The organism is Streptomyces sp. F63, assembly GCF_018070345.1.
Classification (GTDB): domain Bacteria; phylum Actinomycetota; class Actinomycetes; order Streptomycetales; family Streptomycetaceae; genus Streptomyces.
Window position 1 is genome coordinate 227,911 of record NZ_JAGPXX010000008.1, and the last position, 57,671, is coordinate 285,581.

Below are 57,671 nucleotides of genomic sequence, written 5' to 3' on the forward strand. Positions count from 1 at the left end.
CGCCCTCCGGCCACCCGGCCGCGTCCCACTCCAAGGCCGGGGCCAAGAACGAGCGGCTGCGCTCGGCCGCTCCCGACGGCTTCTTCGTGGGCACCGCCGTGGCCGGCGGCGGCCACCACCTCGAACAGGACTACCCGGACCCCTTCACCTACGACGAGGAGTACCGGAAGATCCTGGGGCAGCAGTTCAGCTCGGTCTCCGCCGAGAACCAGATGAAGTGGGAGTTCATCCACCCCGAGCGCGACCGCTACGACTTCGGGGCGGCCGACGCGATCGCCGACTTCGCGGAACGCCACCGGCAGGTGGTCCGCGGCCACACGCTGCTGTGGCACAGCCAGAACCCGGAGTGGCTGGAGCAGGGCGACTTCACGAAGGAGGAGCTGCGCTCCATCCTGCGCGAGCACATCACCACCGTCGTCGGCCGCTACGCCGGCCGGATCCAGCAGTGGGACGTGGCGAACGAGATCTTCGACGAGCAGGGCAATCTGCGCGCCGAGCAGAACATCTGGATCCGCGAGCTGGGCCCGGGCATCGTCGCCGACGCCTTCCGCTGGGCCCATGAGGCCGACCCCGGGGCCAAGCTGTTCTTCAACGACTACGGCGTCGAGGACGACAACGCCAAGAGCGACGCCTACTACCAGCTCATCCAGGAGCTGCTCGCCCAGGACGTGCCCGTGCACGGCTTCTCCGCGCAGGCACACCTGAGCACCCGTTACGGCTTCCCGGGCGGCCTGGAGGAGAACCTGCGCCGCTTCGACGAGCTGGGCCTGGAGACCGCCATCACCGAGCTCGACGTCCGCATGGACCTGCCGGAGAGCGGCGTGCCCACCGACGCGCAGCTGGAGCAGCAGGCCGGCTACTACCAGCAGGCCCTGTCGGCCTGCCTGGCCGTCGAGGACTGCAACTCGTTCACCATCTGGGGCTTCACGGACAAGTACTCCTGGGTCCCGGTGTTCTTCGAGGGCGAGGGCTCCGCGACGGTCATGACGGAGGACTTCGTCCGCAAGCCGGCGTTCCACGCCCTCTACAACACCCTGCTGGACGCCAAGAAGAAGGACTGCCCGAAGCACGGGAAGCACGGGAAGGGCTGGAAGAAGGACTGGCGGCGCTGAGGGAACGCCCCTCCGCCCACCACCCGCCCGCCGGGTGACCCGCCGCGATCACGGTCCACGGCGGGCCACCGGCACCGGCGACCGCCCGGGCCCGTCCCCGCCGCCTCGTCCCCGGCGGCGACGGGCCCGCCGCGCGAGCACAACCCGGCCCACGTGGCGCGGCGGGGTCAGCAATGCCGCACCGGCGGTACCGGATCGCTCCGTACCCGGCTCCAAGAGATGCCTGTTCCGGGGCACCGCACAGAACCCGTCTCTCCCTGGAACGGCTGCACCGCGGGAGGGTTGGGTCACGGGCCCGGATGCGGCGACTACGCCCTTGTGGTCTGAACGAATCCCAGAGAGATCAGCCCTTCGGACTGGCACAGCCGGTCGGAGGGGCCCCCGACCTCCGTCTGGAGGAGTTGGTAGGCCGCGCCGTGGGACTGTCCCCAGTGCATCGCGGCCCGCCACAAGAGGCGGCCCATTCCCTGCCCTCTGACCTCGGGTAGAACAGCGAAGTACTGGGGCATGAGCTGCGGGCAGCCAGTCGCATCACCGCGCACTTCCATGGGGCCGATCGCGCCGACGACGCGGTTTTCGACAGCGGCGGCGAGGACAGGGCCACACCGGCCGGCCTGCAGCCGGGTATAGAGGAAGGCAATGCCTTCGCCCGCCATGGCATGGGCGAACGACACGAAGGTTTCCTGCACTGCGGTCGGCCAGTCGGTGACGGGGCGGACGGGTCCGGCAGGATCGGGACAGGCGCGGGCAGTGAAGTCCTGGAGCTGGACGCGAGTGCCGCGCGGACAGCCCGTCTCGGGACCGAGCGGTCGCACGACTCTCGCGTTGGCCGCGTCGTGCGCGGCGGCGAGCTTCGTGGCCAGCTCAGATGCTTCGTCAATGACGCTGTCACGGTGTCCATAGGCAAAGACCTTGACGGTGCCGCCTCCCCGCCGGGTCAGGGTGGGGATGAGGGTGTGGCCGGGCTGGTGCACCACGTTGCTGCGGAGAACCGCTTCTTCCTTCTCACTGCTCCAGCGCCGGTCCTTGTCGTAGCGGAGGAAGGACCGGCGGGCGGCGGCCGCGCGCAAGGTGTCTTCGAAGAGGTCGACGGTCATAGCCTGCGGGTGGACAGGACCGAGAGTCGGCACGATCGGTGCGGTCAGTACCGGCCGGAGCCAGTCCCAGCGAAAGAACATGAGCCGCACACTAATACTCTGCCCGTCAGAGGCCGGGCCCCGGCACCAACTCGCCGAAGCCCGGCCGGAACCAACCGGATCGCCGGTTAGTGGGGGTTGTCGTCACCGGCGTCGCAGGAGCACTCGGCACTCTCCACGATCACGTCCAGGTCGAGAACAGCGGTGACCGCCGAAGCGGCGACAGGCGGCGCCGGGCGGCGCGCCGAGGCCGGCGGGCCGGGCAGGAGGTTCACCAGTACGGGCGGGGTCATGATCGGTTCTCCTTGTCTCCGTGTTGGCAGTAGGTGTGCAGCGGCGCCTTCGCCTCCTGGTAGTGCTTGGCCAGGGGGCGGCAGACCCGGCATGTGCCGGATAGGGCGCAGCCCTCGCACCCTCCGGTGCGAAGCATGAGGCGGTCGGCGATGGCGCCGAGCCGGGTGAGGCCGTCGATGCCTTCGGCCATGAGGTCGATCTGGTCATCGCGCCCGACCTTGCAGATCGACACCTTGGCGTGCGGGTCGGCGTGGAAGAAGGTGTGCCCCGCGTTGCAGCCGGCGAACGGCTTGCGCTGTCGCAGGTGGGCGGCGGACTGGGCGAGCAACGGCTCTCCGCCGCCGTAGATTGTGGGCGTCATGTTCGTGTACGCGTGGTGCTCCACGTTCCATTCCTCGGCAAGGGCAGCCATCTCGTCGGCCTCGGAGGCGTTGTCCTCGGTCACCACGACGTTGATGCGCAGCGGCAGTCCCGCCTCGCGCGCGGCGTCGACACCACGCCGGAACGCCTTCCAGGCCCCGCGACGCTGGGTGAGCATGTCGAAGGACTCCTCACTCGCTCCGTACATGCTGACCACCAGGCGGTACGGCGGAGCGTCCCGGAAGAGCTTGAGAAGGTCCGGCCTCCAGAGCAGCGAGCCGTTCGTCGAAATGGTGAGCATCATCCCGGCCTGCCAGGCGTACCGGTAGGCGCCCTGGAAGTCCGGGTCCATGGTGGGCTCGCCGCCGGTGATCTGGAGCCAGAGGACACCGGCCTCGCGCATGATGTCCAGCAATCGCACCTTGTCCTCCCAGGCGAGCCCGGAGAAGGGCCGCTCGCCGAGGTAGCAGTGCTTGCAGCCGAAGTTGCAGCCGAGGTTGATCTCCCAGGAGGCCCGGCAGTAGCCGTACGGCGAGGGCTCGCGTACCAGCACCGTGCCCTGCGCGGGCCGGCCGCTCAGGTCGACGCCCCAGACGTCGGACGTGGTCTGCACCGCCCATGCGGGCAAAGCCTCACCGTGGGCAGCGGCATGCCGCAGTCCCTCGTAGTGGCCGGCGGGGACGCGGGCCCCGGCCCTCGCTCCGGGCTTGAGGAGCACATGCCCGTCGAGAAACGGCGAGGCGATCAGAACATGGGCCATCAGCGGCCTTCCTTCCGGATCAGGGGACGGGATGTCGTGTGCAAGCCCTGATGGCCGGCGCGGCAGTGGATGCCACCGAGCCCGTCGCAGGTTCCGCAGGTCTTGCCGGACGAGTTGGTGCCGCTGCCACCGCAGTCCCCACAGCTCTCATTACGAGGAAGGTGGGAACGCCGGGAGGGAGTGGGCGGTGCCGTGGCCACGCAGGAGCCTCCGTCCGGAAGGGGATCCCGCGTCGGCGTCTCCTCCAGAGAGTTCTCCCAGGTGTGCTGCCCGGCGTGGCCACTGAAGAGACAGCAGCCCTCACCGTCGGCCCCCTGAGCGACCACCGGGCAGTCGGGCAGCACATTCCACTCCACCTCGGCCCTCCCGTGCCAGCGAAGCCACCACGCGGTCCCGTACGCGCCGAGGTCATGGATGAGGCCGTAGTGCGCCCCGCCGTGGTGCGTGGACAACTGACATCGCACAGCCCTGTCGATCCAGTCCACGGCCGGCCTCGCCCGCACTTCTCGCAGGAGGTCCAAGGGCACCCGGCGCCAGTGCGTACACCGCATTACGCCACCATTCGCGGAGGGATGAGAGGGCTCCGCTCCGCGGCGACACGCACGCTGCGAAAGGCCCTCGGGGTTGTCCGGGAGCACGGAGGCGCCGCCCGCGCTGACGCGTGCAAAGGGCTCCCATGTCCGGCCGGAGTCGCGCGATACCCGGAGCGTCATCCCTACGTAGTCCTGTCCGTTCACCATGCGCAGGAGCGTCGCGCTCCGGAGGCCCGCCCGGAAAGGCCAAGTGGGTTACCCAACGTGGGTAATATCACCCTTGGTTGACCAGGGAGAGCAATGTGTAGTCATCACGCCGGAGGGTGCCCGAGATGCCCGAGCCAGCCAGCTCGAAGGAACTCCCGGCCAACCTGCTCACCGACCCGGTGATGATCGAGGCCTGCCGAGCCAGGGACTTCCGACGCGTCTTTCAGCTCGTCAAGGCCCGCGCAGGGATCCATCCGTCGATGGTCGCGCGACGCTGCGACCTCACGCCCAGCCGCGTCGGCGAGGTGATCGCCGGGCGGCGGCAACTACAGCACATGGACGTGATCGAGCGGATCTCGGACGGGTTGCGCATCCCTGGGCACATGCTCGGTCTGGCCCGACGCCCGTGGGAGACTCCGCAGAACCCGGTTGTCACGCCCCGAGAACAGGTCGAGGCACGGGATACCGTCAACGAGCAGATGGCCGCAGCGCTCTCCGGGGCCAACGTGGACAGTATCCTCACCCTGGCGGCCGACCAGGAGCTCAGTCCGTCGGCGCTCGACGCGCTTCACTCGTCGATCACGGATTACTGGCGCAGAGACGACCAGCACGGCGGCGAGACCTTACGACCGGCGCTCATCGGCCAGCTCCGCTACGTCGTGGATCTCCTCAAGGAGCAGCGTCCCGCACCCATCCGGAACGGCCTGCACAGCATCGCGGCAGAACTGGCCCGACTCACTGGGTGGACACACTTCGACGCCCGCCAGTACAACCAGGCGCGCGCCTACTTCAGCGAAGCTCTCGGCCTCGCCAAAGCAGTCGGCGACCGCCAGTTCATGGCCAATGTGCTTGCCTGCATGAGTCTCCAGGCCACCTACCAGGACAGGCCCGGGGACGCCCTCGCACTCGTCACAGCGGCGCTGGACCAGACTCGTGCGGCTCCTGGGACAACTCCGCGTGTGCTGGCCATGCTTTCGATGCGCGAGGCCTTCGCCCACGCCGCCCTCGGAAACCACAGTGCCACCCACACCGCGATCTCGGAAGCCCATACCCACTTCGACCGAATCGGTTCCGGCGATCCGGACCCACCGTGGGTGACGTACTTCGACGAGCCGAAGTTGGTCGTGGACACCGGCATCGCACACGGCCGCCTGGGCGAAGCCTCCCTCGCCGAACCCCTGATCGCAGACGCTTTGCGCCGCGAACACCAGTCGAACCACAGAGGCCGTGCCTTCCACGCCTTCTGGCTCGCCCGCACCCAACTCCAGCGCGGCAAGCTCGACGAGGCGTGTCTGACGGCCATGGACGCCCTGGCCTCGGCGACGACCGTCTCCTCACGACGAGTCGTCGGTCATCTCCATGAGTTCCACCAACAGTTGGAGCCCTACCGTCGGGAGCCGGCCGCAGTTGCGTTCGCGGCCCGGCTTCGGGAAGCCCTGCCGCGTCAAGTCAGCGGATCGCCTCGTCCATGAGTACGTACAGCAGCCCGACCAGAGAGCCGCTGCTGACAATCTCACGCCGGTCAATCATGCCCCGCACGTTCGCCAGTGGGATCCACTCGATCCGGTCCGACTCGTTCTTCTCGGTCGGCGGGCATTCGTACGTCGCCCCATCGGCCCGGAAAACGTAGTGCTGGGAGTCGGTGATCCCGTTGGCGGGCTCGGCGTAGATGAGCGGGGTGACCGGGCCGGGCCTCCAGCCGGTCTCCTCAAGAACCTCCCGGGCTGCTGCGTCGGCAGGCGTCTCGCCTTCTTCGACCAGGCCCATCGGCAACTCCCATGCCCAAGCGTTCGTGATGAAGCGGTGCCGCCACATCATGAGAATCTCGCACCTCTCATTGACAACGGCAGCTACGGCAAGGTGGCGGAGCTTGACGACGTGGTGCTCCCAGCGGTTTCCGTCCGGTGTCTCGATGTCGGTGAGCCAGAGGTTCACCCACTTGTTCTCGTAGATCAGACGTTCCCCGTGGATTTTCCACTGCATCGCTGCGGCCCCTCTCGATTGGCCTCCAGCATCGCAGAGCAGGCTGAGTGGGGTATCCGGTTCCCGATTTTCGTCACACTGACGATTGGCGGTCCCGAGCCTCTGCGGAAGCTCAGAGGGCTCCCACTGAAGAAGGACTGGAGGCGCTGACGGAACACCCTCCCTCCGCCCGCCCGCCTGCCGGGTGACCCGCCGCGATCACGGTGGGCGCGGGCCGCTCACGCACCCCCTTCCCCGCCCCGCAGGTACGCTCCCGCACGCGCCGCGGCCGCGGCGGCCTCGGCGGCCCGGTCCGCGGCCGCTTCGTCGAGGAGGTCACCGCTGATCAGCAGGCGGTGGTAGAGGGGGGCGGAGACAGCACGGATCACCTCCTGGACATCGGTGCCGTCGGGCACCTCACCCCGGTCGATGGCCTGCTGGACGCAGGGGGCCCATTCCTTGACGCGGATGTCGTAGAAGCGGTGCAGTGCCTCCGCCGTCTTCGCCTCACAAGTCGCGGCCGCGATCACCGCCTTGAACAGCGCCCCCTGCCGGGGGTCGGCCAAGGTGCGCCGCACGAGCCGGGCATTGGCCTTGAGGTCGCCGAGCAGCGAGCCGGTCTCCGTACGCGGCAGTGACTGCTCGGCCATGTCCATCAGCAGGTCGGCCACCAGGATGGTCACCGTTCCCCAGCGGCGGTAGACGGTGGTCCTGCCCACCTCAGCACGGCGCGCGATGTCGGCGAGGTCCAGGTGGGCGAAGCCCCGCTCCGCCAGGGCGTCCCCCGTCGCCCGCAGCACGGCCGCCCGCACCCGCGCCGTGCGCCCTCCGGGACGGACGGTCCCCGGATCTGCACCCTCAAACCCCATAACGGGACTCCAGTTTCGTTAATCGCCTGCACCTGCTACGTTGAGGCTCCACATTAACGGAACTGGCGTCCCATTAGCCAGTCCGGGCAGCGAGAGAGGATCCAACGACCATGGAATACAGGCGGCTGGGCACGTCCGGCCTCAAGGTCCCCGCTCTGAGCTTCGGCGCCGGCACCTTCGGCGGCCGGGGACCGCTGTTCGGCGCCTGGGGCACCACCGACGGGCGAGAAGCACGCCGTCTCGTGGACATCTGCCTCGACGCGGGGATCACGATGTTCGACACCGCCGACGTCTATTCCGCCGGCGCCTCCGAGGAGGTGCTGGGGGAAGCGATCAAGGGCCGCAGGGACCGGGTGATCGTGTCCACCAAGGCCGGCCTGCCGATGGGCGACGGCCCGGGCGATGCGGGCTCCTCCCGTTCCCGCCTGATCACCGCGTGCGAGGACGCCCTGCGCCGGCTCGGCACCGATTACATCGACCTGTTCCAGTTGCACGCCTTCGACGCCGGCACCCCGATCGAGGAAGTCCTGTCCGCACTCGACGATCTCGTACGCGCGGGCAAGGTCCGCTACCTCGGCATCTCCAACTTCTCGGGCTGGCAGGCGGCGAAGTCCCTCGCGATCGCGGAGAAGTACGGCCACACACGCTATGTCGCCCATCAGGTCTACTACAGCCTCATCGGCCGCGACTACGAATGGGATCTGATGCCCCTCGGGCTCGATCAGGGCCTGGGAGCCCTCGTCTGGAGCCCGCTCGGCTGGGGACGGCTCACCGGCAAGGTCCGCCGCGGCCGGCCGCTCCCGGACACCAGCCGGCTGCACCACACCGCGGACTACGGCCCGCCCGTCGAGGACGACCACCTCTACCGCGTGGTCGACGCCCTCGACGAGGTCGCCCAGGAGACCGGCAGGAACATTCCGCAGATCGCCATCAACTGGCTGCTGCGGCGGCCGACCGTCTCCTCCGTCATCATCGGCGCCCGCAACGAGGAACAGCTTCGCCAGAACCTCGGCGCCGTCGGCTGGACGCTCACGCCCGGCCAGATCGCGAAACTCGACGCGGCGAGCGGCAGGACCGCGCCCTACCCGTACTTCCCCTACCAGCGCCAGGAAGGCTTCGCCCGCCTCAACCCGCCGGTCGTCGCGCCGCCGCCTGCTGGATGACGCCGGCATCGGCAGCGGGCAGCCCACCGCGTGTCACGGACCCGGGCCGGCGGGGTGCACTCCGCCGGCCCGCACGGTCGCCGAGTCCGGGCCCGGCGGAACGGGAAGAACCACCCGGACCCGCCCTGACGCCCCCTCAGCCTCCCGGCCACGACGCCCCGCGCCGCGCCCGCAGGTCGATGACCGCGACCGCCAGGGCCAGGGCCACCAGCGCCACGGAGACGCCGAGGCTGTGGCGGAAGGCCGCCGCCCAGTCCCCGTCGCCGTTCCCTCCCGCGCCCAGGCTCGCGAAGAAGACGCTGCCCGCGGCCGCGATGCCCGTGGCCGAGCCGATCCGCTGGCCGGTCTGCAGCACTCCCCCGGCGCTGCCGCCCTGCGCCGGGGGCACCTCGGCGAGGGTCAGCGTCTGGTTGGGCGAGATGACGGAGCCGCCGCCCAGCCCCGCGAGCAGCAGCGGCAGCGCCATGGCCCAGCCCGCCCGGTCGCCCGGCACCTGGTACACCGCCAGCATCACCCCGCCCAGCCCGGCCGCCACCGCCGCCAGCCCTGCCACGACGAGCGCCCGGCCGTACCGGTGCACGAAGCGCCCGCTGAACGCGGCCGCGAGAGCCGAGCCGAGGGCGAACGGCGTGATGGCCAGCCCGGCGTGGAGAGCGCTGTAGCCCAGCCCCGCCTGGAGGTAGAGGGTGAAGACGAAGAAGATCGATGTGAATCCGGCGAAGTAGAACAGCATAATGAGCGAGCCGAGGGCGTAGGAGCGCAGCCCGAACAGCCCCATGTCGACCAGCGGTTGGGCGTGCCGGGCCTGCCGCAGCTCCCAGCGGACGAAGACGGCGAGCAGCGCGAGCGCGGCCGGGACGAGCAGCCATTTGCCCGCGCCCCGCCACTGCTGGGCCTCGACCAGCGGAAGGAGCAGCAGCGCCACGCCCGCGCCGAGGAGCACGATGCCCACCGGGTCCAGGTCGCGCGCGCGGGGCTTGGTCCTGGTCCCGGGTCCGGGCAGCAGGAACCGCGCCAGAACGAGGGCGAGCAGGCAGACGGGCAGGTTGACGTAGAAGATCCACCGCCAGCCCTCCTCCGGTCCGAAGAGCTGGATGATGACCCCGCCGAGCACGGGGCCGACGGCCGTGGAGATCCCGATGACGGTGCCGAAGTAGCCGAAGGCGCGGCCGCGTTCGGCGCCGCGGAACATCTGCTGGATGAGCGCCGAGACCTGCGGGGTGAGGATGCCGCCCGCGAGCCCCTGCAGAAACCGGGCGAGCACCAGCCAGGTCGAGGACTGCGCCGCCCCGCACAGGGCGCTGGCCACGGTGAACAGGCTCATCCCGATCATGAACATCCGGCGCCGGCCCCGGGCGTCCCCGATCCGCCCGGCGGGTACGAGCAGCAGGCCCAGGGCGAGGGCGTAGCCGGAGAGCACCCACTGGATGTCGCTTTCGGGCGCGTTGAGGCCCTCGCGGATGGAGGGCAGCCCGACGTTGACGATGGAGACGTCGAGCAGCGTGATGAACCCCGAGAGCAGGCAGACGGCGAGCGCCTTCCAGCGGTTGGGGTCGGGGACGTACGCGGGCTCGGACGTGCCGGCAGCCTTGTGGTTCACTTCCCGCCTCTCCTGTGATCACCCCGTCCGAGGATGACGCACCGGCGGGCGGCGCGCGGCGTCCGGGGCGGCTCCACGCGGCCCGCGGGGGTGCACGGAGGCCGGGAGAGCACCCGGCCGGCGCACGGTCCCGGGCCCGGAGAGCGGTCACTCCTCCGGCGTGTCGGCGGATCGTCCCGCCGGTCCGCCGCTCCTGCCCGTGCGGCTGCCTCTCCGTCCTCTCCCGGGCCGGTCCGCCGTCCGGCGTGCCGGGAGGCAGGGAAGCACGAGCGGCACGCGCAGCCCCGGACGCGCCGCCGGTCGGGCGACGGGACGGACGGGACGGACGGCCGGCCGGGATGGCGCGTTCTGTACCGGCGGCCGGCGCACGGCCGTTGACTTGCTGTCATGTCCGGGTAAAGCTCGGATGCAACGGCTTGCAGCAAATTCCATCGCTGGGGGCCGTACGAGCAGTGCTCGCCAGAACCCGGAGGCGCGTCAGGGATCCCCGGCGAGGTGGCACGGACACCGCATCCCCTCGGCGTCCGTGCCCCGTCAGTCGCCCGACCCCGCGGCCGCCCCGGCCGCGGCCCCCTCCGCCCCCCCCCTGGAGCACGCATGAAACCCACCCCACACCGGCCGCTCGCGCGCGCCCTCGCGGCGGTCGCGGCGGCCTCCGTGCTGCCCGCGCTCCTCGCCGCCGGCCCGGCGAGCGGGAACACCGCGGCCCCCGCGGCGACCACGGCCGCCGCGGGGGACAACACCGCGACGGTCTTCTACTCCACCAGGACGAGGAACTGGCAGGCGTACCACCTCCACTACGCCCCCGACGGCGGCTCCTGGACGACCGCCCCGGGCGAGGTGATGGAGGAGGCCTGCACGGACTGGGTGAAGAAGACCGTCGACCTGGGCAGCGCCTCCGGCCTGCGGGCCACCTTCACCGACGGCGCCGGCACCTGGGACAACAACGCGGGCGAGAACTACGACCTCGGCACCGGCCCCATCACGGTCCAGGACGGGACGGTGGCCCACAGCGACCCGTGCGCCGGCACGGACCCGGACCCCGAACCGACGCCCGGCGACGGCGGCGACGGCACCGGCGGCACGGCCGGCACCGCCACCGTCTACTACGCCACCTCCACCACCGGCTGGACCACCGCCAACCTCCACTACCGTCCCGAGGGCGGCGCCTGGACCACCGTCCCCGGCGTCGGCATGGAACCGGCCTGCACCGGCTGGATGCGGAAGTCCGTCGACCTCGGCGGTGCCACACGGTTGCAGGCCGCCTTCAACAACGGCAACGGCGTCTGGGACAACAACAACGGCACCGACTACACGATCCCGTCCGGCCGGAGCACCGTCGAGAACGGAACCGTCACCGGCGGCGCCGAGGACCCGTGCGCCGCCGAGGAACCCGACACCGAGGCCCCGACGGCCCCGGCCGGGGTGTCGGCGGACGCCGACGGCACATCGGTCGTCCTCACCTGGGAGCCCTCCACCGACGACCGCGCGGTCACCGGCTACCAGGTGACCCGCACCGGCGGCAGCGGGGGCACCCTCGTCGCCGACACCGGCTCCACCGTCTTCTCCGACACGGGCCTCGAAGAGAAGACCGCCTACCGCTACACCGTCCGGGCCGTGGACGCCGCCGGCAACGTCTCCCCCGCCTCGGAGGCCGCCACCGCCACCACCGGCTCGCGGCCGCCCACCCCCGCCGCCGGGAAGCCGCTGGGCACCGACCCGCGCAAGGACCCCGTCTACTTCGTCCTCACCGCCCGCTTCAACGACGGCGACCCGGCGAACAACCGGGGCGGCAGCCGGCACGAGAAGTCGGGCAACGCGGCGAACGACGACCCCATGTTCCGGGGCGACTTCAAGGGCCTGGTCGACAAGCTCGACTACATCAAGGGGCTCGGCTTCTCCGCCGTCTGGATCACCCCGGTCGTCCTGAACCGCTCCGATTACGACTACCACGGCTACCACGGCTGGGACTTCTACCGCGTCGACCCGCGCCTGGAGTCCGCCGGCGCCTCGTACCAGGACCTGATCGACGCCGCCCACGCCAAGGGCATGAAGATCTACCAGGACGTCGTCTACAACCACAGCTCCCGCTGGGGCGCCAAGGGCCTGTTCACGCCGACCGTCTACGGGGTCCGCGACGCCGACTGGAGCTGGTACTACGACGAGCGCAACGACGGCTTCGCGTACGACGGGCTGACCGTCGAGCCGAAGTCCGGGAAGTCCTACTACAACGGCGACCTGTGGTCCACCGAGGAGCCCTCCGGCAACACCTGCCTCAACTGGGGCAAGCCGACCGGCGGCACGTCGCCCGAGGGCTACAAGCTCTACAACTGCCAGTGGCCGAGCCCCACGTCGGGCATGTTCCCGAAGGCGTATTACCACACCTGCTGGATCGGGAACTGGGAGGGCGAGGACTCCCGCTCCTGCTGGCTCCACGACGACCTCGCCGACTTCAACACCGAGAACCCCCAGGTGCAGAACTATCTGATCGGCGCCTACAACAAGTACATCGACATGGGCGTGGACGGCTTCCGCGTCGACACCGCCGTGCACATCCCCCGCACCACCTGGAACCGCCGCTTCCTCCCCGCCATCCAGGAGCGTGTGACGGCGCAGCACGGCGCCGGGGCGGCCCGGAACTTCTTCGTCTTCGGCGAGGTCGCCGCCTTCGTCAACGACAAGTGGAACCGCGGCTCCGTCAACCACTCCGCGCAGTTCTACACCTGGAAGGAACGGAAGGAGTACAGCGCGGACGACGCCACGGCCGCCCTGGAGATGTACGACTGGGAGCAGGCCCAGGGTCCGTCGAACCAGCCGGTATCGCAGAACGCCTTCCTCGACGGCAACGCCTACCGCACCCCCGACCGCAGCCGGTTCTCCGGCATGAACGTCATCGACATGCGCATGCACATGAACTTCGGTGACGCCCGCAACGCCTTCCACAACGGCAAGGACAGCGACGACAGCTACAACGACGCCACGTACAACGTCGTCTACGTCGACAGCCACGACTACGGCCCCAACAAGAGCAGCGAACGCTACGCGGGCGGCACGGACGCCTGGGCCGAGAACATGGCGCTGATGTGGACCTTCCGCGGCATCCCGACCCTCTACTACGGCTCGGAGATCGAGTTCAAGAAGGGTCGGAAGATCGACTGCGGGCCCAGCTGCCCGCTGGCGGACACCGGCCGCGCGTACTTCGGCGGCCATCTGGCCGGTGAGGTGAAGGCGTCCGGCTTCGGCACGGTGGAGTCGGCGAGCGGAGAGGTCGCGGACACCCTCGCCCAGCCGCTCGCGCGCCATGTGCAGCGCCTCAACCGGATCCGGCGGGCCGTCCCCGCCCTTCAGACGGGCCAGTACTCCACCGAGGGCATCAGCGGGGACATGGCGTTCAAGCGCCGCTACACGGAAGGCGAAACGGACAGCTTCGCCCTGGTCACCGTCACGGACGGGGCCACGTTCAGCGGCATCCCGAACGGCACGTACACCGACGCCGTCACGGGCGACACGCAGCGGGTCAGCGACGGAACGCTGACGGTCGGCGCACCCGGCAAGGGCAATGTGCGCGTCTACGTCCTGGACCTGGGGGGCGCGAACGCGGCCCCGGGCAAGGTCGGCACCGACGGGCCCTACCTGAAGTAGCGCTCGGGCCCTGTGGGCCGGGCGGTATCCGCTGCCCGGCCCCAAGGCCCGGTTCCGCCACCCGAGTTACCCGCCCCGTGTCACCGGCCGCGCCCACGGCCCACCGGACGGACACAGTGCACCATCTTGCGCGAAAGCGACCAGAAGGAGCACTGATGTACCGCAAGTACCGCTTGCACCGCAGCGCCGGCCTCCGCCGGACGGCCCTGGCCGGCACCGCCGCCCTGACCGCCCTCGCCCTGGCGGCGGGCACCGCGTCGGCCACGGGCTCCGGAGCGGAGGGATCCCGGACCGTTCAGGACGCACGGGACGTCCGGACCGCACAGGAGTCGCGGCACGCCCGGCACCCGCAGGCGGCGCGGGGCCGGACGGTGTCGTTCCGCACCCCGCGTGCGGGCGCGTACTTCTACCACTTCAGGGAGAAGCTGGTGGTCTCCGACTACAAGGCCGACGGTTACGGCGCCCGCGCGTATCTGACCTGGGGTTCCCGCCGGGCCTCCGTCTACGCCGGCGGGGGCAGGAACTCCACCGACGAGAAGGACCTCAGCATCAGGGAGGGCACCCCGGTGTGGCTCCAGCTCTGCACCACCAAGCGCGGCAAGAACCTCCGCTGCACCAAGACCCGCAAGGGCTACGCCTGATCCGGACCCGCCGGCTCCGCGTGCCGGGTGTTCCCGGGGCGCGGGCGGGAGGCCGCCGGGCCCGCCGGCCGCGCCCCGCCCGCCGCCCGTCCGGGGCGACCGGGCGACGAGGCAAGGGGGGCCACGGGGGCGACCGGGGCGGAAGCCGGACGGGCCGGGAGCCGGACGGGCCCCCCGGCGGACGGGCCACTACCGGCCGTACAGCTTCAGCCCGACATGGTCGACGATCCACCGGTACGACTCGCTGTCGATCGCGAAGTAGACGCGCCCGACGCGGTCGGGGGTGGTGTGGTCGTCGAGTTTGATGTGCGGCTGGCGGTCGTAGGGCTTCTTCCGCCCCTCGAAGGTGAACTCGTGGAGCCTGGCCCTCCGGAGCCCTTCGTCCAGGGGCGCGTACGCCAGCGGGGTCTGGTCACCGATCCAGGACACCAGGGAACGGCCCAGGCTGCCCCGCCGCCGACGCCACTCCCTGGCCAGTTCGGCCAGGGTCTCCAGCGCCTCCCACATCCGGTCCGGATACGGGTACGAGCACTTGCTCCACTCGTCCTTCGCGTTGGCGGTGAACACCAGCGCCCCGCCCGACACCTCGGTCCACCGCGCCCAGTCCGCGCCGAAGTCCCTCGGATCGCCCGGCGGCCCTTCCCCGACCTCCTCGGGCTCGGCGGCGGGCATGGACAGCGCTCCCAGCCGCCCGGTGAGGTCGGCGATCTCGATCTGCTGCCGGGCGACCTGGTTCTCCAGTTCCTCGTTCCGCACCAGGAGTTCGACCGACTGGGCCCGCTCGTCGTCCAGGGCCTTCAGCAGGCCGCCGACCTGTTCGCTCTCGGTGTCCGCGAGATCGTCGAGCAGGGCCTCGGTCTCCGCCGCGCGGACGGCGTCCCACAGCCTGTCCCGGCCCCGGGCCACCACGCTGAGCGGGGACAGGAGACGGGTGAGCCTGCCCAGGAGGGCGTCGTGGTCGCCGTACAGCTCGTCCGCCTCCCACCACGGGGGGCGTGCCTCCATACCCGGCCAGTACAGGCGGGCGCCGTCCCGGGGCAGCAGATGCGGGCCGATGTCCGCGTTGAAGGCGTGGAAGGCCAGCCAGCCGGAGACGACCACCACATGGGCCAGCCCGGCGAGGCGGCCGGCGGCCTTGCGGGCGAAGTCCGCGGGCGGGCCCACCGTGCGGACCGAGGAGACGACGAGCACCGGGAGACGGCGCCCGGGGTCGCGGAGCCGGGTGCGCACGTCCGGGATCTGCGCGGTGAGCGCCGGCAGCGCCGCGGCGGTGATCCTGTCGCCGCCGTCCGTGCAGCGGAGCGAGCCGTCCTTCAGGACCGCCTTGAGGGCGCGGGGCGGTTTCAGGTCCTCCACGTGCGCCGGGGCGAGCAGCCCGTCGTTCTCCCGCCCCAGCACCACCCGGAACCCGGTGGCGGCCCCGTGCCGGGCGGCGGTCAGCCGGCACAGGAACCGGCCGCCCCCGTGCGGCAGGTCCTGCTCGATCTCCATCCGCAGCGCGCGCACGTCCTCCGCCGCGGTGACGGGGGTCCAGCTCACCCGCCGGTCGGGACGGCCCTGCCACAGCGCGGCGATGTCGACCGCGCCCTTCCCGGCCATCAGCGCGGCACCGGTCAGACCCGTCACCCGAGGTTCCACATGCTGCTCCATGTGCGCCAGCAGCCGCTCGAAGACGCCCGCAACTCCCCCGGGTTCCGCCGGCGGCACCTCGGACACCTCGAATCCGACGACGTACAACTGCTGCATGCGCCTCCCCCTCTTCCACACCCGGTTTCTCCGTGACCATCCGCAGCCCGCGTCCCGGTGACATCGACGGCGCCGACGACAGCGACTGCCGGCCACCAACGCTCATCTCCCGTACGCGCGCGGCGAGTTCCCACCTTCACGGTCAGCGCGCCCGGCATTGTTCAACAGCGGAAGCGTTCACCCGAGTGAGTGAATGCGAGGTGCCGTGCCGGATGACCGCACGCCAGCGGTGCACCAACCGGACCGCTTTCCCCGGCACCGGAACCGGCCCCGCCGCGCGGCTCGTCCTGCACTGCGGTCCCGACTGCGAAGGAGCATTGGCGTGATCAGGAAGCACCACGGTGCACGGCCCGCGGCGGTGTGGGCGGCCGCTTCGGCACTGCTGCTGACGGCCTGTGGAGGCGCGGGCGGGGGTGACGGGAACGGAGCCCCCGCCTTGAGTGCCGAGGAGATACGGGCGGTGCTGCCGGACCGTGAGGCCCTGCCCGGCTGGCAGGAGTCCGGCGAGCCGCTCGTCGTGGAGAAGCGGGCGGCCTACCAGCAAAAGGCGTGTCCGACGACGGAGTTCCGGGGATGCGAGGGCTCCCGCGGCTACGGTCTCGCGCGGTTCCGTGGCGGTGACGGCGGGAGGGTGGTCGTCAACTACCAGATCACCGGCTACCGGGACGAGCGCGCCGCCGACGCCGCGTACGACGTCCTCTGGAAGGAGCACTACGGCAGGGCGGGCGGCCCGGATGCCCGGAAGCTCGACGTCGGCGAGCCCGGGGACGAGAGCCACGCCCGGTTCGGCACCGCCGGCTCCGGAGGCCCCCTGGCGCTGGTTCAGGTGCGCGTCGGGACCACGCTGCTGGTCATCGACGCGTCCGGCGTCCGCGAGGGCGACGTCGACGCGGCCCTCGCCGAGGACCTCACCGGCGTGGTCACCGAACGCGCCCGGCAGGCCCTGAACGGGGACACCCCGGCCGGCCGGCTCGGCGGCTGAGGCGGCGTCCTGCTGTCGCGGACGACCGCGCGGAGCCGGCCCGCCGAGGGGTGCGGCCTCGCCCGGCGCCGCCGCACGGCGGCCGGTTCCGGCGGTACGAAGCAGCCGCGTCCGGCGCGGAGCGGCCCTTCCGCACGGCGCCGCCGCACGGAAGGGCCGCCGCCCGGCGGGCGAGCGGTGGGCGAGCGGTGGGTTCAGCAGCCGCCGCAGCTGTAGAAGGTGACGTCCCAGTGGTTGCTCTCCCGGGCGTAGATGTTGCCCGAGGCGGCCTTGTACTGGGCGGCGCCGTCGCCGCGCTCCCCGATGTAGGTGAAGGTGCCGGTGATGTAGCCCGACAGGCAGCTGGTGGGGCTGAAGTCGAGCTTGTAGCCGTTCCAGTGGCTGTACGTGCCGGAGGCGTGGCCGGTCTCCGTGCCGCCCGTGATCGTCAGGGCGCAGCCGCTCGCCGACTTCAGGGTCTCGGCGCCCTGGATGGTGGGCAGGTTGACCTGCTCGAAGGAGGTGCAGGTCGGGTTGTTCCGGTCGCTGCAGTTGCCGCTGGAGCGCCAGGAGATCCCGGCGGCGGACAGCCGTGCGGTGGCCTGGCCGTGGGTGAGCTTGGTGACGGCAGCGGTGTACTCCGACGCCGGGGCGGACGCGGGTGCGGGCGCGGATGCCGGAACGGGGGCCGCGGTGGCGGCGCTCTGCGTCCCGATGAGCGTCATCAGGGCGAGTACGGACGCGGCCGTGCCGAGCAGTGCGGGTCTCTTCACGGGTGTTGCCTCCCTGTGGGGTCGGGATGTGCCGGCACCGGGATCCGGATCCGGCACACCGCATAGTGCCGCACTTGACCGTCCACGGACAGGCGAGCAAACCGGGGTGTTCGACACCAACCGCCCCGTACCGGCGGACCGCGCACCGAGGCGGGCCGGCCGGGACCGGTCAGAAAGCCCGCCGCATACGCTTGCGGCGGTGGAAGTGCCGCCGGAAGTCCGGAAGATGCCAGTGGCGACGCCGCCGCCCCGCCCGCGCCGGGACCCCGACCGCCTCCGGCGCCCTCCTCCGCCGCCACGGCGAGTCCGCCGCCGAGGCGACCAGCCCCGCCCGCATGATGCGCACCGTGTGGCTGCCGCAGTTGAGACAGCCGGGCCGGGTCAGCGGAGACGGCACACGCACGCCGTCCGCGACGTAGCTGACGGCCGCCCGCCCCTCGCCCCCCGGGTGATGCTCGATGTCGAAATCCCGCTCCCAGCCGTGCCCGCAGCTCAGGCAGGCGAAGGCGTAGGACTCGTGGGCAGTGCCTATTCCGTGACTGCTGTCGTCCATTGCCGGCTCCCTCTCTCGACCGGCCGAGCCGGCTGCCGCGCCCATGACTCGGCCTCCCCACCCAGGGAACTCCTCGGACCGCGGGAACGCACCGTTCCTGCCGTCCTTTGAGAGGGATTTGGCGCGGGCTTGTGAGAAGGCCCCGCTGACGGCCGCAGCGCCGCGCGCCTTTGCCCTCCGGTGACGCTCTTTTACCGTTCACCGAGCTGCGGCACGTCCCGTTCTTTACGTTCCGGCGGCCGCACCGCTCGAAGCGGAGGGCACCGCCGCCGAAGCCGCCCGAGCCGCCGGCGCGGCCGGCGTTCCTCACCACGCCCCCGGCTCCGCGCGGAAGGACATACCGCGCCGGGCAGGGCCCGGATCACCACGGGGCCTCCCCGCAGCCGTACGAGCCGGAGCCGGTTCTGTACGAGCCGCGACCCGTGACCGGGGCACGGCGGGGCGGGTTGGTCCCGGCGGATCGACTCACCAGGGGGCTCCATGCGCACGGGGAACGGACACCACGACCGGAGGAAACGGCGCGACGCGAAGGGGGACCGGCCGGCCATCTGGATCGGCTACGGCAAACTCGTCAAACTGCACCGCGAACGGTCCGGGCTCACACAGCAGCAACTGGCCGAGGCCATGGGCTACTCGGTCGAACAGGTTGCCTCCGTCGAACAGGGCAGGCGGCCCGCCAAGGACACCTTCACGGAGGCGGCAGAACGCGCGCTGGACGCGCGGGGCACCCTCAGCGTGCTGCAGGACGACGTGGACCTCGCCAAACTCCCGTCGTTCTTCGTGGACTTCGCCCTCATCGAGGCCGAGGCGGTGAGCCGCTTCTCCTACGACCCACTGCTGATCCCGGGCCTGCTGCAGACGGAGGAGTATGCGCGGGCAGTCTTCACCGGCAACTGCCCGCCGCTCTCCGACGAACTCATCGAGCAGCACGTCGAAGCCCGGTTGAGCAGACAGAAACTGCTGACGCGGGCACCGGCGGTCAACGTCTCCTTCATCATCGAGGAGCGCGTACTGCTCAACGCGGTGGGCGGCAGGGATGTCTTGCTTCCTCAGTTGAGGCGGCTCCTCGATGCCGGGGCACAACGGAACGTCGAAATCCAGGTCATGCCTTCCGGCCGCGGTTTCCACCCGGGGCTGAACGGACCGATGGTTCTTCTGGAGACGTTGGAGCACCAGCATGTCGCCTACCTGGAATCTCACGGAGTGGGGACCGTCGTCACAGACCCGGCGAAGGTGAGCTCCTTCAGTCTCCGGTGTGGCAAGCTGCGCTCGCAGGCCCTGAACGCCGAGGAGTCTGCCCGTCTCATCGACCGTCTGGCAGGAGAGGCATGAGCAGGGAGCATCCCCCGAACCGCGCGCTTCAGCTGCAGTGGTACAAGAGCAGCTTCAGCGGCTCCGACGGCGGCGACTGCGTCGAGGTCGCGGCCACCCCGGCCACCATCCGTATACGGGATTCGAAGAACAGACAGGGCCCCGTACTCGGCGTCTCGGCCGGGGCGTGGTCGGCGTTCGTGGCGTTCGCCGGCGCCGGTCCGCTGCCGGAGCTCTGAGTTCCGCACCGGCACCCGGGCATGGGCCCGGGCGTGCCCCCGGCACCGGCCTTCCCGGCGCCGGGGGCACGCGTGTACGGGACAGGCCGTCCCCGGGCCCGGCCGGGCCATGCCAGCCCGTTCGGCCGGCTGCCGGGAGTTCTTCCGCTCCTCCTTCGGCTACAGCCCGAGCACGTGGGCGCGGGCCCTCGCCCCCGGCTCGACCCGGCCGAGACATCCGGCGATCCGGGCCATGGCCTGGCCGAGCATGCCCGACGGTTTCCGGGGTACCGGCGTCACCGGGCCGGGCCGAACCCGGAGACGCATTTCCTCCGGAACAGATCACCCCGCCCGCAAGGAGCTCACCGAATTCCGGGACGAAAAGGCCAGGGAGCCCCCAGAATTCTCTCACCGGCCTTTTCACCTGCCTGACGGCCGGCTACTTCGACATCACCGCGCGAAGTGTTCCCGCGGTGGTGGCCTCGAACTCACCGAAGGCCGTCGTTCCGTCCGAGAAGAGGACGTAGGCCCGGGCCCCGGCGATGTCGAGGATGCGCACTCCGGCCGACGCGGAGCCGGTGAAGTCGGGGTCTATTCCGCTGAACGCCACCTGCTCCCCGGGGGCGAAACCGGAGAAGTTGGCGATCACCACCTCGGTGTTCACGCCGACCGTGCTGGTGAGCGTCGCGGGGCCGGAGAAGCTGCCCATACTGTCCCAGGTGACAGGGAACTTGGCGGTACGGCCGCTGATACCGAACGACTGAACCTGCGCGCCGCTTCCGTTGTTGACGGTGAGGTTGACGGAGAACGAGTTGAGCGGACCAGCAAACGTGGCCACGACTTCCTGAGCCATGCGGCATCTCCTGTCCCATTAATGCCGGGCCGAAGTCCGGCCCGTGCAGACGCTTTCATGGTGCGCCCATGTCGGCATCGTCAACCGGTTCCGGGACATTCCGGAAGAAGCACAGTGGCGCTGACGGAAAATCCTCCGCGAGATCGCGCTTCCCTCCAATGCGCCATTGCGCTGTTTCCCCCTCACACCGGACGGGAAGACCACGGAAGAAAAACGAGGATGCTACATTCGGATAGTGCGGGAAATCAGCACGCGTTCACCGTGCCGTCCGGGGCCGGATGCCGCCGAACCGCCCGGCCGCGGATTCGGGACCTGCCTGTCCGGACGCTCCGAGCCTGCCGCCTCTCGCCCCGTTCGCCCCGCGCGGCCCTGAAGTGGACGGCAGCGGCGACGGACGGGCGGCGGTGAGCGCGGGGACGGCGGCGCGGGGGGCGGTTCCGCGGCGGGCGCCCCGGACGGCGGTGCCGTCGCGGACGCCCCTGAGGACCGTGCCGCCACGGGCGCCCTCGAAGACGGCACCGGCTGCGAGGCCGTGGTGCTGGGCAACTGCCCGTTCCACGCACTGGCCCGCGAGCACACCGACACCGTCTGCGGGATGAATCTCCACCTGATGCGCGGCGTCCTCGACGGTCTCCCCGGCGCCGGCTACCGCGCCCGGCTCGCCCCCACCCCGGGACACTGCTGCGTCCGCCTGGAGCCTCACGCGTGACGGTCCCGGGTGTCCGTGAACAACTGCCGCCGTGGACCAGCGGGTTCACGGCTGGTCCACGGAACCTCTTCGACGTGCACAGCCTCGACGATCTCGATCTGCTGCCCAACCTCAGTTTTTCGACGGGGCGGAGCTGCTGGAGCTCTCGATCCCCGACGGGCCGGGGATCCTGGCGGCCCGGGGTGTCGCCGTGCGCCGGCACCCCAGCCGTGGATCGTGATCTTGGGCGGGGCGGGACGGGGCGGGGATCGGCCGGATCGATATCGGATCGCGTGAGGTGGCCGCCCGCTGGCACGCTGCCCCCATGGATCACGCGGAGGTACTGCTCATCGGAGGACGGGCCGGTGTCGGCAAGACGACGGTGGGGTGGGAGGTTTCGGCGCTGCTGCGCTCCGAGGCGGTCGCTCACGCGATCATCGACGGCGACTTCATGGGGCAGGTGCATCCGGCGCCAGAGGGAGACCCCCGTCGTGCGGAGATCACCGAGAGCAATCTGACTGCCGTGTGGGCGAACTTCGCCCAGCGCGGCTACCGGCGCCTGATCTACACGAACACCAAGAGTGTGCTGCCGGAGGCGACGGGCATGTTCGAGCGTGCCATGGGGGGCGGCGTGGGGATCACGCGAGTCCTGCTCACCGCCTCCGATGCCACCGCCCGCGAGCGGCTGGTGACTCGGCTCGGAGCTGAAGCGGGAGCTGGAAGGAAGTATCCGCAAGGCACGGCTCCTGGACCAACGGGCCCCCGCGGAGACCGTGCGAGTGGCGACGGACGGACGGCTCGTCGTCGACATCGCGCGGGAGGTAGTGGCCGCAACCGGTTGGGCCGGGCATCACTTCGCCCGCACCTCGTGATCGTGTTGATGGTCTGGCCTGGTCCGGCCAACCTGCGGCGGCGGAGCAGCAGCCGCCGCAGGTTGGGTGACAACGTCTCTCAGTTCGTGTTCATGTTGCGGCGCCTGTTGTAGATCAGAAGAACCACTCCACCGAGAAAGAGGACCCCTCCGGCGGCGGCCGGCCACAGGGTCGCGCCGGTGTTGGCCAGGCCCCCTGAAGCCGCTCGTGGCTGGGGCTGTGCCTGCTCGGACGGAGCTTCCTCGCCGGCGGCCTCCACTTCTGCCTCTGCGGACTTGGTCGCCCCCGACTTCGCCTCGACACCGCCGGCACCGCCGGATGCCTCGGCCGCCTGCGTGGGAGTGGCCACGACACGGGGTTCGGCCGAGGAGGGCGGGGTCTGCGGGGTTTCGGCGGCGCCGGGCTTGTCCGCCGGATCCTTGTCGGTGGACGACTCCTCGGGAGCCGTCTCCGGCTCGTCGCGCGGCTCTTCCGGCTGCTCCGGCTGCTGCGGCTGCTCCGGCTGCTCCGGCTCCTCGGGCTTCTGGGGCTCCTGCGGCTCCTGCGGCTCCTCGGGCTGCTCCGGCTGCTGCGGCTCCTCCGGCTTCTGCGGCTCCTGCGGCTCCTCGGGCTTCTGCGGCTCCTCCGGCTGCTTCGGCTGCTCCGGCTCCTCCGGCTTCTGCGGCTCCTGCGGCTGTTCGCCCGCGCCGGCGCCGGCGCCGCACGGCCGACCGCCGTTGACGCAGTCAACGACCTCGTCCATCAGGTCTTCGTCCATGACGTTGATGAAGTCGTCGTGATCGGTGATCGGCTTGTGCAGCTGCTCCGGGAAGCCGTCCACCGCGTACGGGTTCTTCACTTGGCCGTTCTTGATGACCGGCGCCGGAACGTCGTACACCAGGCGCATGGTCAGCTGGGGGATCGCCTTGAAGCCGTTCCGGCAGTTGCCGTCGGCGTCGGCGAAGTCCACGTGCGCGCGGTGATTGGCGCTGTCGATGTTCTGACCGTCCCAGCAGCTCTGGAAGGCGAACGACCGCACCACGCTGCTGCCCTGCGGGCAGATCGGGTACTTGTCCGTCAGCTGCACCTTGTCCTCGAAGCCGGTGCAGCTCCAGTGGGCGTTGGCGTTGGCCGTGCCGTTGGTGAAGGCCTTGGCGTCGCCGGTGATGATGCGCAGGAACTTCGGCATCGCCACGACCTTGCCGGTCGGGCTGCCGACGTACTGGATCTCGGCCTTGTCGGCCGCCAGGATCCTGCCGACGTTGCCCTCCAGGCCGCCACCCTGCTGCTTGGCGTCGAACTCCTGCGTGCCGTCCTGCACGCGCAGGACCGGCCAGTAGTACGAGGACTTGTCGCCCTGCTCCGAGCAGCTGGTCTCGGCGTTCGCCAGATCGTCGTTGGAGGCGAAGGCGTCGACGCCCTGGTTGCCCACGTAGTCGTGGGTGTGGTGGGCACCGTTGTCCACGCCCGGCGCGACGATCAGGTTGTCGGTGTTGAAGATCTTGTTCTCGTTGACGCCGCACTCGACGGTGAACGTACCGGTCGATGCCTTGCCGGTCTTGCGGGGCTTCGCCTGGACGTTCGGCTGGACCTTCGTGATGTCGACGAAGTCCTGGGCGAACGGCCCGGCCGCGCCGTTGCCGTTGTCGTCCGGCTGCCCGCCCCCCTGGCCCTCGCCGTCCTGCCCGTTGCCGGCCTCGCCGCCGGCCTCACCGTCCTGACCGCCGTCGCCGTCGCCGTCGCCGTCGCCCTCGTTCCGGGCCTGGGCGGGGGCGACCGCGGTGCAGGGGGCGAGCCCGTCCAGCGAGGCCGGGGCCGTGGCGCCCGCCTGCTTCACGTAGTTCGCGATCTCACCGATGACCGCGGTGCGCTGCTCACTCAGGGGACCGAGGATCGCATCCTGGACGTGGTTCGCGTCCTGCGTCTGCTCCTCGCGGGTCGAGGTCAGCCGGTCGTACGCCTCGGTGATCTGCTGGTCGAGTTTCGCCAGCGCCTTGTCGACGTCGGCGCGCGCCGCCTCCGGCACGTCGGTGAGCTCCTGCCCCACGTCCGGGCAGGAGATCGTGGCGGCCCCCGGCGCCCCGACCGGGGAGCCGCCCGGGCCGCCTCCCGTCGCGGAGGCGACGGCGTTCACGGCTACCAGTCCCCCTCCGCCCAATATCAGCGCGAACGCTGCGAAGGTGCTGCGCCGTGCGCCTGTGGGGCGTCTGCGCTTGTTGCGTTTCACGGAAGTACTCCTACGCGTCGTGACCGGCCGGCGTGATGCTGTGCTTCCTGTACGGAGCGGAGCCCGGCGGTGTTCAAACACCGCGCGGATTCACAACGGGCCGTGTCCGAGCCGGAGTCGGCAGGCTGCGGCGGCACGGCCGGGTGACCACCCGGCCGAGCGCGGCGAACCCGGCTTCCTTCCACTCCGCCGGCCGGTCTTTCCGAGTTCGCCGGTTTTGGGTGGCTTCGAGGCGTAGCCTGGTGCGGCGCGGCTCGCCGCCGGTGCAGGAAGCGGCGCCAGATGGCCGCGGGCACGAGGAGAAACCCGGCCTCGGCCGTGAAGCGCCGAAGCCGTGTCGTCCAGCGGATGGGAGACCCTGTGAGAAAGACCCTTCGCACACTGGTGGGGGCGACCATGGCGGTTGCGGCAGTGCTCATGACCGCGTCGCCGTCGCACGCCAGCTACAGCAACGTGGTGTACGTGGCAACCGGTCTCGAACCCTCGCCGGGAAAGGGCACTTTCAGCGCCGACCCGCACGGAAGGACTCCGGGCGACGCCATTCGGGCCTGCGACGTCAAACGGGATGGCTGGGGCGTCAAGGCGTGGCTGTACATGAACAACAGAGTCATTCGCACGGCCAGCACCCTGGGGCACCGCGCCATGTACTGCACGGGCTGGAAGACGGGAAACCTGCGGGAAGAGCAGTTGGTGACCCTCAGGGTGTGCCTGGTCAAGAAGGGCCGCGCGCCCTACCGGTGCGCCCATGGGCGGGCCAGAACCTGAGGTTGCGTACTGGTCGTCCCCGACGAGCACGGTGGTCAGGCGGTCGTGCCGTCTCCCGCCCTGCCGCCTGTGCGGAGGTCGGCAAGGTCAGCCGCACGGCGGAAACCCCTCGCTCCTGCGGCCGATGCCGATCTCCTCACCGTGGAGCTTGGCCCGCTCGCGCTTGCCCGGCAGGCCGTGCCCGCCGCCGCTCCGCACGCTGTCCGCTTCACGGCCCGGGGCCGGGCCCGGGCCGTGAAGCGTCAGGTCATCCGGTCACGGGAGACGACCGTTTTGCCGCGCGTCAGAGCGGGGCGAGGCGGGCCTTGAGGAGACAGAACTCATTGCCCTCGGGGTCGGCCAGGACATGCCACCCCTCCTCCCCCGTCTGGCCGACGTCGGCCGGGCGGGCACCGAGCTTCAGCAGGCGGTCGAGTTCGGCGTCCTGGTCGCGGTCGGTGGCGTTGACGTCGATGTGCAGCCGGGGCTTGGCCTTCTCCGGCTCGTCCCGGCGGCTGAGGATGATCGTCGGCTGCGGGCCGCCGAACCCCTCGCGCGGCCCGATCTCGAACATGTCGTCGCCCTCGCGGTCGAGCACGACGAAGTCCAGGACCTCGCACCAGAACCGCGCCAGCACCTCCGGTTCGCGGCATTCGAGCACGAGTTCACTGATACGGCATGCCATGAACCAAACCCACTCTCAGCAAGGGGAACCGCCGGGCAGGCCACACGTCAGCCACATGGGCTCCCAGCGGTGCGGACAACCCGGCGACCGTACCGAACGAGGCGAGCACGGGCGAGGGCATTTCCGCGGTTCGGCCTTCTCACCGACGCCGCCCCCATTGCCGTGTGCAGTCGATTCGTTACACCCACAGTCAGTCACGCAGGTCCGTCGCGGTGGTGCGGTCGGGCCCGATGGGGGATGGGGCCGGTGGGGGAATGGGGCCGGGGCTGGTATAGGCCGAGTGCGCCGACGAGACCGGCGGAACCCGGAGCCGATACGCCGCTGGAACCACGAACGGTCGTCGGCAGGCTGGACTCCGCAGAAGACTCACGGCAGTTGAACGACGCCGGCGAGCGGTGGGCCAGGGGCACTCCCCGGCCCACCACCGCCTCAGGAAGGTGTCGGCGTCTGCTCGTGGCTGCCGTACGGCCGCGTGATGATCTCCATGCCGTGCCCGACCGGATCCAGGAAGTACAGACCGCGCCCACCGTGGTGGTAGTTGATCTCTCCCGGCAGCTTCAGATGCGGGTCGGCGTAGTAGGTGATCCCGGCCTGCTGGATACGCGCGAAGGCCGCGTCGAACTCCTCGTCGGAGGTGAGGAACGCGTAGTGCTGCATGACGATCGACTCCGCCGGGATGGCGGCGAAGTCCAAGGTGACCCCGTTGCCGGTGGCCACGGGAATGAACGGACCCCACTCGGTCCCGACCTCAAGCCCCAGGATGTGTGCCAGGAACTCGGCCGACTCCCGGTTGTCCCGGGCATGGATGATGGTGTGATTCAACTCGACTGACATGTGTGGAACGCCTCCGCAAGGCAATCTCACGGGCACCTCCATGCCTCACCCAGCCGGTGAACCGACACGCGATGCCGTGCCCGTGACCTTACGCAACACCGCTCACAGCGTCGAGGGCCGCCCCCAGGAGCCGCACCCGGGTGCCGCCGAAAACGACCACACACCGTCACCAGCACACAAGACGGACCCGAGAACTGGCGGCAGTTGAATGCGCGAGTGCAGACGTGGGCCCGCCCGTAGTCGAGGCCGATGGCCGCAATCCCACGGCCCGCGGCCCAGGGACCCCGGCACCGGCCCCCGGCCCCCGGCCCGCGTCGCACATTGCCCAACTCTGCCTTCGGGGGCCTGGTCCGACCGCCCGCGCTCGGGTACGCAGAGGAGGGAGTCGTTTGCCCGCAGGAGAGGTCGCATGTACGCCGAAAGACCAGGCCAGGTCGGCCGGGGCACGGAAGGGCTGAACACCGGACCGCCGGTCCCGGGCCCGCGGGCCGGACGCCGCTCTTGGGCCTCTCGCGTTGCAGAGCACCGCCGGCAACGCGGCACCGGTGCCCTTGCCGGCGGCATCGCATGCGGTCACCGCGCTTGGGATACGCGTACATCAGGCTGCACGCGGGGGCGCCGAGCAGCTCTGAAATCGGGCACCGGCCCAGCCGCCGGGGCATCGGGAATCAACTGTTCGGCCAAGCGCTCCGGCGCGATCCCGGCCGTGTACGCGGCGGGCGGCTTCGAGCCGACGAGCACGCCGGGGTGCCGTCAGGGCTCCGCGTCAGGATGGGGCGAGGACGCAGAACTCGTGGCCCTCCGGGTCGGCCAAGCACGTCCACGAGACATCGCCCTGGCCGACGTCGAGGTCGGTGGCGCCGAGAGCCCGCAGCCGGTCCGCCTCCGCCTCCTTGTCGTCACCGGGGTACGGCAGCAGGTCGAGATGGACCCGGTCCGGCGCGGTCTTCGCGCCGGGCGTGCGGAGGAACTCGAGATACGGGCCGACGCCCTTGGCGGAGCGGAACACCGCCTGATCGCCGGTCACTTCATGCAGGGTCCAGTCCGTCGCCTCACCCCAGAACCGGGCCATGGCCCGCGGGTCCGCGCAGTCGACCACGACCGCGGCAATCGGCCCGGTGTCCCGGTAGACCTCCCGCGGCTCCAGCACACACAACTCGTTGCCTCCCGGGTCGGCGAGGACCGTCCACGGCACGTCGCCCTGGCCCACGTCGGCGGGCGTCGCCCCGAGCGCCCGGAGGCGCGCGACCAGCTCGGCCTGATGGGCGGTGGAGGTGGTGGCGAGATCGAGGTGCAGGCGGTTCTTCGCCGGCGTCTTGGGTTCCGGGACGGGAACGATGTCGATGCCGAGGGTGACCGGGTCCGGCCAGACCAGGCCGTGATCGGCCCCGCCACCGGGTCCGTCACCGGGTCCGCCGGCGGGGCCGACGTAGGTCGTCACGCCGGGGCTGTGGGCGGTCCAGCCGAGCGCCTCCGCCCAGAACCGGCCGACCGCCGGGGCGTCAACCGCCTTGATGCTCACCTGCACAGGTCGCAGTGCCATGCCGGCGATCCTATGGCGCGCGCTCGGCCATCACGCCCGGAGCCGAGGCCCCAGGGGCAACGTTCGCGGCCGCGGCCGGCCGCTGATGCCGGAATCCGGGCGGCCTCCGCCAAGCCCTTGGCCTGCTCGCCGAAGCGGCGGATGAACGACGGTGTTCTCTCGTCCCCCAGGCCCTCGGACCGGCAGGACCGATTGCCTCTGCGCATCGAGGCCGGCGAACGGTCCTCGCAGTCACCGCCGATCGCGCGGTATCGGCCGCGCCACGGCAGGCGTCGACGCGACGATCCGATCGCCGACAGCACGAACGTCCCGGGCCAGGACAGGTCTTCCGCGATCGGATCCGCGAGGCGGCGTGGTGCCGCGCGGCTTCTCAGAGTCCGCGGATCCTCCGCCCGGCCTCCGTGGCCGGGTAGAGGATCGCGTCGGCGACGCGGCCGCCGGAGTCCTTGACGCCGCCGCTGAAGTTGAGGCGGCCGGAGGCGCCGGTCTTGGCGGCGACGCCGTCCCAGTACGCCGCCTCCCGCTCCCAGCGGATGCCGCCGAGCAGGCGGTCCAGGTCTTCGGGGCCGATGCGGGAGGCCGCCTCGCTCCACGGCGTGGTGTGGTGGGCGGCGATCCCCACCCCGGCGAGAACGGCCGGGGCGGTGAGCGCGCTGCGGCTCGCGAAGTCGGGGAAGCACTCGGAGATCAGCCGCGCCAGCAGCGGCACGACGAAGCCCTCGACCTCCTCGGGCCGGGTACCGGCGGGCAGTTCGTCCTCGTGCACCGACTCGGCGGAGCGCGTCAGGCCGCTCCGCCCGTAGATGGCAGTGACGACGAGGGCGCGCAGCGCGGAGAGTGTGACGACCTCGCGGTCACCGGCGGAGGTCTGCCGCTTGCTGGCATTGACCAGCCGCCCGAACGGCACCGGCTGCCCGTCGATGTCGACCTTGACCGAGTCGGCGACCCGGTGCGCGAGCCGGGTGCCGAAGTCCCGCTGGTCCATGGACATGGCCAGGTTCTTGGCGACAACCACGCCCCGCACGTTGCGGTCGTAGAAGATCTGCCGCGCGTCGGCCGGGGCCAGGTCCACGTACAGCTCGAACGGGAGGCGCACGCGGGCGAGTTCGGGATACGTCAGGCCGTAGGGCTCGGGGTCGTCGTAGAGGTCGTGCCAGGCGGCGGCCTGGGTCTCGCCGTCGATGGCAACGACCATGGTGCCGGGCGCGATGGTGAGGGTGCGCAGGCCGCTGCCCGGCACGAGTTCGTCGCTGATGGCGGCGAGCGGCCCGGCGTGCCAGAGGGTGATGGGCGGGGTGGACCAGGCGGCGCCGAGCTCGCCCTTGAGCCCGGCGGCGATGTACTCGGCGTACGGCCGGACGTTCTTGCCCTTCTGGGACGACTTCAGCGTCCGCTGCACGGTCGCCCGCAGTTCGGCGTGGCGGCGCACCAGGCCGGAGGCGGTCTTCAGCTTCCTCGGGTCCTCCTCGGTGCGCGGTGACGGCACGAGCTGGACGAGCGCGGGCACGGACAGCGTCCCGACGACGGCGTCGTCACGGAACGGCATGACGGTGAGCTGGGTTCCCTCGACGACGCCGGTCGGCATGGTGAGAAGCATGGTGAATCCCCCGGAGTGTGTGGTGCGCGGGCCCGGGCCGGGCCCCGCGGTGTTGCCCCCGCGCGCCTTTCGGCGCGGGACGGCGGCTGCTTCCACCCCTTCCCGGCGGAAGCACTCACAGATAAGCATGACACTGAAAGCACCGTCAAACGACTTGACAGGAGTGGACGGCGCTATAGGGTGTTGACGTTCCCTCCCGAGAGGCTCAGGACTCCGCCCATGCCGCCGCCCTCCCCGTCATCCGCCCAGGTGACCGCCGCCGAGATTTCCCGTATCGCGGGCGTCACGCGCGCCACGGTCAGCAACTGGCGCCGCCGGCACGGGGACTTCCCGGTGCCGACCGGGGGTACGGACAGCAGCCCGCTGTACGACCTGGAGTCCGTGCGCGCCTGGCTCGCCTCACGCGGCCACGCCTCGGCGGCGAGCCCGCCGGAGGAGCTTCGTACGGCGCTCCGCCTGCGCCCGCCCGCCACCGGCGGCGGCACGCCGGACCTGTTGCTGCTCGTCCTCGCCGCGTCCGGCCTCTCCCCGGACGAACTGACGGCCGCGCTCCGGCTGCCGGACGCGGACCTCGCCGCCCGCGCGCAGCGCGACGCGGCCTCCGCGGCCGACGACTCCGTGCCGACTGCCGCCGGCTCCGGCGCCGGTTCTCCCTCCGCCTCCCACACCGTCCGCTTCGCGCCGGGCGACGCGGCGGTGCTGCGCGCCCTGTACACCTGCGTACGCGACGAGGGTGGCCAGGCCGCTCTGGAGGTGCTCGCCGAGCGGGAGTTGGAGGACAGCGCCGCGTCCGGCGCCTACCGCACCCCCCAGCCCCTCGCCGACCTGCTGGCCCGCCTACTCCCCGGCGCTCCGGCGCGCGTCCTCGACCCGGCCTGCGGCAGCGGCACTCTTCTCGCCGCCGCCGCCCGCCGGGGCGCCCGCGAGCTGTACGGCCAGGACGCGCTGCCCGTACAGGCCCGGCGCAGCGCCGTGAGCCTGCTGCTGACGGCACCGGAGACCACGGTCGCCGTCCGCGCCGCCGACAGTCTCCGCGCGGACGCCTTCCCCGGCCTCACCGCCGACGCGGTGCTCTGCAACCCGCCCTACGCCGACCGCGACTGGGGCCACGACGAGCTCGCGTACGACCAGCGCTGGGCGTACGGCGTGCCGCCCCGCGCCGAGCCGGAGCTGGCCTGGGTGCAGCACGCGCTCGCCCACCTGGCGCCGGGCGGCCACGCCGTCCTGCTCCTGCCGCCCGCCGTGGCCGGCCGCGCCTCGGGCCGCCGCGTACGGGCCGAGCTGGTGCGCAGCGGGGCGCTGCGCGCGGTAATCGCACTGCCGCCCGGGGCGTCGGTGCCGCTGCACATCGGCCTGCAGATCTGGGTGCTGCGACGGCCCGAACCGGGCGGCCCGGAGCGCAAGTCGGTGCTGTTCGTGGACACGGCGTCCGGGGCGGCGACGGGGACAGGCACAGGCACGGCGACGGGTGCGACCACCGGCACGGCACCCGGCACCGCCACGGCGGCCGGACGCGGTGGAGCGGCGCCAGCCTCACGCACGCGGGGCGGGAGCCGCTCCGCCACCGTGGACTGGGCCCGGATCACGGAGCGGGCCCTCGGCGCCTGGCGGGCGTTCACGGAGAGCCCGGACACCTTCGAGGGCGAACCCGGTATCGCGCACGCGGCCGGCGTGGTGGACCTCCTGGACGACGTGGTCGACCTGACCCCGGCCCGGCTCGTCCGGGCGTCACGATCCGAGATCGATCCGGCGGCCCTGTCGGCGGAGACCGGCGCAGCGCGCCGCGACCTCGTCAAGGCCGCCAAGTCCCTTGCACGGACGGCCGGCCGGGAAGACTGGAGCGCCGCGGGCGCCACGGCCCGCGAGTGGCGGACGGCCACGGCGTCCGACCTCGCCCGTGGCGGCGCGCTCACCCTCCTCCGCACCGCCCCGGACGCCACCCGCGGCCGCACGGACGACGGGACCGACAGCAGCGGCCGCAGCGGCGAGCCGGAAGCCCGCCCGGTCCTCACCGGCGCGGACATCGCGACCGGCTCCGGCCCCACCGGCGACCCGGCGGAGCTGCGCGGCGGCGCGACGGCCCCCGTGATCGTCACCGGGGACGTCCTCGTACGAGCCGTCGCGGGCGGGGGCGGCCCGATGGCCCGGGTCGCGGGCGAGGATGACGCCGGGGCGCTGCTCGGCCCCCACGTCCACCTCTTCCGCCCGGACCCGGCCCGCCTGGACGCCTGGTTCCTCGCCGGGTTCCTCGGCGCGGAGGAGAACATCGCGGGCGCCTCGACCGGCAGCACGGTCCTCACGGTCAGCCCGGGCCGGCTGCGTGTGCCGCTGCTGCCGCTGGAGGAGCAGCGGCGGTACGGGGAGGCGTTCCGGCACGTCCACGAACTCCGGGCGGAGGCACGGCGGGCGAACCGGCTCGCGGAGGAGACGGCCCGGCTGCTGGCGGGCGGCCTGACCGGAGGGCAACTGCTCCCGGACGGGGGCGCGAGCCGGGACCGGGACACCACGGCAGGCGACCGCCTGCACGGGGCGCACTCGCGGGGCGGCCAATCCGCCCGTTAGCCATACGGACCTTCGTCCGCATAGACCACACTTGTCAGCATCCGCGTCGGCCGACCCGCCCGGCGGCGCGGTGGGGCGGGACAGCGGGACAGTGGGACAGAACATTCGGGAAGGAACTCGGGATCCAGTTGAACAGCAGTAAGCACACGGAGATGGCGAACCACGCGTGGTCCGTCGCCGACCTCCTGCGGGGGGACTACAAGCAGTCCGACTACGGCAAGGTCATCCTGCCGTTCACGGTGCTGCGGCGCCTGGAGTGCGTGCTGGAGCCCACGCGCGAGAAGGTCGCGGAGCTGGCGGAGCAGTACAAGGACACCGAGATCGACCCGGACCGCTTCCTGCGCCGGGCCGCGGGCCACTCCTTCTACAACAAGTCCGGCCTCACCCTGAAGAAGATCGCGGCGGACCCGCAGAACGCGGCGAAGAACCTCCAGGTGTACGTGGCGGCGTACTCCGACAACGCGCGGGGCGTGCTGGAGCGCTTCGAGTTCGCCCAGCAGATCAAACGGCTGGACAGTGCGGGGCTCCTCTACCAGGTCATCGGCAAGTTCACGGACCTGGACCTGCGCCCGGAGATCGTGCCCAACCACAACATGGGCTACATCTTCGAGGAGCTGATCCGCCGCTTCGCCGAGCAGTCGAACGAGACGGCCGGTGAGCACTTCACCCCGCGCGAGGTCATCCAGCTCATGGTGCGGCTGCTCGTCGCCCCGGACGGCGACGGCCTCCAACTCCCCGGCGCCGTCCGCACGGTGCTCGACCCGGCCTGCGGCACGGGCGGCATGCTCTCCGCGATGGACGACCTCATCAAGGAGCTCAACCCGGACGCCACGGTGGAGGTGTACGGGCAGGAGCTCAACCCCGAGTCGTGGGCGATCTGCCGGTCCGACCTCATGATCAAGGGCCAGGACCCGGAGAACATCGCCTTCGGCAACTCCTTCTCCGACGACGGCCACGCCCGCCGGACCTTCGACTACATGCTGGCCAACCCGCCGTTCGGCGTGGAGTGGAAGAAGGTCAAGGACGAGGTCGAGGCCGAGCACAAGTCGCTCGGCGAGGCCGGCCGCTTCGGCGCGGGGCTGCCGCGCATCAACGACGGCTCGCTGCTGTTCCTCCAGCACATGATCTCCAAGATGAAGCCGGTGGACGTGAACGGCGGGGGCGGCTCGCGCCTGGCGATCGTCTTCAACGGCTCCCCGCTCTTCACGGGCGCGGCCGGTTCGGGCGAGTCGGAGATCCGCCGCTGAATCCTGGAGAACGACTGGCTGGAGGGCATCGTCGCCCTCCCGGACCAGCTCTTCTACAACACCGGCATCTCCACGTACTTCTGGATCCTGACCAACCGCAAGAGCCCGGACCACAAGGGCAAGGTCGTGCTCCTGGACGCCCGCGACCAGTGGCAGAAGATGCGCAAGTCGCTCGGCGACAAGCGCAAGCAACTGGGCAAGGACCACATCACGACGGTGGTCAAGCTGTACGGCGAGGCGCTGGCCGTACGGGACGACCCGGAGCACCCGCTGCACGGCAAGGTGAAGGTCTTCGCCAACGAGGACTTCGGCTACCAGCGGATCACGGTGGAACGCCCGCTGAAGCTCCGCTTCGAGGTGACGGAGGAGACGCTGGCGGCACTGGAGGCGTCAAAGCCGATCCAGAAGCTGCCGCAGGCGGCGGCCCTGGCGGACGCCTTCAAGTCCCTGATGGGCACGGGCTGGAGCACGAAGCAGGAGGCTTGGCTCGCGCTGAAGGACGCGGTGGTCCAGGCCGGCGGGACGTGGCCCACGGGCGCGCCTTTCAACAAGGCCCTGCGGGAGGTCACCGGCGTCCGGGACCCGAGGGGCGAGGTCCAGCTCCTCAAGGGCCAGCCCGAACCGGACCCGGAGCTTCGTGACTACGAGAACGTGCCGCTGGGCGAGGACGTCGAGGAGTACCTGAAGCGGGAGGTCCACCCGCACGTGCCGGACGCGTGGATCGACCACAGCAAGACGAAGATCGGGTACGAGATTCCGTTTACGCGGCACTTCTATGTGTACAAGCCTCCGCGGCCGCTGGCGGAGATCGATGCGGAGTTGAAGGCGCTGGAGGCGGAGATTCAAGGGCTGCTGGGTGAGGTTACGGAATGACTAGCGCTGTAGTGGGGTTCGACTGGGCACACATGCCGACTGCTTGGCCGAGTGTCCGGATCGGGGCTCTCGTATCTCATGTCGACGAGGCCAGCACCAGTGGCTTGGAGCAGTTGCACATGCTCAGCAAGGAACGCGGCGTCCTCCCACGGGCTCATGGCTCCCAGGGTTTCTCTGAAGCTCATTCATACGTCGGCTATAAGAGATTTAGCGCTGGCGACATCATTATGAACAAGATGCAGGCATGGAACGGGGTTTTCGGGCTTGCGGCATCATCAGGGATCATCAGCCCGGACTACGCAATTTTCCGGCCGAACCCCAGCACAGTGGACGCGCGCTTCCTGGTGCATCTACTCAGGGATCCGATCTACGCCGGCATCTTTTCAGGGATTTCCCGGGGAATGGGAACAGGATTCAATCGGGTACATCCCGAGCAGTTCCTAAAGGTTCCCGTGCCAATCCCTAGCCTCGGGGAGCAGCACCGCATCGCCAACTTCCTCGACGCCGAGACCGCCCGCATCGACCGTGTCAGGGAGTCACGAGAAGTCCAAGGCACGCTGCTGAGCAGCATGCTGGGTCAACTCGTCAACGGAGCCACCGCTGGCGACGCCGAAACCCTCAAGAAGCTCGGGGTTGCCTATGACAGTGCGGACTGGGGGCTCGGAAAGGTAAGTCGTCTGTGCCGGGTGGTACCGGGTCACGCGTTTCCCAGCGAGGGGTTTGTGCACAGCGGCGGCACGCGGCTTCTGCGCGGTATCAACGTCTCCGTGGATGAGACGTCATGGGATGAAACCGTTTCATGGGACGAAGACAACACACCCACTCCTCAACGATTCCACCTCCGCGCCGGGGACTTGGTTCTAGGAATGGACCGCCCCTGGATCTCTAGTGGCATGCGCATGACCTTCATTTCCGAGAAGGATCTACCCGCACTCTTGCTCCAACGGGTTGCGTGTCTTCGACCCAATTCTGCTGGGGTGGACATGAGGTACATCTACTGGAGCCTTCGATCGTTGAGGTTCCGTCAAGCCGTGGAGGGGGAACTGACGGGCGTCTCGGTTCCGCATCTCAGCGGTGACCAGATCGGAGCGTTTGTTTTCCCTCTCCCGCCCATTTCCACACAGCGGGAGATCTCGGACCGACTCTCTGCCTACTCAGCACGCATCCGCAAGCTGCGGTCAACCATGAATCGTCAGGCTGAACTGTTGAACGAACGCCGCCAAGCCCTAATCACCGCAGCCGTAACCGGCCAGTTCGACGTCTCCACCGCCAGCGGCCGCAACGTGATCGACAACGTGCCCGAGCCCGAGGGAGTGACCCCGTGAGCCCCGTGCACGACGAGTCCGCCTTCGGGTCCGCCATCGTCGCCGCCCTCTGCGAGCGCGGCTGGCGGGAGGCGAACCGCGAGGATTACCGGCCCGACCTCGGGCTCGACACCAACGAGCTGTTCACCTTCATCGGCGCGACCCAGCCCGACGAGTGGAACGAACTCCTCACCGTCTACGGCGGCAACCCCAACGAGGCCCAGCGCGGCTTCGCCCAGCGCCTCGACCGGGCCATCGCCGACGACGGCCTCCTCCACGTCCTCCGGAACGGCGTCAAGGACCGGGGCGTCCGCCTCCGCGTCGCCTACTTCAAGCCCAACCTCATCTCCGCCGACTCCTTGCTCGACGGCTACCGGGCCAACCGCCTCACCGTCGTCCGCGAACTCCCCTACGCCACCAAGCAAGCCGACTGGGGCCACCGGCTCGACCTCACCCTCTTCCTCAACGGCATCCCGGTCGCCACCGCCGAGTTGAAGAACCCGCTCACCGGCCAGGGCGTCGAGCAGGCCAAGGAGCAGTACCGGACCGACCGCGACCCGACCGAGCTGATCTTCACCCGCCGGGTCATCGCGAACTTCGCCGTCGACCCGGACCTGGTCTTCGTCACCACCCAACTGCGCGGCAAGAGCACCCGGTTCCTGCCCTTCAACACCGGCTCCCACGGCCCCGGCCTCCCCGGCGGGGCCGGGAACCCGGCGCCCACCGCCCACGGCACATACGCCACCTCCTACCTCTGGGAGCAGGTCTGGCAGCGGGACAACTGGCTCGATCTCCTCCAGCGCTTCGTCCACCAGCAGAAGCACAAGACGCCAGGCGGCTCCACCACCAAGTCGACGATCTTCCCGCGCTTCCACCAGTGGGACGTGGTCCGCAAGCTCACCGCCCACGCGGCGACGCACGGCGCCGGTGAGAACTACCTGGTCATGGCGTCCGCCGGCTCCGGCAAGTCGAACACCATCGGCTGGCTGGCCCACCGCCTCAGCGATCTGCACGCCGACAACGACCCGGCCGCCCTCGACCCCGAGGCCGTCGCCGCCCAGCGCATCAAGGCGGGCGAGCCGGTCTTCGACAAGGTCATCGTCATCACCGACCGCCGCAACCTGGACGCCCAGCTCCGGGAGACCGTCGGCGGCTTCTCGCAGACGGACGGCCTGGTCGTCAAGGTCGACGAGAAGCACGGCGCCAAGAGCGAGCAGCTCGCCCGCGCCCTCTCCCGGGACACCGGGAAGATCGTCACCGTCACCCTGCACTCGTTCCCGGCGCTGCTCGACTACATCAAGCGCAACCCCACCGAGATCAAGGGCACCCGCTTCGCGGTCATCGTGGACGAGGCGCACTCCTCCCAGTCCGGTGACGCCGCCACCGCCGTGAAGTCCGCCCTGCGCGACCTCGGCCTGGACTCCGACTCGGACGACCAGGGCGCGACCACCGTCACCGTGGACCAGAAGCTGAAGTCGAAGGCCGTGGCGCGCTCCCGCGCCGCCAACCTCTCCTACTTCGCCTTCACCGCCACGCCCAAGGCCAAGACCCTCGAACTCTTCGGCACGGAGGGCGTGGAGAACGGCAAGACCGTCTACCGGCCCTTCCACACCTACTCGATGCGCCAGGCCATCGAGGAGGGCTTCATCCTCGACCCGCTGCGCAACTACGTCACGTACAACACCTACTGGAAGCTGGCGAACCTCAACCGCGACGAGAAGGAGGTCGATCCCTCCAAGGCGAACAGCCTGCTCGCCCGGTTCGCGCTGATGCACGAGCACACGGTGTCGCAGCACGCCCAGGTGATCGTCGAGCACTTCGTCGCCCACACCCGCGGCCGGCTCGGCGGGCGGGCCAAGGCGATGGTGGTCACGGCCTCCCGGCAGTCCGCCGTCGAGACGGCCCGCGCCATCCGCAGCTACATCCGGGACCGCGACTACGACACCAAGTACCCGGACCTGGGCGTCCTGACGGCCTTCTCCGGCTCCCTCACCCTCGACGGCGAGGAGACCACCGAGAGCAAGGAGAACGGCGGCCTGTCGGAGAGCGCGCTGCCGAAGGCGTTCGCCTACACCCGCGCCGACGACAAGGCCGCGAAGGCCGGCGGCAAGGGGCAGCAGGAGTACCGCATCCTCGTCGTCGCCGAGAAGTTCCAGACCGGCTTCGACCAGCCGCTGCTCACCACGATGTACGTCAACAAGACGCTGACCGGCATCGCCGCGGTGCAGACCCTCTCCCGCCTCAACCGCACCCACGACCGCAAGTCGCAGGCCGACCTCGCCGTCCTGGACTTCGTCAACGAGGCCGAGGACATCCAGGATGCCTTCCGCCCGTACTTCGAGGAGGCGCACACCCTGCCCTCCGACCCGAACCTCCTCTACTCGGCGCAGAGCCGGGTCATGTCCGCCCCGGTGATCTCCGAGCAGGACATGGACGCGTTCGTGGCCGCGTACTTCGCGGCGCAGGAGAAGGCGGCCGGCTCCCAGGCGAAGTGGGAGAAGCTGCACGCCGAGCTGTACCGGCTCCTCTCCCCCGCCGTCACCCGCTTCACGCAGCTCCTGGAGAGCGAGGACGAGGACGACACCGAGACGGCCGAGGACTTTCGCACCAACCTCAACGACTACGTCCGCAAGTACGGCTTCCTCGCGCAGATCGTCCCGTACCAGGACGCCGAGCTGGAACGCCTGTACCTCTACGGGCGCTACCTCCTCAACCGCCTCCCCCGCCTCGCGGACGGCGGAGTCGACATAGGCGAGGTGGACCTGAGCCATCTGCGGGTGGAGAAGACCGGCGAGCACGACGTGTCGCTCAACCCCGAGGGCGCGGCCGAACTCATGGGCTTCGGCGACGGGGTGGGCGGTGCCAAGGACGCCGAGAAGTCACTGCTGTCCGAGCTGATCGACAGGTTCAACGCGAAGTTCGGCACGGAGTTCACCCAGGAGGACGTCCTCCCGGCCTTCAACGCCACCAAGGAGGACCCGAAGGTCCGGGCCGCGGCCCTCGTCAACGACGAGCAGAACTTCGGCATCGTCTTCGACAAGAAGTTCGAGGAGAACATGATGGATCACGTCTCCACCATCGACACCCTCGGCAAGCGGTACTTCGGCACCGACCGCGACTTCAAGTCCACCCTGGACCGCAGCGCCCGCCGCGCGGCCTGGCGCATGATCCGCCGCGAGGAGGGGCTGGACGAGATCTGACGGGCGGCGCCCGGCGCCCAGCGCCCGGCCCGGGCCATGAAGCGCCGGGCGCCCGTCCTCACCTCATCCCGGCAGGTCCGCTCCACGACCGACGGATTTCGTGATTCGGCCATCGCCCCAACTCCGGCCGATTTACCGTGTGTAGTCGGTCCGCTACGACCGGGTCGGTCGACACCGAGTACGGGTACGAAGGGCTTCCGGAGTGGTCGATGACGGCCGGTCCAGGGGCGCCGGAGGGGAGTCACCTTGCCGCAGCGACGCCTTGTCACAGGCCGCAGCCGGGAACCGCGCCAGCGGTTCGCCGAGGAATTACGGCAGTTGCGGGCCGGCAAAGGCGTCAGTCTGCGACAGCTCGGCGAACGGCTCGGCTGGGACTGGTCGCTGTTCGGCAAGATGGAGAAGGGCGAGACCCTCGGCGGCCCGGAAGTCGTCCAGGCCCTCGACACCTACTTCGGCACCCCCGGCATGCTGCTCGCCCTGTGGGAACTGGCACGGGCCGACCACACCCAGTTCCGCGAACAGTACCGGCGCTACATGGAACTGGAGGCGGAGGCCACCAGCCTCTGGCACTTCGCGGTGAGCGTCCTGCCGGGGCTCTTGCAGACCCCTGGCTACGCGCGAGAGGTCCTGGCCGTGGGCGGCAGCAAGGGCGCCGAACTCGATCAACAGGTCGAGGCGCGGATGGGGCGACGGGACCTGCTGGAAGGGGACGACGCACCGCCCTTCCGTGCCATCCTCGCCGAAGCCGTCCTCCGTACGCCGGTGCGGGACGAGGTGGAGTGGCGGGCACAACTGGCTTACGTGGCAGAGATGTCCGAGCGCGACAACGTGACGGTTCAAGTGTTGCCGCAGATGGCAGGAGTGCATGGGCTGGTTGCCACGGACGTCTGGTTCCTGCGGCTGCCTGACGGTCGTCCGGTGGCGTACACGGAGAACGCGCACTGGGGTGAACTCGTAGAGGAGAACGCGCGGATCGAACGCCTACACCGTGCCTACGATGTGGTGCGCGACATGGCCCTCTCCCCCGCCGAGTCGCGGAAACTGATCCTGCGCATGTTGGAGGAAGTGCCGTGCGACCTATCGACCCGAGTGTCGTGAGCTGGCGCAAGAGCAGTTACAGCAATCCGGACGGCGGCGCGTGCGTCGAGGTCGCTGACGGCTTCGCCGCCGCCGTCCCCGTACGCGACAGCAAGAACCCGCACGGTCCGGTGATCACGTTCCCGGCAGCCGGCTGGGACACGTTCATAGCGGCCGTGAAGCGCGGCAAGTTGCGCGCCTGATCCGAGCGTCGCGGGCGCCGAAACATGACCCGGTCCCTCGCCCACCGAACATCCGGGCGAGGGGCCGTCGTTGTGCCTTATCGGTTCGGGTTCAGGCCTGTACCGGCTCCGCCTTCCCGACGTAGACCCCGCCGGCCGTACCCGGCAGGAGCTGCTCCGCATAGAAGCGCGGCACGTGAAGGAGTGCTACCCGCACGAGTCGGCCTGGACCGGCGGCGGATCAGGCACTGGCGGCGAACCAGATTCCCAGGCCGCAGAGGATCAGCAGACTTGCGGTGAACTGAAGGGTCAGCAGTGGAGAGATGCGGACGTTCTCATTTCCCTCTTCTGCGCTGATCCGCCACATCTCACGCAGTTCCTTGCTGTGTCCCACGCCCGCGAGCCACATCGCCGCGACCGTGCAGCCGTACATCGGCAGGAGCTGGCCGAGGTGGAGTTTGTAGGCGGCACCGAAAAGGATTGCCGCGACGACCCCGACCAGAGGCCCGGCAATGGCCATGATGCGCTGTGCCCGGTTTGTAGCAACTGACCGGTACAGGGCGGTGAATCCTCCTGATGCGGCGATGGCGACAACCCACCAGAGCACGGAGGGGAGCTCCGGGGCGGAGGGAACGCTGGACACGCTGTGCTCCATGTGAGAGGTCTGACGCGGCGGCGAGGTGGGACGACGGCTCACCCCGTCCCGTAGGGCGAACTTATCCGAACAGACTGCCGACGATCGATGCGGCACCTGCGGCTACGCCACTGAGCGAGTCGGTAACCTGCTTGGTCGCTTGCCGACCTACTGGGCTGCCGCGGAGATCCCGTCGTCGACATAGCTCAGGCCCCACTTCGCCACGGTGCCGGCGACCGCAAGCCCGCCGCATCCACAGTCGTCCTCGACCGTATGCGAGCGGGCCGAGGTGACCGGCGCCCGGTTGGAGGGCGCCGGAGTCAGTCGCCGCGCGGCCCTTGCCCGGCTCTGCTGCCTGTGCCCCTGCCCCGGGCCGGCATCTCGGGGGACTCTTCACCCCAGCAGTTCGCCCTCGTCGATCGTCCAGCCGTTTTTTGGGAGCAGTGCCTGAAGGCTCTTGTTGTCCTTGAGGCACACCACCATGTCCCGGATGTGGTCGTCGCACTTTCCTGGGAATGTGCGCTTGATGTCGTCGATGTCCATTCGCATCGCCTCGGTGCCCCTACCCCTTGAAAGGCGACAGCCCGGATACGCAGGCCGGCGTTGCGGCCGGAGACCATGAGGATCTGTCGGCCTATGGACGTGATCACTGCGGCGACCGTGAAGGGGCAGGTTCGGCACGGTGGCGTGCGTGGTTACTGGCGGATGTTGTTGTTGGAGTCGAACTGGTGCTCATCGGCGGGGAGGTCGGGGAAGTACTCGGTTTCTGCCTGTCCGGTGAGGACGGCCAGGAGGAAGTCCGCGCAGGGAGTGCTGTGGTGTTCCCACAGGGGTCCTCGGCCTTCGTTGAGCATCACCGTCCATGCGTCCGGCTTCTGCCCGGGCTGCACCAGCCAGTACAGCCAGGCCCCGCTGTCCTCGACGTAGGCCCACGGGATTACCCGTGCCCCCGCGGTCTGGAGCTGTTCGGGTACGGGTTCGGTCTGCCAGAGGTCGGCGAGGACCTCAGCGCGTTCCGCGGTTGCGGTGAGGAGGTTGTAGTCGTCGTCGGGGCATGCGGGGTCCAGCAGCCAGATGGTCTCGTCGAAGACGCCGCCTCCGTAGGTCTCGACGAGCTGCTGGTAGTCGGCCGGCACCGGGGTGCCGAGTTCCTGTTCGACGGCCTGCCAGTCGCGGGAGCGGCGCGGCCCGGGGGGAGGAACGAGTTCGGTCAGGCGTTCCACGGCGGGGTGCATGGCGGGGTTCTCTCCTGTGCTGGGGCCACGTGTGCTTGGGGCCCCCTCAGGGCCCCTCACCTTTCGTTGTGGCCATGGGGTGGTCCCGTCGCGCCCTGAAGGCACACACCCTGGCTCGGCTCGTTTGCGGCACTGCGTTGGGCTCCACTGCTGCACTGGTATTTGCGCTTCTGCGGTAGCACCCTCAGCGGGCGCGCCGAGCCGACGTCGCCTGGCAGGCAGTAGCGGCTGACGGTCACCTCTTCGGCGACCTTGCTGAGGAGCACGGAGCAGACGTTGGTGTCAGGAGCACCGTGTCGCATCGCCCAAGGCTGACGGAGAGGATTGCGGACTGCGGTTGAAAGGCGCAGAGCCAGGTGGCGGCCGTCTACGGCGGGCGGGTTGTGTGCTGGTTCCCGGCGTCCCGGGGTCAGAATCCGTCGGGGTAGCGGTAGTCGTAGTAGTGCTCGTCACCGACGAGCACGGATGTGAAGTGCAGGGGCAGCCCGTTGTCGTCGCGGGGCACCTCCTGCGATGTCTCCCGTGTGAAGCCGAGGGAGACTCCGGGGATGACGGGGCGCTCGGCTTCCGACTCGTCCACGCGCCAGCCACGCTCCTCGGCATGCCGGAGGATGTCCTTCGCGGGTGTCGCGAAGACATCCTGTCCCTCGAGCAGGACGCGGGTCGTTGTCGTCTTGCCCTCTCCGGGCCACCACAGCTCGATCGCCGAGACGTCGTTCTCGTTCTCCTCGCACAGTGCCTGGATTTCGATCTTGTCGCAGGTTACGGCGACGAGCGACGAGGACGAGCGGCGTACCACTTCCGGATCGCCGAAGGCGCTCAGGGCGGACACGGCATCGTCGAGCGTCATCCCGAGGAACACGGGTGCCACTCCACGCGGAGGATCGAGCACCAGGTCCACGTGCACCACTCTTTCTCTACTTCAGGACGTCGTAGTCGATCGTCCAGCCGCGCTTGGTGAGCATCGCCTGGAACTTTCTGTTGTGCTGAAGGCTGTCGATCATATCGGCGATGTGGGTGTCGTACTTGTTGCCGTAGAGCGTCCTGATCTCATCGATGTCCATCTTCATGGCCTGGTCCCAGCGGCCGCTGTCGATGAGCGCTCGCTGCCGTGCGCGCCACAGGTCGCTCGCCTTGCCGGAGCCGGTGCTTGTCAGCTTGCGATGGTCCGCTTCGTCCATGCGAATGGAGGGCCCCATCCCCGCGCCCTTGCCCTTCCGCTTTCCGGTCTGGGCGACCTTGAAGCCGGGCTCGTTCAGGTGGGAGTACGAGGCCTTTGCGGGGATGTGGTTGACCTCCATGTCGACGTTCGTGCGGCGGCTGCCGTCGTCGTTCTTGAGGTTGGCCGGCAGCAGTCCGCTGTACCAGCCGCCGAGTTCGGTGCATCCCTTGGCTATGAGCCCTTCCGGGTCCATCCGTAGCTGCGGGTTGGTCACGTACGCGACGGGGATGGGCGCGGCGTCGAGTCCGAGGGGATCGGGGCTGGTGTAGCGGGCGGTCTCGGGGTCGTAGTGACGGAAGCAGTTGTAGTGGAGTGCGGTTTCTCCGTCGTCGTACTGTCCGGGGAACCGAAGGGGTGTGTAGGCCGTGGCGTCACGGTTCCAGGTTGTGGTGCCCCAGACGGTGGTGCGCGTGTGCCAGGCGATCTCCCCGTCCTCGGCGAGGAGTTCACTGGGCGAGCCTCGGCGACGACGTTCCCACATGGGTCGCGTACTTCGACGCGGCCGAGCACGCCGGCGCCCGCGCGGTCTCCGCCCGTGACCTTGCCGGACTCGGCCGTGGCCGCAGGGCCGCGAGCCTCCACTTCGAGGACGCCCTCAAGCTCAGGAAGCCCGGCTTCGACCGGGTCCGCGTCATGGACCGCGTCGGCCTGGCCGCCGCGCTCTTCGACGAGGGCGAGGTCGAGCGGGGCGCCGCTGCGGCCCACCAAGCGCTCGACGACGCAGCCCGCGTGACTCCACCCTCGTCGTGTCCCGGCTCAACACGCTGCTGGACGCGGCCCGTCCGTACGAAATCGCCGCGATCGACGACGTACGGGCCCGGGCAAAGGAACTGGCCGCTGCCCGGCCGAGCACAATCGCGGCCTGAGAGCATCGAGCGCATGGGCAAGCACCGCCGACCCGGACCGTCGAACCAACCGTCGCGCACCGTGCCGCGCGTGGACGCCGACGACCCACTCGCCGCCTACAACAAACGGCGCCGCCCCCCGATGGACCTCTACCGCCGTCACCGGCCCGTGCACGGCGGCGCCGGCCACCTCCGGCCCGACGAGCCGCGCGTCCTGGAGGAGTGGACCGGGTTCGTGTACGAGGTGGTCGGCACTGCTCCCAGCCTCGCGGCCGCCCAGGAATGGGGGAACGAACTCCAGATCGACGACAGCGCAACCTGATGCCCCGTGACGAGAGGCATCCCGGCCCACGGCCGGTGCGATGGCCTGTCGAACGCAGCCACCGCAGCCTCGACCGGACACCCGCCGAACATGTCCGGCACGCAAAGCGTCTGGTCAAGCCGGCTTCTCGCGAGAGGCGGTCGGGAAGCCGGAGATCACCGGTCAGTGTCAGCTCACGTATCCCGTAGGTCACGAGTGTGTCCCCGCTGCATGCCACTGCGTGCCCGCCCGACGATTCGGGCGACTGTGACCCCGCGTACTGACCTGAAAGGCTCGCCACCACGAATTGGGAGAGCAAGGCAAGCACCCTCGCGGACCAGGTGACCGACCCGGAAGCGTGAATGGACGCCGCGTATGCGGACCGGTCCCTGATCACCAGGGTTGGCACGCTGCACGCCGACCACGCCGAACCCGGAGACCAGCCCGAGGGACTGCCCACGTCATCCGCGACCATGCCGAGCCTGGTGGTTCGGATGCTGCAACACGGGCGACTCGGGAACGGGCTCGACGAGTTCTTTTCTGCGGTAAGGCCTTCGCGTCGGCGCCACCCCGAATACCTTCTGTATTTGATCCCTCGCGCGCCCAGTCCATGGGCCTGTCGCGGTGGCGCGGTCGGGCCCGGCAGGGGCGCACGGGATCAGGGCCGGTAGCGGCCGAGTGCGGGAGCGAAGGGCTTCCGGGGTGGTCGGTGTCGGCCCGTCGGAGGCACTGGAGGGGAGTCACCTTGCCGCAGCGACGCCTTGTCACAGGCCGCAGCCGGGAACCGCGCCAGCGGTTCGATGGAACTGGAGGCGGAACCCAACAGCCTCTGACACTTCTCCGGATTGTCCGAGAATAGACTTTTCTAACAGGTTCGCGCCATAGAGACTCCCTGAACCGATCACGCTCAGGGGGATCGTGATGCTGCAGACCGTATTCGACAGCGGGGACCTGCCCGCGCCGGACCGGGCCGACGCCTGGCGCGATATCACCGCAAGCGCTCTGATACCGAATGAGTTCCACATCGACCGTGCAGCCGAATTCCAGGCATCGCTGCGAACGGCGGACATGGATGGGGCCCAGGTGACCGCCCTGACCTACACATCCATGAAATCACGACGGACACCGCATCTGATCCGGCGGTCCGATCCCGAAATGTACGCCATAGGCCTCATCCTGCGGGGGGAGCAGGCCATCGTCCAAGATCGGCGCGAAGCGCCGATCGGAGTGGGCGATCTGGTGGTGTACTCCACTTCCCATCCTTATGAAGCCGTGGTGGATGCCCGACAGGGCATCGCAGCCTCCCTGGTAGTACAGGTTCCGCGGACCAGGGTGCCGCTGCCGTCGAATCGTGTGGATCAGATCACGGCCATCCGACTGCCCGGGCAGGAAAGCATCGGACGCCTACTCGGCTGCTACCTCACCCAACTGGCCACCGACACCGACCCCTGCCGGCCTCCCGACAGCCAACGCCTGGGCAGCATCCTCATCGACCTGATTACCGCATGGCTGGCCCACCACACCGAAGCGACGGATCACACCCCTGCGCATACCCGTCAGCAACTGCAGTTCTTGCAGATCCAGGACTTCATCCGACAGCACCTCGGCGCCGCCGAACTCTCCCCTTCTGCCATCGCCGCGGCTCATCACATCTCGCTCCGGACACTGCACCGCCTCTTCCACCGCTACGCCCACGGTGCCACAGTCGCCTCATACATCCGCCACCAGCGCCTCACCCAGGCCCGGCGCGATCTCGCCGACCCACGCCTGGCCAACCGGCCCATTCACGCGATAGCCGCTCGCTGGGGCTTCCCCCATCTTCCCGACTTCAGCCGCGCCTTCCGTGCCACCTACGGCACCACCCCCACCGAGTTCCGCCACGGGAACTTGCGCGCATACCCCGGCCCCCAAAGCTGAGCACCTGACACGCTTGCATTTCGGGCCCTGCCCCAAACGGTATCGGGCCGCTAGTGCGCCCGCTGCAACCAGCACAGGGCCAATCTGAGCGCCATATACCGCCTGTCAGGCAAGAGACCGCGGTTCGCGTGGCGGCGAGCAACCGGACCGCGCACGGAAGACCCGGTCTCCAAAGTCGGCACGCACGGTTAAGCGACTGGCACGCGCTGCTCTTAAGATCCTCACGCGTTCCCCACGAGGATGGCTGGGCCATTCATTGAAACCCTCGAGACAAACAGGGAGAGAACCCATGGGTGTGAGGAAGTCCGTGCTCATTCTCGCCACGGGCCTCGTGACGCTGGTGTGGGGTGCACAGCCCGCGCAAGCGAGCGATGACTGGACGGTCATATCGGGCTGGTCCGGACTGAGCAACAGCCGAGCCACCGGTTGGGTGAGCTATCCGAGCCCCCTCAGCGAGGATGCTGACGGATGGGGCCGGGTCGACTGGTCAGGCACGAACGTCGAAGTGCACGCGGGTGCCCGGGACCTGGTCAACGACGGCTGGTGCGCTATGACACAGATCCGATACCAGATCTACGCCGGGGGATCATGGAGCAACTACAAGCGCCGGACGCCGACCGTGGACTGCGACATCAACGACCCCCAGGTGATCTCCAAGTACTACTCCGCCAACTACCCCACGCGGTATGTGCACTTCCGCGTCTGCATCGGATACCGTGACGGCACACCCTGGGACTGCACCTCCTGGAAGTAAGAGGTCGTCTCTATCCGCTCGCGCTGTCGATCGACTTCGAGCAGGGAAGCAGATCGGGTGAGTTGGCAGCTGGCCTGAGCCGTTGATTCGCGTGCAGTATGCGGCGAGGGTGCCGAGGATTTCGTCGGCGGTTCTCGTCCAGACCGAACGGTGGGGTTCTTGCCCCACTCGTTGGTCCAGCCGCGGATCTCCGCGTTTCTGGTTCGACGACGCACTGGACGCCCCGGCCCCGCACCAGCAAAACTGATGCTCCATCACGTAAGGAGACTCTGCGGACGCCCCGCGGGGCGGGGCGGGAGCCAGGTGCCGGAGCCACAGCCACAGCCACAGCAGCGGCGGATCGCGGGGCGCTACGAGCTGCTGGAGCAGTTCGGGCACGGCGGTATGGGGGACGTGTGGCGGGGCTATGACGCCGTCCTCGACCGGCCCGTCGCCGTGAAGCTGATCCGGCCGCAGGCCGTGGCCTCACCCTCGGTGGCGGAGGAGTTCGAGAAGCGGTTCCGGCGCGAGGCGCGGATCACCGCGCGCATCCAGCACCCGGGCGTGCCGCAGGTGTACGACGCGGTGCTCGACGAGTCGTACGAGCAGCTGTTCCTGGTGATGGAGCTGGTCGACGGCGTGCCGCTGACCGCGTACGTGCACCCGCACCGGCCGCTCCCCGTCAGCTGGGCGGTGGCCGTGGCGGCGCAGGTGGCGACCGTGCTGTCGTACGCCCACGACGTGCCCGTGGTGCACCGCGACCTGAAGCCCGGCAACATCCTCGTCGCCTGTGACGGCACGGTGAAGGTGCTGGACTTCGGCATCGCGGCGATCCTGCGGACGGACGTCACCAAGCTGACCGCGACCGGCAGCCCCGTCGGGACGCACCAGTACATGGCGCCGGAGCAGGTGCGCGGCGCACGGGTCACACCGCGCACCGACCTCTACGCCCTGGGCTGCGTGCTGCACGAACTGCTCTGCGGCTGGCCGCTGTTCACCGGGGAGAGCGAGTGGCAGCTGATGACGCAGCACGCCACCGCGGCGCCGATCCCGCTCCGCGAGCTGCGCGAGGACGTACCGGCGGCCTTGGAGGAGCTGGTGCTGCACCTGCTCCGCAAGGCGCCCGAGGCGCGCCCCGCGGACGTGCAGGAGGTGTACGAGCGGCTGCGGCCGTTCCTGCCGCCGCCCGGGGAGCAGGCCGCGCCGGAGGAGTCGGGGCCCGCCGGGGCGCCCGACCCGACCGGGATCTTCCGTCGCCCCTACGCGCCCCGGGCCCGCACCGGTGCGGACGGCGCGGGCGCGCGGCCCGCCACGCCCGCAGCCGGCCCGGAGGTGCCTCCCGCGCTGCCCGCGGCCGAGCGGGAGGCGCTGCGAGAGCGGATCCGCGAGGTCAACGCGCACTACGTCGCCCTGATGGAGGAGGAGCGGTACGCGCAGGCCGCCGAGGTGGTCGGCGAGATGATCGAGCCGGCCGCCCAGGCCCTCGGCTCGGAGAGCAAGGCCGTCCTCGCGCTGCGCAGACGCCGGGCGTTCAGCCGTCAGCTCGCGGGCGACCACCGGGCCGCGCTGCCCGAGTTCGAGGCGCTCGCCGAGGCGTACGCGCGCGTCAGCGGGCCGGGCAGCGCGGAGGTGCTGGACAGCCGGGCGCAGGCGGCGCGCTGCCGCGGCGAGCTCGGTCAGGTGACGGAGGCGCTGGACGGGCTGCGCGGTGTCCTCGACGCCGTTCGCGCCGTCGACGGCGACGTCAGCGAGACCTCGGTGGAACTGCGCCGCGACATCGGCATGCTGCTGCTCGCGCAGGGGCGGGCCGCGGACGCCTTCGCCGTCCTGGAACCGCTGCACGCGGACCTGTGCGTGGTGTTCGGCCCGGACGACGAACTCGCCGCCGAAGTGGCCGAGACGCTGCGCGTGATCCGGCTGGACCTCGACGGAGACGGCCCCGGCTCCGCTTCCGGATCCCCCGGCTCGCCCTCCTGACGCCCGGCTTGCCTTCCGGCCCCTCTGGCTCGCCTCCTGACGCCCCGGCCCATCTTCCGGCCCCCCTGACTCGCCTCCTGACACCCCGGCCCACCGCCCCGCCCCGCCTGCTCCCTTCCCGGACTCCCGGGGTGCGCCGCCCTCGTCCGCCGGTTGGCCGCGCCGGCCCGCCGGTTGGCCGCCCCCGCCGGCCCGTTGTTCTGGCCGGCCCGCCGGTTCCCCGTCCCGAACCGCCCGTTCCGCCCACCTCGCCGCCCGTCCCGCCCCTAGGATCCCGTCATGCCGCAGCTCGCGTTCGACATCGGCTTCTTCGCCGAACTCCCCAAGCTCCAGCCGCCGGTGCGGAAGGGCGTCCTCGACGCCTGGGAGAAGTTCGGCCGGCTCACCCTCGACCAGCTCTTCAAGGATCCGGGGCTGAAGCTGGAGAGTTTGACGCACGCGAAGGACCAGCAGATCCGGACGATCCGCATCGACCAGTTCTGGCGCGGTGTCGTCCTCGCCCCGCCCTCCGGTGACACCTTCGTGCTGCTGCGGGTCATGCAGCACGACAAGGCCATCGCCTGGGCGAAGAAGCAGAAATCCAGCATCAACGCGGTGACGCGGGCCGTCGAAATCCGGGATGCGGCCACTCTCGACGAGATCACCCCGGCCTACGAGCGGGTGGCGGAAGCCTCGCCGAAGCAGCGGCTGTTCGCGAAGTTCTCCGACGGGGACCTGACGGCGCTCGGCATCGACGCCGAGACGCTGCGGCAGGCCCGGACGCTCGTCGACAAGGAGCAGCTGGAGGTCTTCGCGCCGCTGCTGCCGCAGGACCAGCGGGAGGTGCTGCAGTACCTCGCGGCGGGCTGCACGGTCGAGGAGGTGTGGCAGGACATCGTGGCGCCCGCGCTCCAGGCGCAGGCGTCGGAGCAGCCGGGCGGCACCGGGGACTACGAGACGGCGATCCGGCACAGCGGGGCCCGTATCGCGCTGGTCACGGCCTCCGAGGAGCTGCGGGACATCCTCGAGAAGCCGTTCGCGGCCTGGCGGGTGTTCCTGCACCCCTCACAGCGGAAGGTGGCCTACCGGGCCTCGTACTCCGGGCCGGCGCAGGTCAGCGGCGGGCCGGGGACCGGCAAGACCGTCGTGGCGCTGCATCGGGTCAAGCACCTGCTCGGGTATCTGCGCGACGGCGAGCGCGTCCTGCTCACGACGTACACCAACGCGTTGGTGAACGCGCTCCGTTCGGGTCTGGAGTCGCTGGTCGAGGACCCGGAGCTGCGCGGGCGCGTGGACATCTCGACGGTGGACGGCTTCGCCAGCCGTGTCGTCGCCGAGGAGCCGGGCGCGGTGCCGCTGCGACCGCTGATGCATCGTGAGGAGGAGAGCCGCTGGGCCGAGGCCGCCGAGGCGACGGGCTTCACCGGCAGCGCGCAGTTCCTCGCCCAGGAGTACCGGCACGTCGTCCTGGCCCAGGACATCAGGACCCCGGCCGCGTACGAGGCGGCGGACCGGCGCGGCCGGGGCAGCCGGCTGACGGCGGCCGAGCGGCCCCTGGTGTGGGAGACCGTGGAGCGGTTCACGGCCGGTCTGGCCGCGGACGGCGCCCGCATCTGGCTGCAGACGTGCGCGGAGGCGGCGCGGCTGCTGGAGGTGAAGGGGCCGCGGTACCGGCATGTGGTGGTGGACGAGGCGCAGGACCTGCACCCCGCGCAGTGGCGTCTGCTGCGCGCGGCCGTCCCCGCCCGCCCGGACGACCTGTTCATCGCCGGTGACCCGCACCAGCGCATCTACGACGCGAAGGTGTCGCTGAAGTCGCTCGGCATCAAGGTGACCGGGCGGTCGGTGAAGCTGCGCAAGAACTACCGCAGCACCCAGGAGATCCTGCGCTGGTCCACGGCACTGCTCGTCGGCCGCCCGATCGCCGAACTGGAGGACGAGAACCGCCCCGACACGCTGCTCGGCTACCGCTCCGCCCTGCACGGCGACGGGCCCGCCCTGCACGCGGCGGCGGACGAGGAGGCCGAACTGGACGCGCTGGTGGCCCGGGTGCAGGCGTGGCGGGAGGCGGGCGTCGGGGCCGGTGAGATCGGGGTGAGCACGCGCTTCAACAAGACGTGCGCGAAGGCGGTGGCGCACCTGAAGGCCGCCGGCATCCCCACCGCACCGCTGCGGGCCGCCGACGCGGAGGGCGAGGCGGAGGCGGTCCGGGTCGGAACGATGCACTCGTTCAAGGGACTCGAGTTCCGCTGCGTCGCGGTGATCGGCGTGAACGAGGGCGCGCTGCCCTTCCCCCGGGCCGTCACACCGCCCGAGGTGGACGCCAAGCAGCACGAGACGGACCTGATGGCGGAGCGCTGCCTGCTGTTCGTCGCCTGCACCAGGGCTCGCGACAGCCTGTACGTCTCCTGGGCCGGCGACCCGAGCCCGTTCCTGGTGGAGGCGGGGGTGTGATGCGGGAGCCGGGTGCACGGCGGCTACGCGGGCTCCGGGCCCGCCCGGCCGCTTGCGCCGGTCCACAGAGCCCGCCGGCTGTGGCTCCCGGTTCGGAACGCCGTTCGCCCGCGCCGTCCGGAACACGGTCCAGCCAGTCACCGCCCCTGTTGAGCCAGGCATCGAGCGCGCCGTTGCGGGCGATCCTGACCCAGTCGGCCCGGCCGTCGCCGTCGAGCTCGGGCAGGGCCACGACGCCGCCGGTGCCCGTCGCCATCTGTCCGCGCTCGGTCCACCGGCTGCCGCCGGTGTTGAACCAGGCCCTGGGCACGCCGTCGGGGTCGATGGCGATGTAGTCGGCCCTGCGGTCGCAGTTGAGGTCAGCGAACTCGATCTGCTGGTTGGTCCGCGGCGGGAGGTTGGTCAGGATGGCGCCGCCGCCCTCCCAGCCGTTGCGGTCAGGGGTGTCACCACCGCGGGATGTCCCCCCCGGGTCCGCCGCCCGGCCGGACCGGTACCGGTCCGGTGGCGGATCCCGTCAGGCGGCGCCAGGCGAGCAGTGAACACAGGGCGAAACCCAGGGCGTTGCCCACGCCGTGGGTGGCGGCCGTCCAGGTCAGGGAGAGGTGGGGAAGGCCGGTGGCCTCGCCGAGGGCCCAGCTCAGGGCGAGCGCCATGGTCGCGACGAGCACCGCCGCCGAGACGGTGAGCAGCGCACGGGTCGTGCGGTCGGCGCTGCCGGCCCGTGGACCGCGCCAGACGGCGTAACCCACCAGCCACATCCCGGCGGTGAGCACGGCGGCTCCGAGGAGTTCGGCCCAGTCGCCGAGGAAGTAGCCGACGAGGACGAGCAGGGTGCCGACCGGCACGCTCCATGCGGCGGCCCGGGCCGCACGGCCGCCGTCGGTCCGGCAGACCAGGCCGGCGACCAGCGCGGCGGCGAACCCGGCGAAGTGGAAGTGCGGCACGGTCAGCGCCAGGATCTCCAGTTCGAAGCCGAACAGCTCGTACCCCGCGCGTTCGGCGACCAGCGCCACCCCGGCGACGGACGGCGCCGCCAGCGCGGTCAGGACGGCGACCTCGGCGGGCGCCAGGGACCGGGTGCGGGCCAGCCGCAGCGGGGCCTGCGCGGCGAGGGCGACGGTGGCCAGCGCGTACAGCACGGCCAGCGCGAGGGCCAGGCCACCGCGCGGCAGCCACAGGGCCACCGCCCCGGGGACGGCACCCAGCAGCCACCACGGACGCGCCCGGGCCGCTTCGGGACCGCCGACGAGCGCCAGCCCCATCGGCACGACGGCGAACATGCCCAGCATGACGACGAGGTTCACCAGCACGGTCAGAGCGGTCATGACGGAGCCCCCCAGCAGCCGACTGCCACCGAGCCTAGACCTCGTCCGGGCCGCCGTTCCCCCGGGGGCCGCCGGAGTGCCCGGCCCTCCGGCTCATCAACTCCCTTTATTTTAGGTCCTGTTGACTCGCGTCGCCCCGGAGTGCTCCTGACCGCGGGAGCGCCGCCGGCAGCGGCGGTCCGGCGGGGACAATTCACAGAGGCCCGCGCCGAACCTGTCACCTCAACGCCCTCGGACCGGCCTGCCGACCGGCTGCTGAGGCCTGGCTCAGGCCGAGTGGTCAGCCTTGCCGGGGCGCATGCGCACGCCGATGGTCAGACGGGCTCCAGAAGATCGACCACAGAAAGCCCGGTCTCACCACTGACGAGTTGGAGGGCTACTTCGGCACGGGCAGCGAGGTCAAGTGGGGAGAGATCTTCGGCGTACGCGGCGTGCACGATGCGGTCCAGGCCCGCACCGACCAGCGGGGCGCCGGTGCGCAGCGAGGCTTCCAGGGCCACGCCCCGGGTGGCTCCGCCGTGCAGGATGATGTTCCGGGTGCGGTACAGCCGCCGCAGCGCGATCCGGAAGGCACACCTGACGTCTCCCAGGACGGGGCGAGGGGTCTTGACCAGGTCGGCCATACGCTGGGCCGCGGGCCAGTCGGTGTATTTGGTGGACGCGCTGGTGAAGTCCAGGGCCGGGGCACCATGCGCGTGCAGCACTTCGGCCACCAGACGGGCGCGTTCCTGATTCGTCGTGCATGCCGTGATCAAACGGGAGAGATCGTCGCCCGCCCTCGGCCTGTGGCGGTGTGCGAGGGCGGTCAGTTCGGCGCGGGGCCAGGAGCAGGCGATGATCGCCGCCATCCGGTCGGCTGCCACAGCCTTTCCCGACCGTTCGTTGTCCTTGGGATCGTCCGGGTGCGACAGCAACGACTCGACAGCGGCCCAGGCGCCGGCGACGGCCGGTGCCATCGGCCCGCGGTTGACCGCGGCCGCGAGTTCCAGTGCCTCATCGATCCGGCTGCGCCGGCCGGCGACCTGGTACAGATGTCCTTCATTGACGAGGGTCAGAACATCCGCGCCCCGTGCTGGAGGATTGAGCGGGATGGGCTGCGGATGGTCCGCGACCCAGAGCCGGGGAAAGGGCACCACCCCGCCCCGGTCCCGACGCAGGAACTGGGAACGGGCGGTCATACGCTCCACCATCTGCCGAGCCTGATCGGCGGCGCTGAACGCATCGAGCGCCGTGATGCGGTAGACGAACCCGCCTCCAGGCCGGATGCCCGAGGTGTCGTGCCCGTGCTCGCGCAGCCAGGCCACGACCTTGCCCTTGTCGAACCAGCCCTCCAGCGGCTCGGCGAGCTCCCGCCGGGGCACCTTCTCCAGCGCCACCAGCACCTCGAACACACGGGCCGGGGTCCGGGCGAGTTCGGCGGCACTGTCCGCGATGTCCGCGGTAGTGGCGCGGTCCCGGTACAGGTCCCTGGCCCACGCCCTCAGGTGGCTGGCGCTGTACCCCAGATCGAGCAGGTGCGAGGCCACCGTGCGCGAGAACCGCTCCAGCTTCACCCGCTGCTCCACGGGAGCGCTGACCGCAGCCGCCCACCGCTCCAGGTAACCGGCCCGAACGTGCCCGATGATCTCCTTGAGGCGGCGCCGCTCGGGGCTCGGATCCGGTAGCGAGTTCCTGAGCAGCCCCGTGAGCTCCTTGCGCAGCTCCTTGTCCCCGAGTCCGCGGTCGGGCCCGATCAAGGCGTTGAGCTCATTGCGCTGCCAGTCACAGGCGGTCTGTGACAGCACCCCATTGGCCTGCCAATACCCGGCCTCCCACAGTTCTTCAAGCGCGAGCACCGACCCTATGTCCCACAGTCGGCGTGCCCACGGGGTACCTTCGTCGGTGAAGAAATCGGCCATACGGGCGAGCACGTGCCGGGCGTACGGGTCCGAGGCGGGAGGCGAAGCCATCGCAGCACCCTAGCCGGTCACGAGAAGGCTCTGCGCACAGCGGATGAGCCCGTGGTATGCTGGCGGGAGTCTTAAAGGGGCACTCGCCGTTCACCGGCCACTGCCCCTTTCTTCTTGCCCACCGACACCACTCTGCGCCTAGCGGAACGTGTCCACCTCGGTGCCGTCGCCCCAAGCGCCTTGAGGCGCTTGACCGACTCGGCCCGGTGGGCCGCAGAGGTGGTGGGTCGATCGCCTCATCCCTCGGCGGGACGGCCGACGACGCGACCGTCCCCGGGACCCCTCACAGCACGGTCGGCTGCCCTTCCGCCTTCCGGTGGGCCTCGGCCACGGCGACCGTGTGCGCGAACCACTCCAGTACCGCGCAGATTTCCTCGCTGTGCTCGGTGAAGACCTCCAGGGAGAACGACGGGCGCAGGTCCAGCTTCGACGCGGCCAGGTCGATCTCTCGATCTCGTTGAACCGGGCCAGCAGCGCCCGCCGCAGCGGTTCGTCGTCGAACGGCGGGCGTCGCTTCAGATGCCGGAAGACGACCGCGACCGTGCCGGAGACCGGATAGACGGCGATCGGCCTGCGCGCAGGACCAAGCCCCGCGCTCCTCCCCTGCCGAAGGCTCGTTCAGCGCCTCCGCAACCATCTGGACTGGGCAGAGCGTGGTTCCCGGTAGTCAAACGGCCACCACGTGTACGTCTGTCGGCGCGAGGATCGTCAGGTAGGCCCGGATGTCCGACGGGTCGGTGGTGAAGATCACCGCGCTGCCATGCCGGGCGGCCGCCAGGGCCACCCAGGCGTCCACCGCGTCCGGCCGCTTCTTCGCCGGCAGGGCCGCCCTGCCCAGGGCGGTGCCGATGCGCCGCCAGTCCGCGAGGTCCGGACCTGTCGCGCAGGCCAGGCACTCCGGACGGCCGGTCTTCGTCTCGCGCATGGGCGGCTCGGACGTACGCGCCTGAGGAACCGTGCAATCCTTCAGGATGCCGGACAGGGCGTGCACCAGCGCCGGCTGGGGGCGCCACACCTGGGCGAGGACCGGGCCGAGCACCAGTGCCCGGTGCGGGAGCGTACGCAGCCCCTCATGGAGAGCCACCGCCTTGGCTTTGCGGTCGGCGAGCGCGATGAGCATGCCGGTGTCGTAGACCGGCACCCGTGCGCTCACGCGGCATGGCCTGGACGGCGGCCCTGCCGGTCCTGGCCGCGGACGAGGCCCAGGGCCTCCTCGACCTCGAGGCGTTCCTGCTCCGTCAGTTCCGCGGCCGGTTCCCGGGCGGATTCGGCGGGCAGTCCGTCCGCCGCTCGCTCCGCCCGGGAGATGACTGCGTCCACCTCGGCGAACTGTTCCTCTATGGCGTCGCTCTCGGCCATCTGGCGCGTGGCGGCATGCACCAGGTACGCCGAGACGTCGATGCCCGCCCGCTCCGCGTGCTGCCTGATGCGTTCGGCCTGGTCCTGGTCCAAGCTGATACTGATCCGCGTCTTTGCCACGAAGGCATCGTAATACGCGTATGACGGCGATGCGAGTGCTGTGGGACTCGTGAGAGAGGGGGCGGCAGTTGGTCACGGCGTCCGGAGCGTCAGAGCCCAAGCTCATGCCCGCCCCCACACCGAGCTGATTGCGAGGCGTGAGGCATCGGAAACGAAGAATTACCGGTCGAGGCACATGACTCGACCGGTAATTCCCACTGGTGTCCGAGGGGGGACTTGAACCCCCACGCCCGATAAAGGGCACTAGCACCTCAAGCTAGCGCGTCTGCCATTCCGCCACCCGGACAAGGTGAGCGCCTCGGTTTCCCGCAGCGACGGCACCAACGATACCAGGGGTTCCGGGTGTGTTTCACCTTCGTATGCCGAGCGGGCGGAGGGCCCCCGCGTCTGCGGTGACCAGCCACTATGACGGAGAGCGACCAGTTCCGGACCGGTGGTCGGGAGCCCGGGCCGGCCGGCTGCGGCCGCCCCGTCCACCGCCGGGCACCGGCCGGGGCGCACCGGCTCCGGTGGTGACGGACGGTGGCGGGGCGGGCGGCCGCCGTCAGCAGTCCGGCTTGGCGCGGAGGGAGCGCAGGTGGGCCGCCGAGCGGCGGGCGAAGGAGAGGGAGTCGGCCGGGTTGTCGTGTTCGGCGATCCAGTGGTGCGAGCCGCTTCGGCGGCGGTGGCGGGCCAGGCGTTCCACGCCGCCGATGAAGCGCTGGTAGTCGATGTCTCCGTCGCCGACGTCCGTCATGCGGTAGCCGTCGCGGGTGGACGGGTCGTGTTCGCCGTCCTTGACGTGGAAGAGCGGGTAGCGGTGCGGCTGCTTCAGGACGTAGTCGATCGGGTCGAACGGCGCCGGCTTGCCGTCCGGGCGGACGCTGAAGCGGAACTGGGCGCAGTAGGCCCAGTAGATGTCCATTTCGAGGGAGACCAGGTGCGGGTCCGTCTCGGCGAGCAGCACGTCGTACAGGCGGATGTCGGGGCGGTCGCTCGCGAAGGAGAACTCCTCGGCGTGGTTGTGCTGGTAGAAGGTGATGCCTCGCTCCCTGGCCGCGGCGCCGTAGGTGTTGAAGTCCTCGGCTGCGCGCTTCCAGGCGTCGACCGTGTCGCCGTAGCGGAACGGGCCGCTGGCAGTGCCGATGTGCTTCAGGCCCAGCTCGGCGGCGTCGTCCAGGACCCGGTCGAGGCTGGTGGCGAAGGTGTAGGCGGTGGGGTCGTCGGAGTAGTAGCCGACGTGGCTTCCCACGGCCCGCAGGCCGCTGTCGCGGACCAGGCGGCGGAGCTCGGGGAGGGTGATCGGGCCCGCCGTGCCCTGGGTGTAGCCG

At 70.3% G+C, this 57,671-nt stretch carries 45 protein-coding genes, 1 tRNA gene and 4 pseudogenes (2 of these 50 only partly in view); 23 read left to right on the forward strand and 27 right to left on the reverse strand.

Annotated elements, in window-relative coordinates:
- Positions 1-1,112 carry the 3' portion of an endo-1,4-beta-xylanase gene (locus KBZ10_RS12105; protein ID WP_210987568.1) on the forward strand. Its footprint begins 85 nt before the window's first position, so the window shows 1,112 of its 1,197 coding nt (coding positions 86-1,197); its start codon lies beyond the left edge, outside the window; it ends in the stop codon at positions 1,110-1,112.
- A 308-nt stretch (positions 1,113-1,420) separates the two neighbouring features.
- On the opposite strand, the gene KBZ10_RS12110 is transcribed toward KBZ10_RS12105, so the two are convergent.
- From KBZ10_RS12110 to KBZ10_RS12120, 3 genes are all read right to left on the reverse strand, one after another.
- Positions 1,421-2,290 carry a GNAT family N-acetyltransferase gene (locus tag KBZ10_RS12110; RefSeq protein WP_210987569.1) on the reverse strand — a complete coding sequence of 290 codons (870 nt, stop codon included), beginning with the start codon at positions 2,288-2,290 and terminating at the stop codon, positions 1,421-1,423.
- 86 nt (positions 2,291-2,376) lie between these two features.
- Entirely contained in the window at positions 2,377-2,541 is a 165-nt protein-coding gene (locus KBZ10_RS12115; protein ID WP_210987570.1) for a hypothetical protein, read from the reverse strand.
- Positions 2,538-3,662, reverse strand: coding sequence for a radical SAM protein (locus KBZ10_RS12120; RefSeq protein ID WP_210987571.1), 1,125 nt, complete (start codon positions 3,660-3,662; stop codon positions 2,538-2,540). Before KBZ10_RS12120 ends, KBZ10_RS12115 begins: the two co-directional genes overlap by 4 nt.
- Positions 3,663-4,527: 865 nt before the next feature.
- Here KBZ10_RS12120 and KBZ10_RS12125 point away from each other — a divergent pair.
- On the forward strand, positions 4,528-5,874 hold the full coding sequence (locus KBZ10_RS12125; RefSeq protein WP_210987572.1) for a hypothetical protein: 1,347 nt from the start codon (positions 4,528-4,530) through the stop codon (positions 5,872-5,874).
- On the opposite strand, the gene KBZ10_RS12130 is transcribed toward KBZ10_RS12125, so the two are convergent.
- Complete coding sequence (locus KBZ10_RS12130; RefSeq protein WP_210987573.1) at positions 5,852-6,385, reverse strand: NUDIX hydrolase; 534 nt, start codon at positions 6,383-6,385, stop codon at positions 5,852-5,854. The two genes, KBZ10_RS12125 and KBZ10_RS12130, sit on opposite strands and share 23 nt — an antisense overlap.
- Before the next feature lie 218 nt (positions 6,386-6,603).
- The gene (locus KBZ10_RS12135; RefSeq protein ID WP_210987574.1) at positions 6,604-7,233 is read right to left on the reverse strand and encodes a TetR/AcrR family transcriptional regulator; all 630 of its coding nucleotides are present in this window, start codon (positions 7,231-7,233) and stop codon (positions 6,604-6,606) included.
- 110 nt (positions 7,234-7,343) lie between these two features.
- Here KBZ10_RS12135 and KBZ10_RS12140 point away from each other — a divergent pair, with 110 nt between their 5' ends.
- Positions 7,344-8,396 carry an aldo/keto reductase gene (locus tag KBZ10_RS12140; RefSeq protein WP_210987575.1) on the forward strand — a complete coding sequence of 351 codons (1,053 nt, stop codon included), beginning with the start codon at positions 7,344-7,346 and terminating at the stop codon, positions 8,394-8,396.
- 136 nt (positions 8,397-8,532) lie between these two features.
- Here KBZ10_RS12140 and KBZ10_RS12145 read toward each other — a convergent pair whose 3' ends face one another.
- Positions 8,533-9,996, reverse strand: coding sequence for an MFS transporter (locus KBZ10_RS12145; protein ID WP_210987576.1), 1,464 nt, complete (start codon positions 9,994-9,996; stop codon positions 8,533-8,535).
- A gap of 597 nt (positions 9,997-10,593) precedes the next feature.
- Here KBZ10_RS12145 and KBZ10_RS12150 point away from each other — a divergent pair.
- Both KBZ10_RS12150 and KBZ10_RS12155 read left to right on the forward strand, forming a co-directional pair.
- Positions 10,594-13,638 carry a carbohydrate binding domain-containing protein gene (locus tag KBZ10_RS12150; protein ID WP_210987577.1) on the forward strand — a complete coding sequence of 1,015 codons (3,045 nt, stop codon included), beginning with the start codon at positions 10,594-10,596 and terminating at the stop codon, positions 13,636-13,638.
- 155 nt (positions 13,639-13,793) lie between these two features.
- Positions 13,794-14,279: a hypothetical protein gene (locus tag KBZ10_RS12155; RefSeq protein WP_210987578.1), complete on the forward strand. Its 486-nt coding sequence runs from the start codon at positions 13,794-13,796 to the stop codon at positions 14,277-14,279.
- A gap of 189 nt (positions 14,280-14,468) precedes the next feature.
- On the opposite strand, the gene KBZ10_RS12160 is transcribed toward KBZ10_RS12155, so the two are convergent.
- Positions 14,469-16,025, reverse strand: a complete 1,557-nt coding sequence (locus tag KBZ10_RS12160; RefSeq protein WP_210987579.1) for a hypothetical protein — start codon at positions 16,023-16,025, stop codon at positions 14,469-14,471.
- Positions 16,026-16,347: 322 nt separating this feature from the next.
- Here KBZ10_RS12160 and KBZ10_RS12165 point away from each other — a divergent pair, with 322 nt between their 5' ends.
- The gene (locus tag KBZ10_RS12165) at positions 16,348-17,007 is read left to right on the forward strand and encodes a hypothetical protein (protein WP_210987580.1); all 660 of its coding nucleotides are present in this window, start codon (positions 16,348-16,350) and stop codon (positions 17,005-17,007) included.
- 194 nt (positions 17,008-17,201) lie between these two features.
- On the opposite strand, the gene KBZ10_RS12170 is transcribed toward KBZ10_RS12165, so the two are convergent.
- Together KBZ10_RS12170 and KBZ10_RS12175 are read right to left on the reverse strand one after the other, a co-directional pair.
- Positions 17,202-17,711, reverse strand: coding sequence for a hypothetical protein (locus KBZ10_RS12170; protein WP_210987630.1), 510 nt, complete (start codon positions 17,709-17,711; stop codon positions 17,202-17,204).
- Positions 17,712-17,928: 217 nt separating this feature from the next.
- Positions 17,929-18,312 carry a hypothetical protein gene (locus KBZ10_RS12175; RefSeq protein WP_210987581.1) on the reverse strand — a complete coding sequence of 128 codons (384 nt, stop codon included), beginning with the start codon at positions 18,310-18,312 and terminating at the stop codon, positions 17,929-17,931.
- A gap of 480 nt (positions 18,313-18,792) precedes the next feature.
- Between KBZ10_RS12175 and KBZ10_RS12180 the strand changes: the two genes are divergently transcribed.
- Together KBZ10_RS12180 and KBZ10_RS12185 are read left to right on the forward strand one after the other, a co-directional pair.
- Positions 18,793-19,644, forward strand: a complete 852-nt coding sequence (locus tag KBZ10_RS12180; RefSeq protein WP_210987582.1) for a helix-turn-helix transcriptional regulator — start codon at positions 18,793-18,795, stop codon at positions 19,642-19,644.
- Positions 19,641-19,862, forward strand: a complete 222-nt coding sequence (locus KBZ10_RS12185; protein ID WP_210987583.1) for a DUF397 domain-containing protein — start codon at positions 19,641-19,643, stop codon at positions 19,860-19,862. The genes KBZ10_RS12180 and KBZ10_RS12185 overlap by 4 nt, the downstream gene beginning before the upstream one ends.
- A gap of 418 nt (positions 19,863-20,280) precedes the next feature.
- Here KBZ10_RS12185 and KBZ10_RS12190 read toward each other — a convergent pair whose 3' ends face one another.
- Positions 20,281-20,694, reverse strand: coding sequence for a hypothetical protein (locus KBZ10_RS12190; RefSeq protein ID WP_210987584.1), 414 nt, complete (start codon positions 20,692-20,694; stop codon positions 20,281-20,283).
- 526 nt (positions 20,695-21,220) lie between these two features.
- On the opposite strand from KBZ10_RS12190, the pseudogene KBZ10_RS12195 reads away from it, so the two are divergent.
- Positions 21,221-21,403, forward strand: a pseudogene (locus KBZ10_RS12195) (transcriptional regulator); the annotation flags it as partial.
- A gap of 304 nt (positions 21,404-21,707) precedes the next feature.
- Positions 21,708-22,254: pseudogene (locus tag KBZ10_RS12200) on the forward strand (hypothetical protein).
- A 79-nt stretch (positions 22,255-22,333) separates the two neighbouring features.
- Here the strand turns inward: KBZ10_RS12200 and KBZ10_RS12205 are convergent.
- Positions 22,334-24,460 carry a DUF1996 domain-containing protein gene (locus KBZ10_RS12205; protein WP_210987585.1) on the reverse strand — a complete coding sequence of 709 codons (2,127 nt, stop codon included), beginning with the start codon at positions 24,458-24,460 and terminating at the stop codon, positions 22,334-22,336.
- Positions 24,461-24,820: 360 nt separating this feature from the next.
- Between KBZ10_RS12205 and KBZ10_RS12210 the strand changes: the two genes are divergently transcribed.
- On the forward strand, positions 24,821-25,225 hold the full coding sequence (locus KBZ10_RS12210; protein WP_210987586.1) for a hypothetical protein: 405 nt from the start codon (positions 24,821-24,823) through the stop codon (positions 25,223-25,225).
- Positions 25,226-25,508: 283 nt separating this feature from the next.
- On the opposite strand, the gene KBZ10_RS12215 is transcribed toward KBZ10_RS12210, so the two are convergent.
- From KBZ10_RS12215 to KBZ10_RS12230, 4 genes are all read right to left on the reverse strand, one after another.
- On the reverse strand, positions 25,509-25,889 hold the full coding sequence (locus KBZ10_RS12215; RefSeq protein ID WP_210987587.1) for a VOC family protein: 381 nt from the start codon (positions 25,887-25,889) through the stop codon (positions 25,509-25,511).
- Between the two features lie 429 nt (positions 25,890-26,318).
- Entirely contained in the window at positions 26,319-26,723 is a 405-nt protein-coding gene (locus KBZ10_RS12220) for a VOC family protein (RefSeq protein ID WP_210987588.1), read from the reverse strand.
- 766 nt (positions 26,724-27,489) lie between these two features.
- Positions 27,490-28,266, reverse strand: a complete 777-nt coding sequence (locus KBZ10_RS12225; RefSeq protein WP_210987589.1) for a VOC family protein — start codon at positions 28,264-28,266, stop codon at positions 27,490-27,492.
- Positions 28,267-28,636: 370 nt separating this feature from the next.
- A complete protein-coding gene (locus KBZ10_RS12230) occupies positions 28,637-29,863 on the reverse strand; it encodes a hypothetical protein (RefSeq protein ID WP_210987590.1) in 1,227 nt (408 codons plus the stop codon).
- 219 nt (positions 29,864-30,082) lie between these two features.
- Here KBZ10_RS12230 and KBZ10_RS12235 point away from each other — a divergent pair, with 219 nt between their 5' ends.
- The 6 genes and pseudogenes from KBZ10_RS12235 (at position 30,083) to KBZ10_RS12260 (ending at position 40,329) form a co-directional block, all read left to right on the forward strand.
- Positions 30,083-32,425, forward strand: coding sequence for an N-6 DNA methylase (locus KBZ10_RS12235; protein WP_247702215.1), 2,343 nt, complete (start codon positions 30,083-30,085; stop codon positions 32,423-32,425).
- A gap of 128 nt (positions 32,426-32,553) precedes the next feature.
- A pseudogene (locus tag KBZ10_RS12240) lies at positions 32,554-34,545 on the forward strand (N-6 DNA methylase).
- A gap of 119 nt (positions 34,546-34,664) precedes the next feature.
- The gene (locus KBZ10_RS12245) at positions 34,665-35,870 is read left to right on the forward strand and encodes a restriction endonuclease subunit S (RefSeq protein ID WP_210987591.1); all 1,206 of its coding nucleotides are present in this window, start codon (positions 34,665-34,667) and stop codon (positions 35,868-35,870) included.
- Entirely contained in the window at positions 35,867-39,049 is a 3,183-nt protein-coding gene (locus KBZ10_RS12250) for a type I restriction endonuclease (protein ID WP_210987592.1), read from the forward strand. The genes KBZ10_RS12245 and KBZ10_RS12250 overlap by 4 nt, the downstream gene beginning before the upstream one ends.
- A 246-nt stretch (positions 39,050-39,295) precedes the next feature.
- Positions 39,296-40,147: a helix-turn-helix transcriptional regulator gene (locus KBZ10_RS12255; protein WP_210987593.1), complete on the forward strand. Its 852-nt coding sequence runs from the start codon at positions 39,296-39,298 to the stop codon at positions 40,145-40,147.
- Positions 40,120-40,329 carry a DUF397 domain-containing protein gene (locus KBZ10_RS12260; protein WP_210987594.1) on the forward strand — a complete coding sequence of 70 codons (210 nt, stop codon included), beginning with the start codon at positions 40,120-40,122 and terminating at the stop codon, positions 40,327-40,329. The genes KBZ10_RS12255 and KBZ10_RS12260 overlap by 28 nt, the downstream gene beginning before the upstream one ends.
- A 220-nt stretch (positions 40,330-40,549) precedes the next feature.
- Here the strand turns inward: KBZ10_RS12260 and KBZ10_RS12265 are convergent, their stop codons facing one another.
- From KBZ10_RS12265 to KBZ10_RS12285, 5 genes are all read right to left on the reverse strand, one after another.
- Complete coding sequence (locus tag KBZ10_RS12265) at positions 40,550-40,963, reverse strand: hypothetical protein (RefSeq protein ID WP_210987595.1); 414 nt, start codon at positions 40,961-40,963, stop codon at positions 40,550-40,552.
- 372 nt (positions 40,964-41,335) lie between these two features.
- On the reverse strand, positions 41,336-41,485 hold the full coding sequence (locus tag KBZ10_RS12270) for a hypothetical protein (protein ID WP_210987596.1): 150 nt from the start codon (positions 41,483-41,485) through the stop codon (positions 41,336-41,338).
- Positions 41,486-41,637: 152 nt separating this feature from the next.
- Positions 41,638-42,177 carry an SMI1/KNR4 family protein gene (locus KBZ10_RS12275; protein WP_210987597.1) on the reverse strand — a complete coding sequence of 180 codons (540 nt, stop codon included), beginning with the start codon at positions 42,175-42,177 and terminating at the stop codon, positions 41,638-41,640.
- 409 nt (positions 42,178-42,586) lie between these two features.
- Positions 42,587-43,087 carry a hypothetical protein gene (locus KBZ10_RS12280; protein WP_307847362.1) on the reverse strand — a complete coding sequence of 167 codons (501 nt, stop codon included), beginning with the start codon at positions 43,085-43,087 and terminating at the stop codon, positions 42,587-42,589.
- A 7-nt stretch (positions 43,088-43,094) separates the two neighbouring features.
- On the reverse strand, positions 43,095-43,880 hold the full coding sequence (locus KBZ10_RS12285) for an RHS repeat-associated core domain-containing protein (protein ID WP_210987598.1): 786 nt from the start codon (positions 43,878-43,880) through the stop codon (positions 43,095-43,097).
- A gap of 455 nt (positions 43,881-44,335) precedes the next feature.
- Between KBZ10_RS12285 and KBZ10_RS12295 the strand changes: the two genes are divergently transcribed.
- From KBZ10_RS12295 to KBZ10_RS12315, 6 genes and pseudogenes are all read left to right on the forward strand, one after another.
- The gene (locus KBZ10_RS12295; RefSeq protein ID WP_307847363.1) at positions 44,336-44,566 is read left to right on the forward strand and encodes a DUF6087 family protein; all 231 of its coding nucleotides are present in this window, start codon (positions 44,336-44,338) and stop codon (positions 44,564-44,566) included.
- A 341-nt stretch (positions 44,567-44,907) separates the two neighbouring features.
- Positions 44,908-45,072, forward strand: a pseudogene (locus tag KBZ10_RS29340) (methyltransferase type 11); the annotation flags it as partial.
- A gap of 394 nt (positions 45,073-45,466) precedes the next feature.
- On the forward strand, positions 45,467-46,462 hold the full coding sequence (locus tag KBZ10_RS12300) for a helix-turn-helix domain-containing protein (protein ID WP_210987600.1): 996 nt from the start codon (positions 45,467-45,469) through the stop codon (positions 46,460-46,462).
- A gap of 289 nt (positions 46,463-46,751) precedes the next feature.
- Entirely contained in the window at positions 46,752-47,216 is a 465-nt protein-coding gene (locus KBZ10_RS12305; protein ID WP_210987601.1) for a hypothetical protein, read from the forward strand.
- 384 nt (positions 47,217-47,600) lie between these two features.
- Positions 47,601-49,172, forward strand: a complete 1,572-nt coding sequence (locus KBZ10_RS12310; protein WP_247702268.1) for a serine/threonine protein kinase — start codon at positions 47,601-47,603, stop codon at positions 49,170-49,172.
- A 279-nt stretch (positions 49,173-49,451) separates the two neighbouring features.
- Complete coding sequence (locus KBZ10_RS12315; protein ID WP_210987603.1) at positions 49,452-51,605, forward strand: ATP-dependent helicase; 2,154 nt, start codon at positions 49,452-49,454, stop codon at positions 51,603-51,605.
- 446 nt (positions 51,606-52,051) lie between these two features.
- On the opposite strand, the gene KBZ10_RS12320 is transcribed toward KBZ10_RS12315, so the two are convergent.
- From KBZ10_RS12320 to KBZ10_RS12350, 7 genes are all read right to left on the reverse strand, one after another.
- The gene (locus KBZ10_RS12320; RefSeq protein WP_210987633.1) at positions 52,052-52,924 is read right to left on the reverse strand and encodes a YndJ family protein; all 873 of its coding nucleotides are present in this window, start codon (positions 52,922-52,924) and stop codon (positions 52,052-52,054) included.
- 323 nt (positions 52,925-53,247) lie between these two features.
- Entirely contained in the window at positions 53,248-54,882 is a 1,635-nt protein-coding gene (locus KBZ10_RS12325; protein WP_210987604.1) for a hypothetical protein, read from the reverse strand.
- Between the two features lie 283 nt (positions 54,883-55,165).
- Positions 55,166-55,519 (reverse strand): hypothetical protein, encoded by a 354-nt coding sequence (locus tag KBZ10_RS12330; protein WP_210987605.1) that lies wholly within the window; start codon positions 55,517-55,519, stop codon positions 55,166-55,168.
- A gap of 30 nt (positions 55,520-55,549) precedes the next feature.
- Positions 55,550-56,035: a hypothetical protein gene (locus KBZ10_RS12335; RefSeq protein ID WP_210987606.1), complete on the reverse strand. Its 486-nt coding sequence runs from the start codon at positions 56,033-56,035 to the stop codon at positions 55,550-55,552.
- Complete coding sequence (locus KBZ10_RS12340) at positions 56,032-56,361, reverse strand: ribbon-helix-helix protein, CopG family (RefSeq protein ID WP_210987607.1); 330 nt, start codon at positions 56,359-56,361, stop codon at positions 56,032-56,034. The genes KBZ10_RS12335 and KBZ10_RS12340 overlap by 4 nt, the downstream gene beginning before the upstream one ends.
- A 198-nt stretch (positions 56,362-56,559) precedes the next feature.
- A tRNA-Leu gene (locus tag KBZ10_RS12345) sits at positions 56,560-56,647 on the reverse strand.
- Positions 56,648-56,905: 258 nt separating this feature from the next.
- Positions 56,906-57,671, reverse strand: partial view of a sugar phosphate isomerase/epimerase gene (locus KBZ10_RS12350; protein WP_210987608.1) — the 3' portion only. The gene runs 302 nt beyond the window's last position; only the last 766 of its 1,068 coding nucleotides appear in the window; the start codon falls outside the window, past its right edge — the gene reads right to left on this strand; its stop codon occupies positions 56,906-56,908.

What these genes read in the sequence shown, in the direction of transcription:
- KBZ10_RS12170 (WP_210987630.1), bottom strand. Translation starts at nt 17,711, where the DNA reads ATGACGCTCATCGGGACGCAGAGCGCCGCCACCGCGGCCCCCGTTCCG.
- KBZ10_RS12150 (WP_210987577.1), top strand. Translation starts at nt 10,594, where the DNA reads ATGAAACCCACCCCACACCGGCCGCTCGCGCGCGCCCTCGCGGCGGTC.
- KBZ10_RS12275 (WP_210987597.1), bottom strand. Translation starts at nt 42,177, where the DNA reads ATGCACCCCGCCGTGGAACGCCTGACCGAACTCGTTCCTCCCCCCGGG.
- KBZ10_RS12110 (WP_210987569.1), bottom strand. Translation starts at nt 2,290, where the DNA reads ATGTTCTTTCGCTGGGACTGGCTCCGGCCGGTACTGACCGCACCGATC.
- KBZ10_RS12315 (WP_210987603.1), top strand. Translation starts at nt 49,452, where the DNA reads ATGCCGCAGCTCGCGTTCGACATCGGCTTCTTCGCCGAACTCCCCAAG.
- KBZ10_RS12230 (WP_210987590.1), bottom strand. Translation starts at nt 29,863, where the DNA reads ATGCTTCTCACCATGCCGACCGGCGTCGTCGAGGGAACCCAGCTCACC.
- KBZ10_RS12285 (WP_210987598.1), bottom strand. Translation starts at nt 43,880, where the DNA reads ATGTGGGAACGTCGTCGCCGAGGCTCGCCCAGTGAACTCCTCGCCGAG.
- KBZ10_RS12330 (WP_210987605.1), bottom strand. Translation starts at nt 55,519, where the DNA reads ATGGTTGCGGAGGCGCTGAACGAGCCTTCGGCAGGGGAGGAGCGCGGG.
- KBZ10_RS12265 (WP_210987595.1), bottom strand. Translation starts at nt 40,963, where the DNA reads ATGGAGCACAGCGTGTCCAGCGTTCCCTCCGCCCCGGAGCTCCCCTCC.
- KBZ10_RS12325 (WP_210987604.1), bottom strand. Translation starts at nt 54,882, where the DNA reads ATGGCTTCGCCTCCCGCCTCGGACCCGTACGCCCGGCACGTGCTCGCC.
- KBZ10_RS12215 (WP_210987587.1), bottom strand. Translation starts at nt 25,889, where the DNA reads ATGGCATGCCGTATCAGTGAACTCGTGCTCGAATGCCGCGAACCGGAG.
- KBZ10_RS12130 (WP_210987573.1), bottom strand. Translation starts at nt 6,385, where the DNA reads ATGCAGTGGAAAATCCACGGGGAACGTCTGATCTACGAGAACAAGTGG.
- KBZ10_RS12220 (WP_210987588.1), bottom strand. Translation starts at nt 26,723, where the DNA reads ATGTCAGTCGAGTTGAATCACACCATCATCCATGCCCGGGACAACCGG.
- KBZ10_RS12180 (WP_210987582.1), top strand. Translation starts at nt 18,793, where the DNA reads ATGCGCACGGGGAACGGACACCACGACCGGAGGAAACGGCGCGACGCG.
- KBZ10_RS12125 (WP_210987572.1), top strand. Translation starts at nt 4,528, where the DNA reads ATGCCCGAGCCAGCCAGCTCGAAGGAACTCCCGGCCAACCTGCTCACC.
- KBZ10_RS12310 (WP_247702268.1), top strand. Translation starts at nt 47,601, where the DNA reads ATGGGGGACGTGTGGCGGGGCTATGACGCCGTCCTCGACCGGCCCGTC.
- KBZ10_RS12190 (WP_210987584.1), bottom strand. Translation starts at nt 20,694, where the DNA reads ATGGCTCAGGAAGTCGTGGCCACGTTTGCTGGTCCGCTCAACTCGTTC.
- KBZ10_RS12300 (WP_210987600.1), top strand. Translation starts at nt 45,467, where the DNA reads ATGCTGCAGACCGTATTCGACAGCGGGGACCTGCCCGCGCCGGACCGG.
- KBZ10_RS12115 (WP_210987570.1), bottom strand. Translation starts at nt 2,541, where the DNA reads ATGACCCCGCCCGTACTGGTGAACCTCCTGCCCGGCCCGCCGGCCTCG.
- KBZ10_RS12245 (WP_210987591.1), top strand. Translation starts at nt 34,665, where the DNA reads ATGCTCAGCAAGGAACGCGGCGTCCTCCCACGGGCTCATGGCTCCCAG.
- KBZ10_RS12175 (WP_210987581.1), bottom strand. Translation starts at nt 18,312, where the DNA reads ATGGACGACAGCAGTCACGGAATAGGCACTGCCCACGAGTCCTACGCC.
- KBZ10_RS12160 (WP_210987579.1), bottom strand. Translation starts at nt 16,025, where the DNA reads ATGCAGCAGTTGTACGTCGTCGGATTCGAGGTGTCCGAGGTGCCGCCG.
- KBZ10_RS12225 (WP_210987589.1), bottom strand. Translation starts at nt 28,266, where the DNA reads ATGGCACTGCGACCTGTGCAGGTGAGCATCAAGGCGGTTGACGCCCCG.
- KBZ10_RS12270 (WP_210987596.1), bottom strand. Translation starts at nt 41,485, where the DNA reads ATGGACATCGACGACATCAAGCGCACATTCCCAGGAAAGTGCGACGAC.
- KBZ10_RS12135 (WP_210987574.1), bottom strand. Translation starts at nt 7,233, where the DNA reads ATGGGGTTTGAGGGTGCAGATCCGGGGACCGTCCGTCCCGGAGGGCGC.
- KBZ10_RS12155 (WP_210987578.1), top strand. Translation starts at nt 13,794, where the DNA reads ATGTACCGCAAGTACCGCTTGCACCGCAGCGCCGGCCTCCGCCGGACG.
- KBZ10_RS12235 (WP_247702215.1), top strand. Translation starts at nt 30,083, where the DNA reads ATGCCGCCGCCCTCCCCGTCATCCGCCCAGGTGACCGCCGCCGAGATT.
- KBZ10_RS12140 (WP_210987575.1), top strand. Translation starts at nt 7,344, where the DNA reads ATGGAATACAGGCGGCTGGGCACGTCCGGCCTCAAGGTCCCCGCTCTG.
- KBZ10_RS12120 (WP_210987571.1), bottom strand. Translation starts at nt 3,662, where the DNA reads ATGGCCCATGTTCTGATCGCCTCGCCGTTTCTCGACGGGCATGTGCTC.
- KBZ10_RS12305 (WP_210987601.1), top strand. Translation starts at nt 46,752, where the DNA reads ATGGGTGTGAGGAAGTCCGTGCTCATTCTCGCCACGGGCCTCGTGACG.
- KBZ10_RS12185 (WP_210987583.1), top strand. Translation starts at nt 19,641, where the DNA reads ATGAGCAGGGAGCATCCCCCGAACCGCGCGCTTCAGCTGCAGTGGTAC.